Source organism: Micromonospora sp. NPDC093244 (genome assembly GCF_040683695.1).
Taxonomy (GTDB): domain Bacteria; phylum Actinomycetota; class Actinomycetes; order Mycobacteriales; family Micromonosporaceae; genus Micromonospora.
Window position 1 is genome coordinate 228,175 of the sequence record NZ_JBFBEO010000003.1, and the last position, 55,699, is coordinate 283,873.

57 protein-coding genes and 1 pseudogene (2 of these 58 running past the window's edge) are annotated in these 55,699 nt (G+C 72.6%); 30 read left to right on the forward strand and 28 right to left on the reverse strand.

The features are described 5' to 3' along the window. On the reverse strand, window positions 1–169 hold the beginning of the coding sequence (locus tag AB0N27_RS19660) for a hypothetical protein (protein WP_364371447.1). 281 nt of this gene lie to the left of the window's left edge; only the first 169 of its 450 coding nucleotides appear in the window; its start codon is at window positions 167–169; its stop codon lies beyond the left edge, outside the window. Between the two features lie 156 nt (window positions 170–325). Here AB0N27_RS19660 and AB0N27_RS19665 point away from each other — a divergent pair, with 156 nt between their 5' ends. Next, window positions 326–679: a DUF6401 family natural product biosynthesis protein gene (locus AB0N27_RS19665; RefSeq protein ID WP_364371450.1), complete on the forward strand. Its 354-nt coding sequence runs from the start codon at window positions 326–328 to the stop codon at window positions 677–679. A 63-nt stretch (window positions 680–742) separates the two neighbouring features. Here the strand turns inward: AB0N27_RS19665 and AB0N27_RS19670 are convergent, their stop codons facing one another. Then, window positions 743–1,552, reverse strand: coding sequence for a hypothetical protein (locus AB0N27_RS19670; protein ID WP_364371453.1), 810 nt, complete (start codon window positions 1,550–1,552; stop codon window positions 743–745). A gap of 198 nt (window positions 1,553–1,750) precedes the next feature. Here AB0N27_RS19670 and AB0N27_RS19675 point away from each other — a divergent pair, with 198 nt between their 5' ends. The 3 genes from AB0N27_RS19675 to AB0N27_RS19685 all read left to right on the forward strand — a co-directional run bounded on the left by AB0N27_RS19675 (window position 1,751) and on the right by AB0N27_RS19685 (window position 6,019). Next, on the forward strand, window positions 1,751–3,889 hold the full coding sequence (locus AB0N27_RS19675; protein WP_364371456.1) for a SpoIIE family protein phosphatase: 2,139 nt from the start codon (window positions 1,751–1,753) through the stop codon (window positions 3,887–3,889). A gap of 54 nt (window positions 3,890–3,943) precedes the next feature. Then, window positions 3,944–4,621, forward strand: coding sequence for an HAD family hydrolase (locus AB0N27_RS19680; RefSeq protein WP_364371458.1), 678 nt, complete (start codon window positions 3,944–3,946; stop codon window positions 4,619–4,621). 102 nt (window positions 4,622–4,723) lie between these two features. Further along, window positions 4,724–6,019 (forward strand): cation:proton antiporter, encoded by a 1,296-nt coding sequence (locus tag AB0N27_RS19685; protein WP_364372122.1) that lies wholly within the window; start codon window positions 4,724–4,726, stop codon window positions 6,017–6,019. A gap of 15 nt (window positions 6,020–6,034) precedes the next feature. On the opposite strand, the gene AB0N27_RS19690 is transcribed toward AB0N27_RS19685, so the two are convergent. Continuing rightward, complete coding sequence (locus AB0N27_RS19690) at window positions 6,035–6,973, reverse strand: FAD-dependent oxidoreductase (protein ID WP_364372125.1); 939 nt, start codon at window positions 6,971–6,973, stop codon at window positions 6,035–6,037. Between the two features lie 91 nt (window positions 6,974–7,064). Here AB0N27_RS19690 and AB0N27_RS19695 point away from each other — a divergent pair, with 91 nt between their 5' ends. Beyond that, complete coding sequence (locus tag AB0N27_RS19695) at window positions 7,065–7,280, forward strand: DUF3072 domain-containing protein (protein ID WP_364371461.1); 216 nt, start codon at window positions 7,065–7,067, stop codon at window positions 7,278–7,280. 94 nt (window positions 7,281–7,374) lie between these two features. On the opposite strand, the gene AB0N27_RS19700 is transcribed toward AB0N27_RS19695, so the two are convergent. Together AB0N27_RS19700 and AB0N27_RS19705 are read right to left on the reverse strand one after the other, a co-directional pair. Further along, complete coding sequence (locus AB0N27_RS19700) at window positions 7,375–7,875, reverse strand: metallophosphoesterase (RefSeq protein WP_364371464.1); 501 nt, start codon at window positions 7,873–7,875, stop codon at window positions 7,375–7,377. A gap of 66 nt (window positions 7,876–7,941) precedes the next feature. After that, complete coding sequence (locus AB0N27_RS19705; protein ID WP_364371467.1) at window positions 7,942–9,771, reverse strand: glycoside hydrolase family 15 protein; 1,830 nt, start codon at window positions 9,769–9,771, stop codon at window positions 7,942–7,944. A gap of 120 nt (window positions 9,772–9,891) precedes the next feature. Here AB0N27_RS19705 and AB0N27_RS19710 point away from each other — a divergent pair, with 120 nt between their 5' ends. Next, window positions 9,892–10,476, forward strand: coding sequence for a general stress protein (locus AB0N27_RS19710; protein WP_364371470.1), 585 nt, complete (start codon window positions 9,892–9,894; stop codon window positions 10,474–10,476). 47 nt (window positions 10,477–10,523) lie between these two features. Here the strand turns inward: AB0N27_RS19710 and AB0N27_RS19715 are convergent, their stop codons facing one another. Then, the gene (locus AB0N27_RS19715; protein ID WP_364371472.1) at window positions 10,524–11,111 is read right to left on the reverse strand and encodes a DUF1684 domain-containing protein; all 588 of its coding nucleotides are present in this window, start codon (window positions 11,109–11,111) and stop codon (window positions 10,524–10,526) included. A 9-nt stretch (window positions 11,112–11,120) separates the two neighbouring features. Further along, window positions 11,121–11,687 carry a WHG domain-containing protein gene (locus AB0N27_RS19720; RefSeq protein ID WP_364371475.1) on the reverse strand — a complete coding sequence of 189 codons (567 nt, stop codon included), beginning with the start codon at window positions 11,685–11,687 and terminating at the stop codon, window positions 11,121–11,123. Window positions 11,688–11,735: 48 nt separating this feature from the next. Between AB0N27_RS19720 and AB0N27_RS19725 the strand changes: the two genes are divergently transcribed. Next, a complete protein-coding gene (locus tag AB0N27_RS19725; RefSeq protein ID WP_364371478.1) occupies window positions 11,736–12,224 on the forward strand; it encodes an FBP domain-containing protein in 489 nt (162 codons plus the stop codon). A gap of 11 nt (window positions 12,225–12,235) precedes the next feature. On the opposite strand, the gene AB0N27_RS19730 is transcribed toward AB0N27_RS19725, so the two are convergent. Further along, window positions 12,236–12,769 (reverse strand): GNAT family N-acetyltransferase, encoded by a 534-nt coding sequence (locus tag AB0N27_RS19730; RefSeq protein ID WP_364371481.1) that lies wholly within the window; start codon window positions 12,767–12,769, stop codon window positions 12,236–12,238. Window positions 12,770–12,926: 157 nt separating this feature from the next. Between AB0N27_RS19730 and AB0N27_RS19735 the strand changes: the two genes are divergently transcribed. Further along, a complete protein-coding gene (locus AB0N27_RS19735; RefSeq protein ID WP_364371484.1) occupies window positions 12,927–13,409 on the forward strand; it encodes a MarR family transcriptional regulator in 483 nt (160 codons plus the stop codon). A 10-nt stretch (window positions 13,410–13,419) separates the two neighbouring features. Then, complete coding sequence (locus tag AB0N27_RS19740) at window positions 13,420–14,406, forward strand: pirin family protein (protein WP_364371487.1); 987 nt, start codon at window positions 13,420–13,422, stop codon at window positions 14,404–14,406. 61 nt (window positions 14,407–14,467) lie between these two features. Here the strand turns inward: AB0N27_RS19740 and AB0N27_RS19745 are convergent, their stop codons facing one another. After that, window positions 14,468–14,596: a hypothetical protein gene (locus AB0N27_RS19745; protein WP_255421212.1), complete on the reverse strand. Its 129-nt coding sequence runs from the start codon at window positions 14,594–14,596 to the stop codon at window positions 14,468–14,470. A gap of 132 nt (window positions 14,597–14,728) precedes the next feature. Here AB0N27_RS19745 and AB0N27_RS19750 point away from each other — a divergent pair, with 132 nt between their 5' ends. Continuing rightward, window positions 14,729–16,318 (forward strand): phospholipase D-like domain-containing protein, encoded by a 1,590-nt coding sequence (locus tag AB0N27_RS19750; RefSeq protein WP_364371491.1) that lies wholly within the window; start codon window positions 14,729–14,731, stop codon window positions 16,316–16,318. Here AB0N27_RS19750 and AB0N27_RS19755 read toward each other — a convergent pair. Continuing rightward, window positions 16,267–17,022, reverse strand: a complete 756-nt coding sequence (locus AB0N27_RS19755) for a hypothetical protein (RefSeq protein ID WP_364371494.1) — start codon at window positions 17,020–17,022, stop codon at window positions 16,267–16,269. The genes AB0N27_RS19750 and AB0N27_RS19755 overlap by 52 nt on opposite strands. 366 nt (window positions 17,023–17,388) lie before the next feature. Here AB0N27_RS19755 and AB0N27_RS19760 point away from each other — a divergent pair, with 366 nt between their 5' ends. Beyond that, window positions 17,389–18,213, forward strand: coding sequence for a SigB/SigF/SigG family RNA polymerase sigma factor (locus AB0N27_RS19760; protein WP_364371497.1), 825 nt, complete (start codon window positions 17,389–17,391; stop codon window positions 18,211–18,213). Between the two features lie 90 nt (window positions 18,214–18,303). Here AB0N27_RS19760 and AB0N27_RS19765 read toward each other — a convergent pair whose 3' ends face one another. From AB0N27_RS19765 to AB0N27_RS19775, 3 genes are read right to left on the reverse strand one after another with little or no spacing between them, the layout of a single operon-like run. Next, window positions 18,304–18,894 carry a GNAT family N-acetyltransferase gene (locus AB0N27_RS19765; protein WP_364371500.1) on the reverse strand — a complete coding sequence of 197 codons (591 nt, stop codon included), beginning with the start codon at window positions 18,892–18,894 and terminating at the stop codon, window positions 18,304–18,306. Next, window positions 18,891–20,405: an APC family permease gene (locus AB0N27_RS19770; RefSeq protein ID WP_364371503.1), complete on the reverse strand. Its 1,515-nt coding sequence runs from the start codon at window positions 20,403–20,405 to the stop codon at window positions 18,891–18,893. Before AB0N27_RS19770 ends, AB0N27_RS19765 begins: the two co-directional genes overlap by 4 nt. A gap of 48 nt (window positions 20,406–20,453) precedes the next feature. Then, a complete protein-coding gene (locus AB0N27_RS19775; protein WP_364371506.1) occupies window positions 20,454–21,095 on the reverse strand; it encodes a GPP34 family phosphoprotein in 642 nt (213 codons plus the stop codon). A 171-nt stretch (window positions 21,096–21,266) separates the two neighbouring features. Between AB0N27_RS19775 and AB0N27_RS19780 the strand changes: the two genes are divergently transcribed. The 3 genes from AB0N27_RS19780 to hrpB are packed head-to-tail and all read left to right on the forward strand — an operon-like array spanning window position 21,267 to window position 24,914. Continuing rightward, on the forward strand, window positions 21,267–22,091 hold the full coding sequence (locus AB0N27_RS19780; protein ID WP_364372128.1) for a helix-turn-helix transcriptional regulator: 825 nt from the start codon (window positions 21,267–21,269) through the stop codon (window positions 22,089–22,091). A gap of 41 nt (window positions 22,092–22,132) precedes the next feature. Continuing rightward, window positions 22,133–22,333, forward strand: coding sequence for a DUF397 domain-containing protein (locus tag AB0N27_RS19785; protein WP_364371508.1), 201 nt, complete (start codon window positions 22,133–22,135; stop codon window positions 22,331–22,333). A 28-nt stretch (window positions 22,334–22,361) separates the two neighbouring features. Further along, window positions 22,362–24,914, forward strand: a complete 2,553-nt coding sequence (hrpB, locus tag AB0N27_RS19790; protein WP_364371510.1) for an ATP-dependent helicase HrpB — start codon at window positions 22,362–22,364, stop codon at window positions 24,912–24,914. Window positions 24,915–24,924: 10 nt separating this feature from the next. Here hrpB and AB0N27_RS19795 read toward each other — a convergent pair whose 3' ends face one another. Continuing rightward, the gene (locus AB0N27_RS19795) at window positions 24,925–25,650 is read right to left on the reverse strand and encodes a protein phosphatase 2C domain-containing protein (RefSeq protein ID WP_364371513.1); all 726 of its coding nucleotides are present in this window, start codon (window positions 25,648–25,650) and stop codon (window positions 24,925–24,927) included. A 249-nt stretch (window positions 25,651–25,899) separates the two neighbouring features. On the opposite strand from AB0N27_RS19795, the gene AB0N27_RS19800 reads away from it, so the two are divergent. The 4 genes from AB0N27_RS19800 to AB0N27_RS19815 all read left to right on the forward strand — a co-directional run bounded on the left by AB0N27_RS19800 (window position 25,900) and on the right by AB0N27_RS19815 (window position 32,700). After that, window positions 25,900–28,509, forward strand: coding sequence for a glycoside hydrolase family 9 protein (locus tag AB0N27_RS19800; RefSeq protein WP_364371516.1), 2,610 nt, complete (start codon window positions 25,900–25,902; stop codon window positions 28,507–28,509). Window positions 28,510–28,857: 348 nt separating this feature from the next. Next, entirely contained in the window at window positions 28,858–29,772 is a 915-nt protein-coding gene (locus tag AB0N27_RS19805; RefSeq protein WP_364371519.1) for a hypothetical protein, read from the forward strand. Between the two features lie 150 nt (window positions 29,773–29,922). Beyond that, entirely contained in the window at window positions 29,923–31,173 is a 1,251-nt protein-coding gene (locus AB0N27_RS19810; RefSeq protein WP_364371522.1) for a DUF222 domain-containing protein, read from the forward strand. A gap of 228 nt (window positions 31,174–31,401) precedes the next feature. Further along, window positions 31,402–32,700 carry an MFS transporter gene (locus tag AB0N27_RS19815; RefSeq protein WP_364371525.1) on the forward strand — a complete coding sequence of 433 codons (1,299 nt, stop codon included), beginning with the start codon at window positions 31,402–31,404 and terminating at the stop codon, window positions 32,698–32,700. 3 nt (window positions 32,701–32,703) lie between these two features. On the opposite strand, the gene AB0N27_RS19820 is transcribed toward AB0N27_RS19815, so the two are convergent. From AB0N27_RS19820 to AB0N27_RS19840, 5 genes are read right to left on the reverse strand one after another with little or no spacing between them, the layout of a single operon-like run. Continuing rightward, window positions 32,704–32,961, reverse strand: a complete 258-nt coding sequence (locus tag AB0N27_RS19820) for a UBP-type zinc finger domain-containing protein (protein ID WP_364371528.1) — start codon at window positions 32,959–32,961, stop codon at window positions 32,704–32,706. Then, window positions 32,958–34,529: a Na+/H+ antiporter gene (locus AB0N27_RS19825; protein WP_364371531.1), complete on the reverse strand. Its 1,572-nt coding sequence runs from the start codon at window positions 34,527–34,529 to the stop codon at window positions 32,958–32,960. The genes AB0N27_RS19820 and AB0N27_RS19825 overlap by 4 nt, the downstream gene beginning before the upstream one ends. 37 nt (window positions 34,530–34,566) lie before the next feature. After that, the gene (locus tag AB0N27_RS19830) at window positions 34,567–35,532 is read right to left on the reverse strand and encodes a TIGR03885 family FMN-dependent LLM class oxidoreductase (RefSeq protein ID WP_364371534.1); all 966 of its coding nucleotides are present in this window, start codon (window positions 35,530–35,532) and stop codon (window positions 34,567–34,569) included. 42 nt (window positions 35,533–35,574) lie between these two features. Further along, window positions 35,575–36,990, reverse strand: a complete 1,416-nt coding sequence (locus AB0N27_RS19835; protein WP_364371537.1) for an NADP-dependent succinic semialdehyde dehydrogenase — start codon at window positions 36,988–36,990, stop codon at window positions 35,575–35,577. Between the two features lie 12 nt (window positions 36,991–37,002). Next, complete coding sequence (locus AB0N27_RS19840; RefSeq protein WP_364371540.1) at window positions 37,003–37,266, reverse strand: DUF6343 family protein; 264 nt, start codon at window positions 37,264–37,266, stop codon at window positions 37,003–37,005. Between the two features lie 191 nt (window positions 37,267–37,457). On the opposite strand from AB0N27_RS19840, the gene AB0N27_RS19845 reads away from it, so the two are divergent. Then, the gene (locus AB0N27_RS19845; RefSeq protein ID WP_364371543.1) at window positions 37,458–38,309 is read left to right on the forward strand and encodes a GDSL-type esterase/lipase family protein; all 852 of its coding nucleotides are present in this window, start codon (window positions 37,458–37,460) and stop codon (window positions 38,307–38,309) included. A gap of 15 nt (window positions 38,310–38,324) precedes the next feature. On the opposite strand, the gene AB0N27_RS19850 is transcribed toward AB0N27_RS19845, so the two are convergent. From AB0N27_RS19850 to AB0N27_RS19860, 3 genes are all read right to left on the reverse strand, one after another. After that, the gene (locus AB0N27_RS19850) at window positions 38,325–39,080 is read right to left on the reverse strand and encodes an EcsC family protein (protein ID WP_364371546.1); all 756 of its coding nucleotides are present in this window, start codon (window positions 39,078–39,080) and stop codon (window positions 38,325–38,327) included. Between the two features lie 49 nt (window positions 39,081–39,129). Further along, window positions 39,130–39,276: a hypothetical protein gene (locus tag AB0N27_RS19855; RefSeq protein ID WP_364371549.1), complete on the reverse strand. Its 147-nt coding sequence runs from the start codon at window positions 39,274–39,276 to the stop codon at window positions 39,130–39,132. A 107-nt stretch (window positions 39,277–39,383) separates the two neighbouring features. Next, window positions 39,384–40,235, reverse strand: a complete 852-nt coding sequence (locus tag AB0N27_RS19860) for a peptidase M23 (protein ID WP_364371552.1) — start codon at window positions 40,233–40,235, stop codon at window positions 39,384–39,386. 422 nt (window positions 40,236–40,657) lie between these two features. Here AB0N27_RS19860 and AB0N27_RS19865 point away from each other — a divergent pair, with 422 nt between their 5' ends. The 4 genes from AB0N27_RS19865 (at window position 40,658) to AB0N27_RS19880 (ending at window position 43,745) form a co-directional block, all read left to right on the forward strand. Beyond that, window positions 40,658–41,578: a PAC2 family protein gene (locus AB0N27_RS19865; RefSeq protein WP_364371555.1), complete on the forward strand. Its 921-nt coding sequence runs from the start codon at window positions 40,658–40,660 to the stop codon at window positions 41,576–41,578. Between the two features lie 37 nt (window positions 41,579–41,615). Next, window positions 41,616–42,413, forward strand: a complete 798-nt coding sequence (locus tag AB0N27_RS19870) for an exodeoxyribonuclease III (RefSeq protein WP_364371558.1) — start codon at window positions 41,616–41,618, stop codon at window positions 42,411–42,413. 18 nt (window positions 42,414–42,431) lie between these two features. After that, on the forward strand, window positions 42,432–42,749 hold the full coding sequence (locus AB0N27_RS19875; protein WP_364371561.1) for an antibiotic biosynthesis monooxygenase: 318 nt from the start codon (window positions 42,432–42,434) through the stop codon (window positions 42,747–42,749). Window positions 42,750–42,866: 117 nt separating this feature from the next. After that, window positions 42,867–43,745 (forward strand): alpha/beta hydrolase, encoded by an 879-nt coding sequence (locus AB0N27_RS19880; protein WP_364371564.1) that lies wholly within the window; start codon window positions 42,867–42,869, stop codon window positions 43,743–43,745. 31 nt (window positions 43,746–43,776) lie between these two features. Here the strand turns inward: AB0N27_RS19880 and AB0N27_RS19885 are convergent, their stop codons facing one another. Beyond that, complete coding sequence (locus tag AB0N27_RS19885) at window positions 43,777–44,373, reverse strand: class F sortase (protein WP_364371567.1); 597 nt, start codon at window positions 44,371–44,373, stop codon at window positions 43,777–43,779. Window positions 44,374–44,788: 415 nt separating this feature from the next. Further along, window positions 44,789–45,412, reverse strand: coding sequence for a hypothetical protein (locus AB0N27_RS19890; protein ID WP_364372131.1), 624 nt, complete (start codon window positions 45,410–45,412; stop codon window positions 44,789–44,791). Window positions 45,413–45,620: 208 nt separating this feature from the next. Here AB0N27_RS19890 and trmB point away from each other — a divergent pair, with 208 nt between their 5' ends. From trmB to AB0N27_RS19925, 7 genes are all read left to right on the forward strand, one after another. Then, the gene (gene trmB, locus AB0N27_RS19895; protein WP_364372134.1) at window positions 45,621–46,241 is read left to right on the forward strand and encodes a tRNA (guanosine(46)-N7)-methyltransferase TrmB; all 621 of its coding nucleotides are present in this window, start codon (window positions 45,621–45,623) and stop codon (window positions 46,239–46,241) included. Between the two features lie 76 nt (window positions 46,242–46,317). Further along, a complete protein-coding gene (locus AB0N27_RS19900) occupies window positions 46,318–48,831 on the forward strand; it encodes a DUF3516 domain-containing protein (protein ID WP_364371570.1) in 2,514 nt (837 codons plus the stop codon). Window positions 48,832–48,848: 17 nt separating this feature from the next. Next, window positions 48,849–49,073 carry a hypothetical protein gene (locus tag AB0N27_RS19905; RefSeq protein ID WP_364371574.1) on the forward strand — a complete coding sequence of 75 codons (225 nt, stop codon included), beginning with the start codon at window positions 48,849–48,851 and terminating at the stop codon, window positions 49,071–49,073. Window positions 49,074–49,109: 36 nt separating this feature from the next. Next, on the forward strand, window positions 49,110–50,333 hold the full coding sequence (locus AB0N27_RS19910) for an MFS transporter (protein ID WP_364371577.1): 1,224 nt from the start codon (window positions 49,110–49,112) through the stop codon (window positions 50,331–50,333). Window positions 50,334–50,550: 217 nt separating this feature from the next. Next, a complete protein-coding gene (locus AB0N27_RS19915; protein ID WP_364371580.1) occupies window positions 50,551–51,195 on the forward strand; it encodes a hypothetical protein in 645 nt (214 codons plus the stop codon). A gap of 172 nt (window positions 51,196–51,367) precedes the next feature. After that, complete coding sequence (locus AB0N27_RS19920) at window positions 51,368–51,925, forward strand: hypothetical protein (protein ID WP_364371583.1); 558 nt, start codon at window positions 51,368–51,370, stop codon at window positions 51,923–51,925. A 78-nt stretch (window positions 51,926–52,003) separates the two neighbouring features. Beyond that, window positions 52,004–52,261 carry a hypothetical protein gene (locus AB0N27_RS19925; RefSeq protein ID WP_364371586.1) on the forward strand — a complete coding sequence of 86 codons (258 nt, stop codon included), beginning with the start codon at window positions 52,004–52,006 and terminating at the stop codon, window positions 52,259–52,261. A gap of 178 nt (window positions 52,262–52,439) precedes the next feature. Here AB0N27_RS19925 and AB0N27_RS19930 read toward each other — a convergent pair whose 3' ends face one another. The 4 genes and pseudogenes from AB0N27_RS19930 to AB0N27_RS19945 form a co-directional block, all read right to left on the reverse strand. After that, window positions 52,440–53,387 carry an iron-siderophore ABC transporter substrate-binding protein gene (locus AB0N27_RS19930; protein ID WP_364371588.1) on the reverse strand — a complete coding sequence of 316 codons (948 nt, stop codon included), beginning with the start codon at window positions 53,385–53,387 and terminating at the stop codon, window positions 52,440–52,442. Window positions 53,388–53,590: 203 nt separating this feature from the next. After that, window positions 53,591–54,355: pseudogene (locus AB0N27_RS19935) on the reverse strand (ABC transporter ATP-binding protein); the annotation flags it as partial. A 19-nt stretch (window positions 54,356–54,374) separates the two neighbouring features. Then, window positions 54,375–55,454, reverse strand: a complete 1,080-nt coding sequence (locus AB0N27_RS19940) for an iron ABC transporter permease (protein WP_364371591.1) — start codon at window positions 55,452–55,454, stop codon at window positions 54,375–54,377. Next, a protein-coding gene (locus AB0N27_RS19945) for an iron ABC transporter permease (protein WP_364371594.1) crosses the window boundary here: on the reverse strand, window positions 55,451–55,699 show its 3' end. The gene runs 792 nt beyond the window's last position; 249 of the gene's 1,041 nt are visible here — the last part of the coding sequence; its start codon lies beyond the right edge, outside the window; its stop codon occupies window positions 55,451–55,453. Before AB0N27_RS19945 ends, AB0N27_RS19940 begins: the two co-directional genes overlap by 4 nt.

A 55,699-nucleotide genomic window follows, 5' to 3' on the forward strand; every position in this document is an offset into this window, starting at 1 on the left:
GCATCAGGTCGGCGTGCCCGATCAGCTGGTGCAGCGAGTACAGGTGCCCCCGGGCTCTCTCCACGCACTCCATCGCCTCGCTGAGCTTGCCCAGGGCGGCGACCGTCTCGTCGCTCACCCCGTCCGGCCGGCGGTGCCGCTCGTCCGGCGCGTCCGCTCGCTGTCCCATGGGTGCCTCCGTGCTCTGGTGTGTGCCGTGGTTCTCCTGCTGCCCCGTCTGTGCCGGATCAACCCTCGCGGCCAGCCCGGGTCGTCCAGTGGCGTGGCCGACACCCGCCGAGCGGCCGAGGCCGGTCCGCTCACCTGTCGGTTAGCCTCGGTCACCATGCGTGTGCCGTTCACCCGGGTCGCCTCCCGTACCGCCGTCGACTCGGCGCGGTCCACCCTGGCCGCCCTCACCGTCTCCGTGGGCACCGTCGGGCTCGCTGCCGCCGCCACCCGCCCCGGGCTGCTCGCCCTCGTCGACCAGCACGCCGCGGCCGTACGGGACAGCCTCGACGGCGACCGGCAGCCCCTGACGGCCGCGTCCCTCGCCGGCTACGCCGAGGGCCTGCGCGAAGCGGCCCTGGAGCACGGGTGGACCCCGCCACACGGCCCGGTGGACTGGAGCGAACCGGAGTGGCCGCTCGCCCGACTGCTCGCCGTCTGCGCGCTGGCCCGTTCACTCGACGGGGCCTGAGCCGCGCGGAAGAGGGTGCCCACGCGGACGCGCGAACACCCTCTTCCCGGTACGACCCGGCCGCTACGGGCGGTACTGCTGGGCCTCGTCGACCCGGGGAATGGCCTGGGTGCGGTCGCCGCCGCGGTCGGCCATCTGCCGCTCCATGTCGCTGCGCCCGGCCGCCGTGGCCTGACGCTGCTGCTGCACCGCCCGCGCCTCCCGCGCGGCCCGGTCCAGCCAGCCGTCCCAGCGCTTCTGCATCGGCTTCACCAGACCACCGCCGACACCGACGATCAGGATGCCGGCCACCGTGGCGAGCACCGCGATCAGCACCGGAGTGGTAACCGTGGTGGCGATGCCCACCTGGTTCAGCGCGGCGATCACGCCGAGGGCGATGATGAAGATCGCCGTCAGGTCGGCCAGGACCTTGCCGTACGAGAGCCCGCCCAGCGCCCCGGTGACCAGATCCCGGACGGCGTTGGCGATCGCCGCAGCCACCACCACGATGACGATCGCGATGAAGGCCCGCGGCAGCCAGGCCACCACGCCGCTGATCAGGTCACTGATCGCGTTGGGACCCCAGACTCCGAACGCGAACTGCAGCGTGAACAGCAGTACCGCGTAGTACGCCAGTCTGGCCAGAATGTCGCTGGCGTCGTACTTCGTTCTCTCCAGGGCCCGTTTGATGCCTCCGCGTTCGACCGCTTCGTCGAAGTGCACCCGTTCTAGCACCGTATCGACGATCTTGAGGACGGCTCTGGCGATGAGCCAGCCGACCACGAGGATGACGATGAAGGCCACTGCCTTCGGGATGAAGAGCAGCACCGACCTCCAGGTGTCGGCGATGGCATCGCCGATGTCGGCCTGCCGGACCGCGAGGGTTTTCAGCATGACGTCCCTCCTGTCGCATGGACTGCGCCGGGCGCATACCCGGCCGGGGGTGCGGCAGTCCGCGCGGCTCGCGGAGTTTTTTCCGACAAGCCGGCGGAGAAGTATCCTGAACTGGCCGAACAGCCACCACGGCGGCGCCCACGACGACCCGCCGCCATGATCGGATGTCGTTTTCGCGGGGCCGGATAGGCTGCGGACATGCCAGGAACGGTCGGGCGAGTCCCCACGCCAGCAACTCCGGTCCCCGGCGCATCCACCGGAGCGGGGGCGGACGCGGGCGTCCTCGCCCACGACTGGGCCAGCACCCCGCTGGGCCCACCCGAGGCGTGGGATCCGTCGGTCCGGGCCGTGATCGAGCTGATCCTCGCCTCGCCGATGCCGATGGCACTGGCGTACGGCGACGATCTCGTGCTGCTCTACAACGCCGGGTACGCCGAACTGCTGGGCAGCAGACACCCCGACGCCCTGGGCCGCCCGGCCGCCGAGGTGTACGCGGAGGTCTGGGCGCTGCCCGGCGTCGGTGAGGTGATCGAGCGGACCTACCGGCAGGGCGTGTCGTTCCTGGAGAAGGAGTCGACGGTCCCCCTGGTGCGCGAGCACGCCGCAGTGGCGGAGCAGGCGGTCTTCACCAGGGGTTACTCGCCGGTGCGCGACAGCGCCGGGCGGATCGTCGGCATGTTGACGGTGGCCGCCGAGACCACCCACGTCACCGAGCAGTTGCAGAGCCTCAGCGAGGTGGCAGCCGCGCTCGCCGGCACGCTCACCCTCGACGACGTGGCCCGGGTGGCGCTGCGGCACACGATAAACGCCTTCGACGCCGACCAGGTGGCGTTCGCGGTGGACGAGGGCGGCGGCGGTTGGCGGACGGTGCGCCGGGTGCGCGGCGAGCTGATGGACGAGGCCGACGAGCGCCTCCCGCCGCTGTGGCGGCGCGTACCGGCGGACTGGTCGGCCCCCGTGGTGCGGGTGGCGCGGGCCGGTGACCCCTCGTTCCTGCGTGACGGGCAGCCGCTGCGCGAGACCGCTGTCGACCGCCACGATCAGAAGATCCGGTCGATGGCGGCCCTGCCGCTGGGCACCTCCGTGGTGCGCGGCGGGCTGGCGGTCGGCTTCCAGGCGACACACGCCTGGTCGGCCGCCGAGCGGGCGTTGCTCGCCGCGTCCTGCGAGCTGATCGGCCAGGCGGCGGAGCGGGCGCGTCGCTTCGAGACCCAGCACGGCACCGCCCAGTTGCTGCAACGCAGCATGTTGCCGGCGCACCTGCCGGACCTGCCCCGGCTGCGGATCGCGGCCCGCTACGACCCGGGGGTGGACGGCAACGCCGCGGGCGGGGACTTCTACGACGCGTTCCTGCTGCCCACCGGCGATCTCGGCGTGGTGCTCGGCGACGTGGCCGGGCACGACGTGCAGGCGGCGGCGCGGATGGGACAGGTCCGCGCGGCACTGCGGGCGCTGGCCCTGGCCGACCCGGCCCCGGACGCGGTGCTGGCCGGACTGGACCGGCTGGTGACCAGCCTCGGCGCGGAGGCCGGCACCGACGAACTGTTCGTCACAGTGGTGTTCGGCGTCGTCGACGCGGACCGTCGGCAGGTCACCCTCGCCAGCGCCGGTCATCCGGCCCCGCTGATCCGCCGCAGCGACCCGGACGGCCGTTCCCGCGCCGAGTACGTGGACCTGCCGGCCGGCCCTCCGCTGGGGCTCGGCGGCCGGCCGGTCACCGCCACCGTGCCGCTCCGTCCCGGCGACACCCTGCTGCTCTTCAGCGACGGTGTGGTGGAGCGCCGTCGGCAGAGTCTCACCGCCGGACTGGACTCCCTCGTCGACGCCGTCGCGAAGGCCGCCAGCAGTGATCCGCGCGCGCTGTGCGCGGTGGCCACCGCCGCCGTGCCCGGTGGCACCGAGGACGACGTGGCAGTCCTCGCGGTCGAGCACGCGCTCAAGCCGAGCCGTTCGGCGAGCATGGAGGTGCCGGCGGAGCCGACCGCGCCGAGTCGGGTACGGCACTGGATGACCGGCCAGCTCACCGAGTGGCAGGTGCCCGAGTCGGTGATCGGCGCGGCGGTGCTCTGCACGAGCGAGTTGACCACCAACGCCCTCCTGCACGCGGGCACCGCCGCCCGGGTGGAGATCGACCTCAGCCCGGAGCGGCTGCTGGTCTCGGTCGCCGACACCGGTACCCGGGGCACCGTGACCCGTACCCGCACCGACACGTTGAGCAGTCGGGGCCGTGGTCTCGGGCTGATCGAGCAGCTCAGCGACGCCTGGGGCACGGATCCGACGGTCCGCGGCTCCACGGTGTGGTTCGAGATCCTCGTTCCGGCCGTGGAGCGCCGCTGACGGAGCGGGCGCCCGCACGAATCAGCCGACCGCCCAGCGGGTAGGGGGATGCGCATGGCCACTGACCGACTCGCGGGCGTCCTCTTCGACGTCGACGGCACCCTCGTCGACACCACCTATCTGCACACCGTGTCCTGGTGGGAGGCGCTGCGCCAGACCGACCAGCCGGTGCCGATGGCGACAGTGCACCGGTCCATCGGGATGGGCGCGGACAAGCTCCTCGATCATCTGCTCGGCCCGGAGCGGGACCGCGACGCCGACCAGAAACTGCGCGACGCGCACGACACCCTGTACGCCGAGTACTGGGAACGCCTCACGCCACTGCCCCGGGCGGCTGACCTGCTGCGCGCCTGCGCCGAGCGGGGCCTGCGGGTGGTGCTGGCGACAAGCGCGTCGGAGCACGAGGTCGGCGCGCTACGCCGGGCGCTGGGCGCCGACGACGTCGTGGACACCGTCACCTCCTCGGCCGACGCGGAGCAGAGCAAGCCGGCCCCGGACATCCTGGTGGCCGCGCTGGAGCAGTCCGGACTGGACGCCGAGCGGGTGGTCTTCGTCGGCGACTCGGTGTGGGACGTCGCGGCGGCCGGCAAGCTCGACATCCCGTGTGTGGGCCTGACCTGCGGCGGCACCAGCCGCGGAGAGTTGGCCGGCGCCGGGGCGGTGGCGGTGTACGACGACCCGGCTGCCCTGCTCGCCGAGCTGTCCACCTCTCCCCTGACCCGCGCGAGGTGAAGTCCACTCGGGTTGGTCGGGCCGCGTACGCATAGCCGGAGTTCCGCCGGGGCATGGTCACCACCTGCCCGCAACCAGTGGGCGCGGGCGGAAGGTGGCATGGTGGAGCCGGTAGACGTGGCGTTCGCTCTGGTGGGTCTGGGTGCTCTGCTCGCAGGGATCCTGCCCCGGGTGCTGGAGCACCGTCCACTGTCCATGCCCATCGCCTTTCTGGGCCTCGGCATGCTTGTCTTCCTGCTGCCGGTGGGTCTGCCCACACCGGACCCGCTGGCCCATCCGGCGCTGGCCACCCACCTCACCGAGATCGGGGTGATCGTCGCCCTGATGGGCGCCGGGCTCAAGATCGACCGCCCGTTGAGCTGGGCCCGCTGGTCGTCGACCTGGCGGCTGCTGGCCATCGCGATGCCGCTGTGCATCGCGGCAGTCGCGTTGCTCGGCTGGTGGTGGGCGGGCCTGGTTCCGGCGGCGGCGCTGCTGCTGGGCGCTGCGCTGGCCCCGACCGACCCGGTGCTCGCCGCCGACGTGCAGGTCGGTGAACCGACCGATGTCGAGGACTCCGAGGACGAGGTCCGCTTCGCACTGACCTCCGAGGCCGGCCTCAACGACGGGTTGGCGTTCCCGTTCGTCTACGCGGCGATCGCCATCGCCTCGACGAGTCTCGCCCCGGGCGACTGGCTGGCGGAGTGGTTCACAGTGGACGTGCTGTGGAAGGTGTCCGTCGGTGTCGGCGGCGGCCTGCTCATCGGCTGGCTGCTCGGCAAGCTCTTCTTCCGGGCGCCCAGCAAGCTGCGGCTGGCCCGGCACGCCGAGGGTTTCCTCGCGTTGGCCGCCACGTTCCTGGCGTACGGCCTGGTCGAGGTGGTCGGCGGGTACGGCTTCCTCGCGGTGTTCGTGGCTGCCCGGGCGATCCGGGCGGCGGAGCGGACCCACGAGTTCCACGCGGTGCTGCACGACTTCGCCGAACAGATCGAACGACTGCTCACGCTTGTGCTGCTGCTCCTGCTCGGCGGCGCGATCGTGGGCGGGCTGCTCGCCCCGTTGACGTGGCAGGCGGCCACGGTCGGGTTGGCGCTGGTGTTCCTGATCCGGCCGCTGACGGGCTGGCTGTCGCTGCGCGGGGCTCCGGGACGTCCCGCCGAGCACTGGGTGATCTCGTTGTTCGGCATCCGCGGGGTGGGCTCGTTCTACTACCTCGCGTACGCCACCACGAAGGCCGACTTTCCGCAGGCGGAACTGCTGTGGGCCACGGTCGGGCTGGTGGTGCTCGTGTCGGTGGTGGTGCACGGCATCACGGCGACCCCGGTCATGCAGCTGCTGGACCGCGAGGGCGAACGGACGTCCGACCCCGCCGAACGGGACTCCTCCGCCCAGCCCGTCGCCGCCGCCGGACACGGCTGAGCGGGCGACGACCCCTCAGGCGAGGCGGGCGGCCAGCGCCCGGCCGAGGTCCCGTCCGGAACGCCAGGCGGTCTGCACCCGGGGCTTGCCGAAGGCGTCACCGGCCAGGCCGATCCCGTCGGCGTCCAGGTGGAAGGTCTGGCCGTCGGTACCGCCGGTTGGGGCCGCGTACGTCCACCTGTGCACGTGCACGTCGGTGGCCTGCTCGGGCAGCCCCAGCAGGTCCCGTACGGCCTGCGCGATCGCCGGCCCGGCCCCGGTGGGCTGGGCGAGGTGACCGCTGGCGAACGCGGGAACCGTGTGCGCGACAAGCACCGGCGCGTCGTCGCCGCGCCGGTCGCCGTCGTCGCAGACGAGGCTGAGCACCGGGTGGTCGTTGACGAACGCGCCGCCGAAGTCGGGCCAGCGGCGGCTCGGGAAGCGCAGCACGGCGGCGAGCGCCGGTGACCAGCTCTGCGCCTGCACGGCCCGGGTGGCGTCGGCGAGGGCCGGGGCGAGCAGCAGCGCGGCCTGCGGGCCGGGCATGGCCAGGACGACTGCCGCGCACGGCTCGCCGTCCACGACCGGCCCGGGATCGACGCCAAGCACCAGCCGGTCGACTGTCACCGGCAGCGGGGCGGCCAGGTCCTCGACGAGCGAGCGGAGCCCGCGCGGCGCGGCGAAGCGCATCGGCCCGGGCACATTGTGGCGCCCCTGCCTGTCGTACGCCTGGAAGGTGTCGGTCCACTCCCGGACCAGACCGGCGGAGCGCCACCGCTCGACGACGACTGCGAAGTCCGGGTCGCTGACGGTGAAGTACGCGGCACCGATGTCGGCGGGGCGCCCGTCGAAGCGTTTGCTGGCCATCCGGCCGCCGCAGACGTGCCCCCGCTCGCGCAGCCGCACCGGCACGCCCGCACGTGTCAGCTCCACCGCGCAGGCCACTCCGGCGATGCCCGCTCCCACGACCGTCACGCTCATCGGCTGATCGTAGGCGGCGGCGGGTGGGCATGAACCACCGATGATCGGGGTACTGGCACACCTGTTCGAAGAAAGGGTGATGACGATGACGGACCGCAGCAACGAACAGGCCGACCCGCGCGGCGCGATCAAGGACCCGGACGAGTGGGTCACCGGCGACGAGCCGCCCACGGCCGCGCAGGAGTCCTACCTGAAGACGCTCGCCCGGGAGGCCGACGAGGATCTTCCTGACGACCTCACCAAGGCCGAGGCGTCCAAGCGGATCGACGAGCTCCAGGCCGAGACCGGCCGGGGCCGGTAGTCCCTCCCCCGCCCCGGCGATCGTGCGCCCGCTGTCGCGCCGGACCGGCCGACAGGGCACGGAACGGCAGCGAGCGCACGGTCGCCGGGGTGTGTCAGGGGCGGGGCAGGCGGTGCAGGCGCACGCCGGTCAGGCGGCCGTCGGTGATCTCGGCTTCCAGGTAGGTGGCGTGCGGTTGGGAGCGGCGGTCGGTGGGTGAGCCGGGGTTGAGCAGGCGCAGGCCGCCAGGCGCCTCGGTGTCCCAGGGGATGTGCGAGTGCCCGAACACGAGCAGGTCGACGTCGGGGTAACGCGCCGCGCACCGCTGTTCGCGTCCGGTCCGGGGCCCGGTCTCGTGCACCACGGCGACCCGCAGGCCGTCGAGGTCCACCCGGGCGACCTCGGGCAGCCGGGCGCGCAGCGCCGGGCCGTCGTTGTTGCCGTACACGCCGATCAGCCGCCGCGACCGTGCGAGCATCGCGTCGAGCAGCGCCTCGTCGACCCAGTCACCGGCGTGCACCACCACGTCCGCCGCCTCGATCGCCGTCCACAGCGTCTCGGGCAGGTCCCGGGCCCGCTTCGGTACGTGGGTGTCCGCCGTGAGCACCAGCCGCATGCGGACATTGTCCCCCGCACCCCCGCCGACCGCCCGACGACGCGGGCGATCCCGCGAGAGCACTGGTCACTGACGCACCGGGCTGAAGTGCGCCGGGGGCATGCCGAGCCCCCGCGCCACCGGGTCCCGCTCGACGTCGGTCAACACACCGGCGGCGTTGATCAGACCGATGTGCGAGAACGCCTGAGGAAAGTTGCCCAGCTGCTCCCCGGTCAGCACGTCGATCTGCTCGGCGAACAGGCCGAGGTCGTTGACCCGCCCCGCCAACACACCGAACAGCTCGTGTGCCCGGTCCCGCTCGCCGGCCAGCGCCAGGCAGCACACCAGCCAGAACGAGCAGATGAGGAACCCGGCCGGGTCGCCGTCCCAGCGCCGCAGCAGCCCGTCGTGCGACAGCCCCTGCTCCACGGCGCGGATCGTCGAACGCATCCGTGGGTCGTCGGCCCGCAGGAAACCCACCAACGGCATCACGAGCACCGACGCGTCGAGTTCTTCTGACTCGAAACTCCCGGTGAACGACTGGAGCCGCTCGCTCCAGCCCCGCTCAAGGATCTCCGCGCGCACCTCGTCGCGGGCAGCCGCCCAGCGGGCCACGTCCTGCGGCCCGCCGAGCCGGTCACCGAAGCGGACCGCCCGGTCCAGCGCCACCCAGCACTGCACCTTCGAGGACACGTGGTGGTGTTGGACGCCGCGCTCCTCCCACATCCCCGCGTCGGGCAGCATCCAGACCCGTACGGCCTGGTCGGCGAGCACCCGCAGGACGTGCTGCACCTCCGGGTCCATCGGCTCCAGCTTGTCGCGCATCAACCAGGCGGCGTCCATCGCCTCGCCGAAGATGTCGGTCTGCCGCTGCTGCCAGGCGTTGTTGCCGATCATCACCGGTGGGCTGTCGCGGTAGCCGCCGAGCTGCTCCAGGCGGTGCTCGGTGAGGTCCCGCTCGCCGAGCACCCCGTACATGATCGGCACCGGCTCGTCATCGACCCGACCCATCGCCCGACCCAACCAGGCGAACTGCCGCTGCACCTCCTCGACGCACGCCGACCGCCACAGCGCCCGCAGCGTGAGACTGAAGTCGCGTACCCACACGTAGCGGTAGTCGTAGTTGCGTTCCCCACCGACCTCCTCCGGCAGCGAGGTGGTCACCGAGGCCACCACCGCCCCGCTCGGCCCGTACGTCATGCCCTGCACCACGAGCCGGCTGCGCCGCACCTGCTCCGGGTAGAGGCCCTGGTAGTCGTGCTGCTCGGCCCAGGACCGCCAGCCGGCGACGGTGTCGGCGATGGTCTGGTCGGCGTCCGGCACCTCGGGCAGGGGCGAGTCGTAGGTCGGGGCGTACCCGAGGGAGAAGTTGCGCGTCTCACCGGCGCGGACGGTGAACGACGCGGTGGCCTCGCCGTCGCCGCTGCTCAACCGCACGTCGCTGCGCAGCGTGAGCCGGGCGGCCCCGGCGATGGCCTCCAGCATGTCGTCCCGCTCGACCAGGTACGCGATGGCGCGCCCGTACTCGAAGCGGGGTCGGTAGAGCACCCGCATCGGCACCGCGCCGGACAGCCCTCGAAGGCTGCGGACCAGGACCTGCGGCGAGTGCGCTCCGATCTCGTGACCGCGCGCGCCGGGCTCGAAGGCGAGCGCGTCGGTGAGCGCGACCTCCCCCTGCGCGGTGCGGAACACGGTGCGCAGCACAAGCGTGTCGTCGAGGTAGCGGCGCTGCACGGTGAAGTCGACGGCCGGCTGGATCGCCCAGTGCCCGGCACCGTCGTCGAGCAGTCGACCGAACACCGACGGGGCGTCGAACCGGCCCGGGCACCACCAGTTGATCGAGCCCGAGGAGTCCACGAGCGCCGCGCTGCGGCCGTCGGCGAGGAACCCGTAGTCGCTGATCTGTCCGCTCTCCACCCGACTGGCTACCCGAGCGGTCCGCGCGCATTCCCCTGACCCAACGGCAGTCGGCCGGGCGGTGGGCGTTACCGCTCGGCATCGGCGGGAACCCGGGACGCTGACCGAGGGAGGATGCTCATGACGTCAGCTTCGGGTCCGGCCGCCAACTGGCGGCCCGGCACACAGGGTGGCGACCTGCTTCCAACCGGACCGGCCGGTCGCCTGGCGCCACCGGCAGGTGACGGGAACGGTCCGCAGACCGGCCCGCCGACCGTCACGATCGGCTCGTATCCGGACTATCCGTCCGCGCAGCGGGTGGTGGACCATCTCGCCGACAACCGCTTCCCGGTGGAGCACAGTGCCATCATCGGCACCAACCTCACCCTTGTGGAGACGGTGCTGGGGCGGATGACCACCGGACGGGCGGCTCTGCTCGGCGCCGGAACCGGCGCCTGGTTCGGGCTGTTCATCGGCCTGTTGTTCGGCATCTTCACGGTCGGCAACTGGCTGGCGGTGATCCTGGTCGGCCTGGTCATCGGTGCGATCTGGGGCGCCGTGTTCGGCGCTGTCGCGCACGCGATGACTGGTGGGCGGCGGGACTTCACCTCCGCCAGTTCGCTGCGTGCCGGCCAGTACGCGGTGACCGTCGACGCGCAGCTCGCGGACCAGGCCCGGCAGCTGCTGGGTCGGATGGGGATGGGCAACCGCCCCGCCAACGCCTGAGTGGTCACGGTCCGACCGGCCGTCCCGGCCCCACGCCGGGGCGGCCGTCAGCCGTGGTACGCCAGTTCGCCGGCCCGCAGTGGCACGTCGACGCGGTTCTCCGGCGGCGCGAGCGGGCAGGCCCAACGGTCGTCGTACGCGCAGCTCGGGTTGTAGAGGTAGTTGGCGTCGAGGCGGACCCGGTCACCGGGCAGCAGCTCGACGCCCCGGCCGAAGGTGCCCTTCACGGTGTCGGTGAGGTAGCGCCCACCGCCGTAGGTCTCGGGGCCGCACGTGGCGTCGCGCAGCGGCACGAACAGTCCACCCCCGTACGCCTCGATCCACCAGAGGGTCAGCGGCCCCCACGGCGTCTCGGCCACCGCGATCCGGCGGTACGCGACGACGCCGTCCGGCCCGCCGGTGTCGACCCGAAGCTCTCCGCTTGCCGGCCGCAGCGGCGCCTCGACCACGGCATCGGGGTTGGGCGGGTAGTAGCGCACTCCGGAGAACCCCTGACGCTCCGCGGCCGGGATCGGGCTCTGCGGGTGGGTGGCGAAGAGGTCGTCGCGGCCGGCACGGAAGCCGGCCAGGTCGACGTCGGAGAGGTAGAGCCGGGCCACCCGCTCGCGCCAGTCGGCCAGTTCCAGATCGTCCACGCCCCGAGCCTATGCCGGCCAGTTGCTCAGGACGGCGTCCAGGGCGTCCAGGGTGCGCGCCCAGGACTCGTCGGTGCTGCGCGGGGTGTGCCGGAATCCCCCGGTCTTCTCCAGGCTCACGAATCCGTGGAAGGTGCTGTGCATCATCCGTACCGCGTCGGTCTGGTCCGGCTCGGCCAGGCGGTATCCGCGCAGGATGGCCCGGGTCATCTCCGCGTGCCGGACGCCGGCGCTGGCGGCCGCCGTCTCGGGGTCGAGGTCGATCTGCATGGCGGCGTACCGGCCCGGGTGTTCCATCGCGTAGGCGCGGTACGCGTTGGCGAAGGCCACCAGGGCGTCCTTGCCGGCGCGGCCGGCAAGCGCCGAGGCCACCCGGTCGGCCAGTTCGGAGAGCGCCAGCAGGGCCACCCGCACCCGCAGGTCGTGGGCGTTACGGATGTGGAAGTACAGGCTCGCGTCCTTGACGCCGAACTGGCGGGCGAGCGCGGCGACAGTGACGTTCTCCATGCCGATCTCGTCGGCCAGCTCCGCCGCGGCCAGGGTCAGCCGCTCGGCGGTCACCCCCGCACGTGCCATCCGCCACACTCCTCTAGTTTTTTGCCTAGGGCGACTAGGCTGGACCCTATGTTAGTCCCCACCGAGTCTGCCATCCGCGCCTCCTTCGTCAACACGACCCAGGGCGAGGCGAAGCGACTGGCCGTACCGAACGATCTCGAGTTCCGCCCCTGGGACGACCTCGACTTCCTCGGCTGGCGGGACCCGTCCGCGCCACAGCGGGCCTACCTCGTCACCGAGGCCGACAACGGACTGGTCGGCGTGGCGTTGCGCGTCGCGCCCCAGCAGACCGGGCGGGTCCGGCGCAGCATGTGCTCGCTCTGCCTGACCACGCACACAGGTGACGGCGTCTCGCTGATGACCGCCCGCAAGGCCGGACCCGACGGGCGGCAGGGCAACTCCGTGGGCGCGTACATCTGCTCCGACCTGGCCTGCTCGCTCTACCTGCGGGGCAAGAAGCACGCCGGGCCCCGCGTCTACGAGACCCTGACCGTGCCGGAGAAGATCGAGCGGACGAGGAGCCACCTCAGCGCGTTCCTGCGCAGGATCACCGAGTGACGGTTCGCTGATCAGCGGTCGGTGGCCAGGCGGGCGTGCAGGTGCTCGTCGTAGCGGCGCCCGTCGCCGTACTGGTACGACTCGCGCAGTGTGCCCTCGGCGGCGTAGCCGGCCCGGTCGGCGACCCGGCAGGACGCCGGGTTGGCCACCGCGTGACACAGCTCCACGCGGTGCAGCCGCAGGTCGGTGAACGCCCACTCGGTGAGCCGGACGACGGCGCGGGCCGCCACCCCGCGTCCGCGCGCCGACGGCATCGTCCAGTACCCGATCGACGCGTCGCCGTGGTGGATGTGGTGCAGGGACACCGAGCCCAGCAGGTCACCGCCGTCCGCCGCGGTGACCGCCAGGGAGGCGTGGTCACCGGCGGACCAGTCGGCCCGGCGACGCACCCAGAGCAGCGCGTACTCGTCGTCGACCGGGCCCGCGGACTGCGGGTTCCACTGGGCGATGGCCGGGTCGCGCAGGGCGCCACGGACGGCGGGGGCGTCCGCGTCGCGCCAGGGGCGCAGCAGCAGGTCGGCGGCGGCGAGTTCCACGTGTTCCACGAGGGCGGAGTCTGGCACATGGCCGGACCGGGCCGCCGCCCGATTTCCGTCCACGTCCTTCAAACCTGCACGACTTCCTCCCGCCGAGCGTGCCCTGTGACCCAGACGACGGTCAGGGGCGGTACTTAAATTTTGAAAGAGTGCTACCGTCGGGGGCGTGACAGAGAGCCTGGACAGCACCCGAGAGGCGGCCTGGCGCGCCTACATCGAGGCCAGCCAGCGTCTCTACACCCAGCTGGAAGAGGACCTACGTGTCGACAGCGGCCTGAGCTTCGCCGACTACCACGTGCTCGTCGTGCTCTCCGAGGCGCCGGGCCAACGGCTGCGCATGGGCGAGCTGGCCAGCCGACTGATCTTCTCGCCGAGCCGACTGACGTACCAGATCACCTCCATGCAGCGTCGCGGCCTCGTCAGCAAGGAGCCCTGCCCGGACGACCGACGCGGCAGCGAGGCGGTCCTCACCGCCGCCGGGCTGCTCACCCTGTCCGAGGCCGCACCCCACCATCTGGCGTCGGTGCGTACCCACCTGATGGACGACCTCGACGACGACGAGGTCGCCTGCCTCACCCGGGTCTTCGGCCGGCTCGGCGACCGCCTGCGGGCGGCCTGCCCCGCGCCGACCACCCACGCCACCAGTTAGGAGCCCCGCGATGCCCGCCATCACCGTCGACGACGTTCTCGTCCTGCCCCGCCTCCCGCGCCTCGACGAGACCACCAGATTCCGCCCGGTCCGCACGGTCACCACGGCCCCCAGCGGGTTCGAGGGCGAGGGCTTCCCCGTCCGCCGGGCCTTCGCCGGGGTCTCGACCACCGACCTGGACCCGTTCATCCACCTCGACCAGATGGGTGAGGTGGACTACGCGCCGGGCGAGCCGAAGGGCACCCCGTGGCATCCCCACCGCGGCTTCGAGACCGTGACGTACATCATCGACGGCGTCTTCGACCACCAGGACTCGCAGGGCGGCGGCGGCACCATCACCGACGGGGACACCCAGTGGATGACGGCCGGCAGCGGCCTGCTCCACATCGAGGCCCCGCCGGAGCACCTGGTGATGAGCGGCGGCCTGTTCCACGGCACCCAGCTCTGGGTCAACCTGCCCCGCTCGGCCAAGATGAACCCGCCCCGCTACCAGGACATCCGGGGTCGGGAGTCGGCGCTGCTCACCACCGGGGACGGCGGCGCGCTGATCCGGGTCATCGCCGGTGAGATCGCCGGGCACCGCGGTCCGGGGTCGACCTTCACGCCGATCACCATCACCCACGTCACCGTCCAGCCGGGCGCGCAGGTCGACCTGCCCTGGCAGCCGGAGTTCAACGCCCTGGTCTACGTGCTCGGCGGCCGTGGCACCGTCGGCACGGACCGTCGGCCGGTGCGGACCGGTCAGCTCGCGGTGCACGGCGCGGGCGACGCGCTGCGGTTCAGCGCGGACACCGCGCAGGACAGCAACACCCCGGCGCTGGACCTCTACATCATGGGCGGCCAGCCGATCCGGGAGCCCGTGGCGCAGTACGGCCCGTTCGTGATGAACACCCGGGACGAGCTGCTCCAGGCGTTCGAGGACTTCAAGGCCGGCCGGCTCGGCGTGATCCCGACCGGGCGGCTGCCGCACACCGGCGGGCAGGGCGCCCGGCCCTGACCCTCGCGACCGGCTGAGACCGGCGCCGGCGCCCCTGTGTCACCGGGGCGCCGGCGCCGCCTCACGAGACCGCGAATATCCCAGCGACACCGAGAATCACCATCACCAACACCGCTACCAGCGCACCCCGTTCGCTCTCCACCGCCGGCTCGCGGTACTCGGTCACGGGATTCGTCGTCTCGCGGGGCATAGTGCGGCCTCCTCGTTGGTGTCACATCGTCGTCGATGGCGTTGGCCAGGTCACCGGTGCGCCCGGCCGGGGTGCGAACCCGCGCCGCGGGTCCTACCGTGAGGACGTTGTCGACCTCCGGGGGGCTGGACGGTGCCGTTGCAGGACTGGTTCCTCACCGCGCGGGAACGGGCCAACCCGGTCTCTGGGTTACCCGTCTGGACCAGCGGAAACCTCGCCGAGCCGTTGATTCACGGCGCGGCGTACTTCGACCGGCTGGTCGACGAGGTGCAGGCGCTTACCGCCGGTGACCACCTGTTCTTCACGGACTGGCGGGGCGACCCGGACCAGCGGCTGCGACCGGACGGCCCTACCGTCGCCCAGCTCTTCGCCCAGGCCGCGCAGCGCGGCGTGGTGGTCAAGGGGCTGATCTGGCGCTCCCACCTCGACGTGCTCGCCTACAGCGAGGCGGAGAACCGCAACCTCAGCGAGGCCGTCTCCGCGGCCGGCGGCGAGGTGCTGCTCGACCAGCGGGTCCGCCGCGGCGGCTCACACCACCAGAAGCTCGTGGTGCTGCGGCACCCGAACGCCCCGGAGCGGGACATCGCGTTCGCCGGCGGGATCGACCTGTGCCACAGCCGCCGCGACGACGCCGCCCACCACGGCGACCCACAGCCGGTGCAGATGTCGCCCCGGTACGGTCCCCACCCGCCCTGGCACGACGTGCAGCTCGCGGTACGCGGCCCGGTGGTCGGCGCCCTGGACACCGTGTTCCGGGAACGCTGGACCGACCCGATGCCACTGGACTCGGAGAACCCGATGGCGTACCTGCGGGACCGGCTGCGCGGCGCCGACCTCACGCCCGACCCGCTGCCCGAGCAGCCCGCCGACCCGCCCGCCTGCGGACCGCACCACATCCAGGTGCTGCGGACCTATCCCGCCGTCCGGCCCCGCTACTCGTTCGCGCCGGACGGGGAACGGACCGTCGCCCGGGGCTACACCAAGGCGGTCCACCGGGCACGCCAGCTCATCTACCTGGAGGACCAGTACCTCTGGTCGACAGAGGTCGCGGACCTTTTCGCGCGGGCGCTCCGGGACAACCCCGAGCTGCACCTGGTCGCCGTCGTACCCCGGCACCCGGACGTGGACGGCCGGCTGGCGCTGCCGCCGAACATGGTCGGCCGGGAGCAGGCGCTGTCGCTGTGCGAGCGGGCCGCACCGGACCGGGTGCACGTGTTCGACGTGGAGAACCACGCCGGCGAGCCGGTCTACGTGCACGCCAAGGTCTGCGTGATCGACGACGTCTGGGCCAGCGTCGGCAGCGACAACTTCAACCGCCGGTCCTGGACGCACGACAGTGAGCTGTCCTGCGCCGTGCTCGACGACACCCGCGACGAGCGGGAGCCCACCGACCCGGCCGGGCGGGGCGACGGGGCGCGGGTCTTCGCCCGGGACCTGCGACTGCGGCTCTGGCGCGAGCACCTGGACCGCGACCCGGACGGCCGGGACGACGCCGACCTGCTCGACCCCGCCGACGCCGTCGCGGCGATCACGGCCGCCGCCGACGCCCTGCAACAGTGGTACGACGACGGCCAGGTGGGTGAACGCCCACCCGGGCGGCTGCGCCCGCACCGACCCGAGCGGCTGCCGTGGTACACCCGCGCCTGGGCGCTGCCGGCGTACCGGTTGGTCTACGACCCGGACGGCAGGCCGCTGCGGGCCAGACTGGCGGGCACCTGGTGAACCGTCCGGACCGGCTCCGGCATGCCGGTCGAGCCGGGATGCACGGTAAGCCCCCCGGGGTACGCGAACGAGGAGCGCGGGGAGAAGTAGCCGAAGCCGATGGTCAGCGGGTTGTCCGGTCGTAGCGCGTACAGCGGGTGCCCGGGCTGGAGAAACTCCACCGATTCGATCTCGAACGGCGCGACCGGCTCGGCCACGAACGGGTAGACCGAGCTGAGGAGCTGACCGTCGCGCCTGGTGAAGTAGCGGTGGTGCCCGCTGCTGATCACATGCCCGGTCTCCCCCACCCGGCAGCGGGCCCGGACCAGCGGCACACCGTCGATCTCGGTCTCGGAGCACAGATCCTCGCCGTCGACCTCGATGTGGGTGCGACCGGCGAACGTCGGGGCGCCACGGGCGGCGGCGTACTCCCGCACGAGTCGGCTGGAGGCCACGTAGTGGGTCCACCAGCCGCCCGGGTTGAGCCCTCCGGGCGCGTCCACGCCGGCCAGCGACACACCGAGGTACGTGAGCGAGTACGCGCCGAAGCCGGAGGTCTGCGTCTCGTCGTCGACGACGTACTGGTTGAGGAACACCTGACGGTCGGCGCGGGGGCGCAGCCCCGCCGGTACCAGGGCGGCCACCGCGTCCGGATCCGCCGGCAGCCAGCTGAAGTAGAGCGTGCGACTGTTCACGACGAGCTGGGGAGCGGCTGGATCGAGCATGGTGCCTCCGAACCGGGTGTGTACAGCGACGCTACGGCCGGTCCCACCGGCGGGACAAGGACGGATAGGCGACACACCTGGCCCGTTGTCGGATTTCCTGTTGACCGTCCGGTGGTCGGGGTTGACCGATCGGCTCGACGCCTGTCGGGCGACCGGGTGGCCGGAAACAGGTAAGAGACCTCACACTCCCCCGGACTTCCGCCCGACTTGGGTGTTTCGTGATTGAAAATCACATAAGTACATCAGCCTTTCGGCTGGATTTCGGCGAGACGATCAGGCTAAGGTGAGTCCCGAACGGCCCATACGAAGCTAAACCAAAAAGCGTCACGTCTTTTGTCCGCGGACGAGGTGCAGGGAGGACCACCCATGACCGCGCCAACGATCACCGAGCAGCCGAGCACCGCTGTCCGGAGCACCACCAAGCTGGACCCGCGCGCGCTCACCGACAGCGCCGCCGACCTGCTCAACGCCATGGCGGCACTGCCGGCCAACCACCCGTCCCGCGCCGCGCTGCGCGACCGGGCGATCGAGGCCTGGCTGCCCCTGGCGAACCACCTCGCCCACCGCTACAGCGGGCGGGGCGAGCCGACCGACGACCTGGCCCAGACCGCCGCCGTCGGCCTCATCAAGGCCATCGACAAGTTCGACCCGACGCGCGGCGTCGACTTCGCCGGGTACGCCATCCCCACCATCATCGGTGAGCTCAAGCGGCACTTCCGCGACCGCACCTGGGACATCCGGGTGCCCCGCCGCCTCCAGGAGCTGCGGCTGGCCATCTCGGACGCCAACAGCTCGCTGCTGCAGACCCTCGGCCGCTCGCCGACGGTCGCCGACATCGCCGCCCACCTCAAGCTCAGCGAGGAAGAGGTCCTGGAGGGCCTGGAGGGCGCCCGCGCGTACAACGCGGTGTCGCTGTCCACCCCGACCGGCGACGGCGACCGGGCCACCGAGCTGGGCGACATGCTCGGCGGTGAGGACAACGAGTTCGAGCTGGCCGAGCTGCGAGTGGCCCTCGGCCCCGCGCTCGCCACCCTCGACGAGCGCGAGCAGAAGATCCTCACGCTGCGGTTCTACGGCAACCTGACCCAGTCGCAGATCGCCGATCAGATCGGCGTCTCGCAGATGCACGTCTCCCGGCTGCTGGCCCGGGCGCTGACCAAGCTGCGCGGCCAGCTCGACGGCACGTACTAGAACGCCTGACGAAGCGGGGCCGGGTCCAGCTGGACCCGGCCCCGCTTCGCGTCACACACGGAAGGTGTCACGCCGACGTGACACCTTCGGTCAGCTACCGATCGGTTCGCGCCACATCGGCCAGAACGGCGTGCCGTCGGGCACCCGGAACGGCTCACCGGCCCGGTAGCCGTGCTTCGCGTACAGGTCCCGGCTACGCGGACTGCTCGCCTCCAGGTACGCCGGCATCGCGTTGGCGTCCAGCCACGCGTGGTGGTGCTCCAGCAGCGCGGTGCCCAGCCCGCGCCCCTGCCGATCCGGCCGCGTCGCCAGGAACGCCAGGTGGTGGTGGTCCGGGTGCGGGTGGTTCGCCGCGAACAGGTCGTCGAGGTGGCGGAACCGGTCGGTCCACTCGCCGCACGCGGCGGCGAGCCGGGCGTCGTAGTCCTCCGGTGGGGGAAGCTCTTCCCCCACCGACGGGAACCACACAGCGACCGAGGTGCGCTCGGCCGTGGCGTACACCATGCCGTGGCGCATCGCGTGCCCCACCAGGATCTCGAAGTTCCCGGCCAGGACCGCCTCACGCTTGCTCGCGTCGGGCACCAGCCAGGACGTCACCTCCAGGGCGGTGAACGCCTCGGCGATCAGACCGGCCACCAGCGCGGTGTCCGGCGGCCCGAGCCGGTCGATGCGTACGCTCACCGCGTCACCTCCACGCTGGCCGGCGCGTCCGCCGTCACGGCGGCTGCGGCGCTCGCCGCGCCGAGCCCGATCCGGGCGTACGTGTCGGGGCGGCTGGCGCGCAGCACCAGCCCCCAGATCACGCCAAGCGCGGCCGCCACCGGGTACACGGCAGGCAGCGCCCAGCGCAGGGTGGAGTCCGGCTCGACGCCGAGCAGGTTCGCGAAGTTCGACACGGCCAACCAGATGATCACGAGGAGGGCGATCGTCGCCAGGGCGGGGGCGATGGCCCGCCGCCAGATGTTCTCGCCGGCGCCGCCGGAGCGGGCGAAGTAGGCGATCACCGCCACCGAGGTGGTGGCGATCAGCAGCAGCACGCCGAAGCCGCCCGTGGTGCCGCCCCAGAAGAAGAGCTGGACCACCGGGTCCCAGCCGTTCGCCGCGTACAGCAGGATGACCAGCAGGCCGAGGGCGCTCTGCGCCAGGGAGGCGGCCCGGGGCGCGCCGGAGCGCGGCGAGGTCTGCCCGAACACCGCCGGCAGCACCCGTTCGCGGCCCAGGGCGAACGTGTAGCGCGCCGTCGTGTTGTGGAAGGAGATCATCGCGGCCAGCACCGAGGTCAGGAAGAGCACCTGGCCGATGGTGACAGCGGTGTCACCGAGCTGCGCGGCAGCCAGGTTGAAGATCAGGCCCACGCTCTGCTCGCCGGCCTCGGCGACGATCCGGTCCGGTCCGACGGCGACGGTCATCGTCCAGGACGACAGCGCGTACAGCCCGGCGATGATCGCCACCGACAGGTAGGTGGCCAGCGGCACGGTCCGCTTCGGGTCCTTGCTCTCCTCGCTGAAGACCACAGCGGACTCGAAGCCCACGAACCCGAGGATCGCCAGCACCAGCACGGCGCCCACCCCCGGCACGAAGAGGTTGTCCGGCGACAGGGCGGCGAAGCTGACCTGACCGTCGGCCGGGTTGCCGAGCTGACCGAGGTCGAAGACGAGGATCACCACGATCTCGGCGACCAGCAGCGCGGCCAGCACGAGGCCGTTGATGTCGACCCGGAGCAGACCGAGCAGGCCGACAAGCGCCCACGCCACCAGGGCGACGATCGACCAGTGCGGGTGGCCGCCGAAGATCCGGTCCAGCACCGGCTCGGCGGCGACGCCGATGGTGCCGTACAGCCCGACCTGCAACGCGTTGTACGCCAGGAGCGCCACCCAGGCGGCACCCACACCTGCCGGTCGGCCGAGGCCACGGGAGATGTAGGCGTAGAAGGCGCCGGCGTTCTCCACCCGGCGGGACATCGCCACGTAGCCGACCGAGAACAGGCCGAGCACGGCGGCGACCACGAGGAAGGCCAGCGGGATACCTGTCACACCGATGACGCCGTAGCCGGTGGTGACCACACCGGCGACCACGGTCAGCGGCGCGGCCGCCGAGAGCACGAAGAAGATGACCGAGGGGACGCCGAGGCGACCCCGGGCGAGGGCTTCGGAGACGTTGCTGGGTCGGTCGACTGTCGATGTCGGGGGCATACGACTACTCCGGTTGTCGAGGGGAGGGACAGGGGGTTACCGGGTGGGTCAGGGGAAGCCGCGCAGCACCGCGGCGCCGACGGCGGCCTCGGTGTGCCCGACGAGTTCCTTCAGGGGCGCCGGCAGCGCGGGGATGAGAACGTTCAACCGGTGGTGGGCGCGGGGACCGGCGCTCCACAGCACCTCGCGGGTCAGCCCGGCCGCCACGACCAGCCCGAGCAGCAGCGCGTCCGGCACGCTCGGCGGATCCGGTCGGTCCAGCAGCGCCCGCAACCGGGTGGCCGGCCAGGCCACCGCGTTGAGGTCGATCGGCAGGTAGCTGACCGACGTCCGCAGCAGTCGGCGGCTCTCCTGGCGGCGGAGCACCCCGGCGCGGGCCAGCCGCTCCCCCACCGAGGTCGTGGCGCTCTGCGACAGGAAGCTGAGCCAGGTGTTCACCGCCTGGTGGTGGGCCTCGCCGATCAGCTGGTCGAGGACCGTGTGTGCCAGCGCGTCGGACGGGGGACGCCTGTCGACGACGCTCACCTGTCCGCCGGAGACAGTGATGTGGCCGTACAGGATCAGCTCACCGAGAAGGCCTGCGGCCAACCCGAGGCCGGTCGCCGCCGGGTGCAGTTTGGCCTTGCCACGACTGTCGTTGTGGGCGATCAGGAAGAACTCGTCGGCGATGAGCAAACGGTCCTCCCGCAAGGATGTATGTCCACAGTGATCGCAACCGGGAAAGGATGCACCCAGAGCTACTGCAATGCAACTCCCAGATTTGAAAGTTGCACTCCGTACAGGCGCGACCTGGGGTTCTCGTCATGTCAGACTCGGACGGTGACCGCCACCCCCGCCATCCGACCAACCGCCAGCCCGACAGTGCGCCGTCGACGCATCGCCCGGGAGCTCCGCCAGCTACGGGAACGCGCGGGGATGACCCTCGATGTGGCGGCCCGTCAGCTCGACATGTCCAAGAGCAACCTCTCCCGCATCGAGACCGCGCAGATCGGCATCAAGCCACGCGACGTACGCGCGGCCCTGGCCCTCTACCAGGTGACCGGAGCGGACGCCGAGGCGTTGATCGAGATCGCCCGCGGCGCCCAGCAGCGCGGCTGGTGGCAGAACTACAGCGACGTGCTGCCCGAGTGGTTCGAGTTCTACGTGGGACTGGAGGCCGAGGCGGCGGCGCTGCGCACGTACGAGGCAGAGTCGGTGCCCGGGCTCCTGCAGACCGAGGCGTACGCGCGGGAGATCTACCGGCGCACCGCGGGCGAGGACGGCCTGGAACGCAAGGTCGCCGCACGGCTGCGCCGGCAGGAGGTGCTGCGCCGCGACGACCCCGTCCACCTGTCGGTAGTGCTCAACGAGGCGGTCCTGCTGCGCCCGGTCGGCGGCGCCGCCGTGATGGCCGAACAGGTGGCCCACATGAGTCGAATCGCTCAACTACCCAACGTAACAATTCAGGTACTTCCGTTCGCTGCCGGCGGGCACCCGGCGATGAGCACCCCGTACGTGATCCTCAACTTCGCCGACACCGCCGACGCCTCAGTGGTTTACCTGGATAACCTCACGATGGGACTGGCTCTGGAGGATGCCGATCAAGTGCTCGGGTATAGCCTTCTGCACGAGAAGCTGTGCCGGATGGCACTCGATCCGACGGCGTCGTTGACCCGTCTGGAGCAGGCTTCTCGTAACTTTGCGTGACCGCGTCTGCGGCACGCCGACGCAGACGAGAGGCACCGCGGATGACGGCGTACGACCGGACCGGGGCGGACTGGCGCACCAGCACGCGCAGCAGTGGCAACGGCAACTGCGTGGAGGTCGCGACAGTCGACGGTCAGGTCGCCGTCCGGGACAGCAAGGACCGCTCCGGTCCGGTCCTCGCGTTCGCGGCACCGGCCTGGCGGAGCTTCGTGCGCGGCGTGGGCGGCGTCCACCGCCGGTGAGTCCGGCGGGCCGGTGCGAGACTGGGCCGTGCTCTCCGACGTAACAGTTGACCTGCCGGTCCGTCCGGTGCTGCCGGCGCTGGTCGCGGCACTCGACGCGGCCGGCGCCGGAGTGCTCGTCGCGCCGCCGGGCACGGGCAAGACCACACTCGCGCCGCTGGCCGTGGCCGACCGGGTCACCGGTCGGGTGGTGATCGCGCAACCTCGGCGGGTGGCGGCCCGCGCCGCCGCCCGGCGGATGGCCGAGCTGCTCGGAGAGCGGGTCGGCGAACGCGTCGGCTACGCGGTCCGCGGCGAGCGCCGCGTCGGTCCGTCCACCCGGGTGGAGGTGGTCACGACCGGCCTGCTGGTCCGCCGCCTGCACCAGGACCCGGAGCTGCCCGGTACGGGCGCCGTGCTGCTCGACGAGTGCCACGAGCGGCACCTCGACGCCGACCTGGCGCTGGCGTTCACTGTGGAGGCCCGGGCCACCCTCCGGCCGGACCTGTGGCTGCTGGCCATGTCCGCCACCCCGGACACCTACCGGTTCGCCGCGCTGCTCGGCGGTGACGCCCCCGCCCCGGTGGTACGGGCCGAGTCGGCGCTGCACCCGGTGCGGCGGATCTGGGCGCCACCGCCACGGCCGGTCGCGCCGCCCCGAGCGGGACCTGTCGACCGGGCCCTGCTCGACCACGTGGCGGCCACCGTCCGGCGGGCGCTCCGCGAGCACGACGGTGACGTGCTGGTCTTCCTGCCCGGCGCCGGCGAGATCGCGGCGGTCAGCGGCCGGCTCGCCGACCTGCGGGACGCCGTCGCGCTCCTGCCCCTGCACGGCCGTCAACGCGGCGCTGAGCAGGACGCCGCCCTGCGCCCGGCCGACCGGCGGCGCGTCGTGCTGTCCACCGCCCTGGCCGAGACCAGCCTGACCGTCCCGGGCGTGCGGGTCGTGGTGGACGCCGGGCTGTCCCGGGTGCCCCGCGTCGACCTGGCCCGGGGGCTGGGCGCGCTGGTCACCGTGCCGGTCTCCCGGGCCGCCGCCACACAGCGCGCCGGCCGGGCCGGCCGGGAGGCCCCCGGGTCCGTCTACCGGTGCTGGTCCGCGGCGACCCACGAACGGCTGCCCGCCCGCGCCGAGCCGGAGATCGCCACCGCCGACCTGACCGGCTTCGCGCTGGAGTTGGCCGCCTGGGGCCAGCCGGACGGCGTCGGGTTGGCGCTGCCCGACGCGCCACCGGCGGCGGCGATGACCGTGGCCCGGGACACGCTCGTCACCCTGGGCGCGGTCGACGCGGACGGCCGGATCACCGCGCGCGGCCGGGCGATCGCCGCGGCGGGCGCGCACCCACGGCTGGCGCGGGCGCTGCTCGACGGCGCGGGCCGGGTCGGCGCGGACCGTGCCGCCGAGGTGGTGGCCCTGCTCGCCGAGGAGAGCGCCGCCGGCCCCGGCGACGACCTGGTCGCCAGCTGGCGCCGCCTGCGTGCCGGCGCCGACGCGGGAGCGACTGCCCGCTGGCGCACCGAGGTACGACGGCTGCGCGCCGCGCTGCCCGTCGACTCCCCGACTGAGGGCCGGGGCCGGGCCGGTGCTCGTGGCCCGGAGACCGGCGGACGGACCGGGCTCACCGACGATCTCGCCGCGGGGCTGCTGGTCGGCCTGGCGTACCCGGAACGGCTGGCGCGGGCGCGGCGACCGGGCGGCTCGGCGTACCTCATGACCGGCGGAACCGCCGCGGAGCTGGCGGCGGGGTCGGCACTTGTCGGCTCCGACTGGCTGGCGGTCGCCGTCGCGGACCGCACCCCCGGCGCGCCGTCGGCACGGATCCGCCGGGCCACACCTGTGGACGAGGCGACCGCCCGGGACGCGGCCGGCCCGCTGCTGTCCACCCGGCGGGAGGTGGGCTGGTCCGACGGGGACGTGGTGGCCCGGGAGGTGACCCGGCTGGGCGCGATCGAGCTGCTCCAGCGCCGGATCGACCGCCCGGAACGCGCAGAGGTGACCGGGGCGCTGCTGACCGGGCTGCGCCAGGAGGGGGTGGGGCTGCTGTCCTGGACGCCTGCGGCCCGTTCCCTGCGCGAGCGGCTGGCGTTCAGCAGGCACCATCTCGGCGACGAGTGGCCGGACGTCGGCGACGAGGCACTGCTCGACGCCGCCCCCACCTGGCTCGGTCCGGAACTGGCCGCCGCACGGCGGCGCGCGGACCTGGCCCGGGTGGACGTGGCCTCGGCGCTGCGCCGGCTGCTGCCCTGGCGGCAGGCGGCCCGGCTGGACGAGCTGGCCCCCGAGCGGATCGAGGTGCCCAGCGGCTCACGGATCCGGGTCGACTACACCGACCCGGCGGCGCCGGTGCTGGCGGTGAAACTCCAGGAGACGTTCGGCTGGCCGGCGGCTCCGCGCATCGCCGACGGCCGGGTGCCGGTGCTGCTGCACCTGCTCTCCCCCGCCGGACGACAGGTCGCGGTCACCGCCGACCTGGCCTCCTTCTGGCGCACCGGGTACCCGCAGGTGCGCTCGGAGCTGCGCGGACGCTACCCCCGGCATCCGTGGCCGGAGGACCCGGGCACGGCGACGCCCACCCGCCGGGTCACGCCGCGCCGACGCTGAGGGCGCGGCGTCACTCCTGCACCACGTCGGCCACCACCACCGTGACGTTGTCCGGTGCGCCGGCGTGCAGCGCCAGGTCGATGAGCTTGCCCACGCAGGCGGCCCGGTCCGGGTAGTCGGCGAGCACCTCGGCGAGCGTGTCCGGGCGGACCACGTTGGAGAGGCCGTCACTGCACAGCAGCCACCGGTCACCGGCGCGGGGCACCATCGTGGCGTACGACGGGGAGACCTCCTCCCCCTGCAACGCCTGGGTGACGACAGCACGGCGCGGATGACTGCTGGCCTGGTCGGCGGTGATCACGCCCTGGTCCACCAGCAGCTGGACGAACGTGTCGTCCCGGGTGACCTGCTTGAGCACGCCCTCGCGGAACAGGTACGCCCGCGAGTCGCCGACGTGGGCGAGGGCCAGGCAGCTGCCGGTACGGGCGAAGAGCAGGGCGGTGAGTGTGGTGCCCATGCCCTGACGCTCGGGATCCTCGGCGACCGCCTGCCGGATCCGCGCGGTGGCCAGGGCTATGCCGCCCTGGAGTGCGGCGACCAGGGCGTCCTCGGGTGTCTCCACGTCGAGCGGGGCGACCGCGTCGATGGTGAGGGCGCTGGCGAGGTCACCGGCGGCCATCCCGCCCATGCCGTCGGCGACGGCGACGAGCCAGGTCCCGGCGTGCAGGGCGTCCTGGTTTCCGCTGCGGATCAGCCCACGGTCGCTCGTTCCCACGGAACGCAGCTTCAGGGTCATGGGAGGCAGCCTGCCAGGCGAAGGGCGCGGTTGTCTCTAGGAGATCACGACGACGGCGCGTGGCGCGGTCAATCTCACGTCTCGGGGTCGGCGCGTCACCGCGAGGCTGCCCTTGTGGCACGGCAAAACCCATCCAGTCAGATCAATTGACACGGCGGATCCCCACTGGAAACATCGAGCCGATACCTGGGAGCGCTCCCAGGTCGTACCGCCGCCACCGTCCCACCCCCGGTCCCGGAAGGACTCCCCGTGACGACACCCCGACGCCGCCTCCTGCTGGCCGCGGCGACCGCCCTCGCCCTCACCGGCGCGGGCGCCGGCGCGGCCCACGCCGACCCCCCACCGGACGCCCCCGAACAGATCGACAACGGCGACTTCAGCGCCGGCGTCAGCCCCTGGTTCTCCTTCGGCACCGGCGCGCTCGCGGTCACCGACGGGCGGCTCTGCACCACTGTCGCAGGCGGGCTGGCCAACCCGTGGGACGCCGGCATCGGCCAGGACGGCGTACCGCTGATCGCCGGCGCCGAGTACACCCTCGGCTTCGCCGTCTCCGCCACCCCCGGCGCGGCGGTCAAGGCCGTGCTCCAACTCGGCAGCGCCCCGTACACCACGTACGCCGCCGTGGACGCCACCGCCACCGGCACCGCCCAGCGCGTCGAGCAGACCTTCACCGTCCCGGACGACAACCCGAACGCCCAACTGATCTTCCAGGTCGGCGGCTCCCCCGAGACGCAGACCATCTGCCTGGACGACGTCTCGCTGCGCGGCGGCGAGCCGCCCGAGCCGTACGTGCCGGACACCGGGCCGCGGGTCCGCGTCAACCAGGTCGGCTACCTGCCCGGCGGGCCGAAGAACGCAACAGTGGTCACCGACGCCACCGAGCCGCTGCCCTGGCAGCTGCGATCGGGCGCCGGCACCGTCGTGGCCAGCGGCACCACCACCGCCCGCGGTGTCGACGCCGCCTCCGGGCAGAACGTGCACTCGGTCGACTTCTCCGGCTACCGCACCCCCGGCACCGGGCTGACGCTCACCGTGGACGGGGAGACCAGCAGGCCGTTCGACATCTCCGGCACGCTCTACGACCAGCTGCGCTCGGACTCGTTGCAGTTCTTCTACGCCCAACGCAGCGGCATCGCCATCGACGGGGACCTGATCGGCGACGAGTACGCCCGCCCCGCCGGTCACCTCGGCGTCGCCCCCAACAAGGGCGACACAAACGTGCCCTGCCAGCCGGGTGTCTGCGACTACTCGCTCGACGTGCGCGGCGGCTGGTACGACGCCGGCGACCACGGCAAGTACGTGGTCAACGGCGGCATCGCCACCTACCAGCTGTTGAACACCTTCGAGCGGACCAAGACGGCCGCCACCGCGGCCGGCGGCGCGCGGCTCGCCGACGGCACGCTGCGGGTGCCCGAGCGCGGCAACGCCGTGCCGGACATCCTCGACGAGGCCCGCTGGGAGCTGGAGTTCCTGCTGCGCATGCAGGTGCCGGCCGGCAAGCCGCTCGCCGGGATGGTCCACCACAAGATCCACGACCAGAACTGGACAGGCCTTCCGCTCGCCCCGCAGGACGACCCGCAGCCGCGCGAGCTGCACCCGCCGTCGACAGCGGCCACCCTCAACCTGGCCGCCACCGCCGCCCAGTGCGCGCGGCTCTTCGCGCCGTACGACGCGGCGTTCGCGACCCGTTGCGGCACCGCCGCGAAGACGGCCTACGCCGCGGCCAAGGCCCACCCCGCCGTGTACGCCAGCCCGACCGACGGCACCGGCGGCGGCGCGTACGACGACACGAACGTCACCGACGAGTTCTACTGGGCGGCGGCCGAGCTGTACCTCACCACCGGGGCGCCTACCTACCTGGCCGACCTGACCGCCTCGCCGCACCACACAGGCGACGTGTTCGACGCCCGCGGCTTCGGCTGGCAGAGCGTCGCCGCGCTGGGCCGCCTCGACCTGGCCACCGTGCCGAACGGGCTGCCCGCCGCCGAGCTGACCCGGATCCGCTCCTCGGTCACCACAGCCGCCGACGCGTACCTCGCCGAGCTGCGCCGCCAGGCGTACGGGCTGCCGATGCCCGGTGACGCCAACAGCTACTTCTGGGGCGGCAACAGCAACATCATCAACAACGCGGTGGTGCTGGCCACCGCGTTCGACCTGACCCGCAATCCGGTCTACCGGGACGGGGCGGTGCAGGCGATGGACTACATCTTCGGCCGTAACGCCCTGAACATCTCCTACGTCACCGGCTGGGGCGAGCACGCGGCGCAGAACCAGCACAGCCGCATCTTCGGCCACCAGCTCGACCCGAGCATGCCCCGCCCGCCGGACGGTTCCCTCGCCGGTGGCGCGAACGCGGCCCTGCAGGACCCGTTCGTGGCGCAGTTGCTGACCGGCTGCGCGCCCCAGTTCTGCTACGTCGACGACATCAACTCGTACTCGACGAACGAGGTGGCGATCAACTGGAACTCGGCGCTGGCGTGGATCGCCTCGTTCCTTGCCGACCAGGGTGACGCCGGCGCGGTGCCGGCCACCACCTGCTCGGTGGACTACACCAACTACGGCGCCTGGCAGGGAGGCACCGGGTTCACCGCGCAGGTGACCGTGCGCAACACCGGCACCACGGCCGTCAACGGCTGGAGCGTGCGCTTCGCGTTCACCGGCGACCAGCGGGTCCGCGAGGCGTGGCTGGCGAAGGTCACCCAGTCCGGCGCGACGGTGACCGCGCGCAACGAGTCGCACAACGCCAAGATCGCGCCCGGTGGCACCGTGACGTTCGGCTTCAACGCGACGACGGCCGGCGGCGCCAACCCCGACCCGGGCCTGGTCACGGTCAACGGCGGGGCCTGCTCGCTGACCTGACGTGTTCCTGGTGGCCGCCCCTCCCGGGCGGCCACCACCCTCGCGTGATCACGCGGCCGGCGGGCTGACCGCCGGCCGCGTTGTGCTTCGCGACCAGAGTAGGGAGTACGTCCAGGGAGTCGATCCGGAACAGGCCGCCCGTTCGGGCACGGCCGGGATGTCGAGGATGCGCCCCCTACGGCCCATCGTGTGATCGAGGCAGGCGGCGGCGCGCCGCTCCCCAGGAGGGTTCGGGGCGAGCGGGGGGATGCCCTCCGACTGGTGCTGCGGAGCTGATGACGCAAACGATTCACCGGGCACGCAGCAAAACCGATGGATCGGACGTGCCGAGTGAGCCATGGTGACGCCATGGATGACGGCGAACCGGCCGGGGCGGAGCGTCGGGTGTGGGCGGCAATGCCGGTGGGAACGCGGACCGCGCTGACCGGACTGTCCAGCGCAGACCTGAGCAGTCTGCTGTTGGGCGTGGCCCGCGACCGGGCAGCGACCGCGCGTCCATCCGAGGTAATACGACGGTGGCGCCAGGACCGCTTCGTCCGCCCGGCCCGCACCGACCCGCGCGTGCTCGCACGGGTGGAGGCCCGGATGTGGGAACTGCTGCCCGCCGACGTCGCCGGAGTGGAGCTGTCGCCGCTCGTACCGGTCGGCACCTGCTCGGCGGTCGCACCGGTCAGCCAGAACAGGATCGTCACCACGATGCGCGCCAGCGAGGTGCTGAGCGATCCCACAAACGCCCTCGCCATCGAGGCGACCGTACGTCGCCGCCGACAGAGCGAAGTGCATGTGGCCGCTGCCCATCGGGTGCTGCGGGCGCAGGATTTCGGCGGCGACGCGTCGGCACACTTCCGGCTCTTCGCCCTGGTGTCCAGCGCCCGCGACACCGGTTCGGGCGCCATCCAGGCCCGGCTGCTCGTCCGACACCTCACCTACTGGCGGACCGTCCTCGCCGAGCTGGCGCCGGCCGTCGCACCTCGGCTGCACGTCACCACCTTCGACGATCGGACCGTCCGGGAGCGGCTGGCCGACACCGTCCGACCGGCACTCGAGGGGGATGCGGTGCCGCTCGTGGACGAACCGGAGCGGTCTCGCGGTCGCGGCTACTACACGGGGTGCGCCCTACGGATCACCGTCCTGGGCGGCAGCCTGGAGATCGGCGACGGCGGCCTCACCGACTGGACCGCCCGGCTGAGCGGTGACGCGAAGGAACGGTGCCTCGTCTCCTGCCTCGCCACCGAACGTCTCGTCGACTCCATCAGCCGTTGAGCCGGGCCCGGCTCCATCAACCCTCGAGTCGGGCCCGGCGACGACCACCTTTGCCCACCGTCCGAGCGGCCACTTCATCGCCACCGCCGCACGCCACCGAGCTTGGCCTGCCGATCCGAAACTGTCGCACACCTGTTCTATTGTCGTTCCATGTTGGAGGAGTTGACGCAGGCGGAGACAGCGGTCGCCGACTGTTGCGACGCGCCGGCGTGGGCTCTTCCGGAGCACGACCTCGTCGCGGCACTCGACGCCGCGCACCGACTTGAGCAACGCCTGGCCGCGGTCAAGCTGAGCCTCGTGCGCGAGCTGGACGGCCGTGGCACGGCGATGACGCAGGGAGCGTCATCGACTGCCGTGTGGTTACGTGACCGGTTGCGACTCGGCGTCTCCGCCGCTCGCCGGCTGGTCGATCTCGCCGGCGTGTTGGACACCGGAGCACCGGACGTGCGAGCTGCTCTGGCCAGCGGGCATATCAGCGTGGAGCAGGCCCGGGTCATCGGCGACACGGTCAGCACGGTGCACACGGCCGCCGGCCCCGAGGCGGCCGGGAAGGCGGTAGGCGTCCTGGTCGAGTGGGCCGGGCAGTTCGAGCCGACCTTGCTGCGCAAGCTGGGCACCCGCATCCTCGATCACGTCGCCCCGGAGGTCGCCGAAGCCGCCGCCCGGGCGGCGCTCGAGGCCGAGGCCCGCCGAGCCAGCCAGGATCGCCATGTCACCCTGTCCGAGCTGCCGGACGGTCGGCTGCGGCTGTCCGGCAGCATGGACGCCGAGGCGGCCGGGCTGCTGCGCGCCGCGATCGACCCGCTGACCGCACCGTCCGGTTCAAACGATCCGCGCTCTCCAGGGCAACGCCGGCACGACGCGCTCGCCGACCTCTGCCGGCTCGCCCTGCGCACCGGCGAGTTGCCCGAGCACGGCGGCGACCCCGCCCAGCTCGTCGTCACCACCAGCTTCGAGACGTTGGCCCGGCAGCTCGACGCCGGAACGCTCGACACCGACCTGCGGCTCACCCCGGAGACGGTGCGGCGGCTCGCCTGCGACGCGGCGATCCTGCCCGCCGTCCTCGGCGGTGCCGGTCAGACGCTCGACGTGGGCCGGCAGCGCCGGCTCGTCACCGGCCCCCTGCGACGCGCCCTGGTCCTGCGCGACCGCGGCTGCGCCTTTCCCGGCTGCGACCGACCGCCCCGCTGGTGCGACGCCCACCACATCCGCCACTGGGCCGACGGCGGCAGCACGAGCCTGACCAACGCCGTGCTGCTCTGCGCCCACCATCACCGACACGTGCACCGTGGCCAGTGGACCGTCCGGCTCGGTGGTGACGGTCGACCCGAATTCGTCCCGCCGGCCTGGCTCGATCCCGACCGGCTCCCCCGCCGCAACGAGTACCACCGACGAACGTGACCTACCCGCCGATCCGACCCGGCAGACAAGCTGACGCCGCCGAACGAGCCCGCGCCGCCAAACGAGCCCGGCCCGCCAAACGAGCCCGCCCCGCCAAACGAGCCCGCCCCGCCGGACAGGCGCAGCGGGCGAGCAGGTCGAGAGCCGGCAAGCGACCCGGAAGCGGGCTGTGACGGGCACGCACTGCGTGGGGCATCGATGGGCAGGCGGCGGCTCTAGGGTCGGTGAATGGGCACCACGGCGGAGGTTGGTGGCCGGTGGCGGTCGCTGTCGCCGCTGCCGCCGCCCGGTCGGCTGCGCACCCTGTCGCTGGCCACCCTCGCCAACACGGTAGGCACCGGGCTGTGGGTGACGGGTGCGGCGCTCTTCCTCACCCGCGCCGTGGGGCTGACCCCGACCGAGGTGGGGCTCGGGCTCACTCTCGCCGGCCTGGTCGGGCTCACTGCCAGCGTGCCGCTCGGCGGGCTCGCCGACCGGCGTGACCCCCGGAACCTCCGTGCCGTCCTGCAACTGGCGCAGGCGGTTGTCGCCGCCGCGTACCTGCTGGTCGGCTCTTTCCCGGTCTTTCTGCTGGTGGCCACACTGGACGCGCTGTTGGTCTCCGGCAACCTCGCCGTCCGCGCCGCGCTGGTCGCGGCGGTGGGCGGCCCGGAGGGCCGGGTGCACGCCTTCGCCACCCTGCGCGCGGTGGCCAACCTGGGCGTGGCGCTCGGTGCGGGGCTGGCAGCGTTCGCGCTGGTGGCGGACACCGGGTGGGCGTACCGGCTGCTGGTGCTCGGCAACGTCGCCACCTATCTCGCCTCGGCGGCGCTGATCATGCGGCTCCCGGCGTACCCGCCGGCCCGGCTACCGCTGCGCCAGAGAGCCGACCGGGCGTTGCGCGACGGGCCGTTCCTCGCGGTCGCCGGAGCCTCGGCGCTGCTCTCCGTGCACCACGTGGCGTTGACGCTGGTGCTGCCGCTGTGGGTGGTGGCGCACACCGATGCGCCTCCGGTGACGGTCTCCGCCCTCCTGCTGGTCAACACGCTGCTCACCGTGCTGCTCGCCGTACGACTCAGCGGGAGCGCCCGGCAGGCGGTGCCGGCGGCGACGACGATGCGCCGGGCGGGGTTCGTGCTCGCGGCCGGGATGCTGCTCTGGGCGACAACCGCCGTCGTGCCCACCGTGGCGGCGGTCGGCCTGCTGCTGGCGGCGACGGTGATCTACACCATGGGCGACCTGTGGCACGCCGGTGCCGGGGCGGCGCTGGCCTACGACCTCGCCGCCCCGGACGCCCTCGGCGCCTACCAGGGGGTCGACGGACTGCTCGCCGGGCTGGTCCGCGCGGCCGGCCCGGCCCTGCTGACCTGGTTGATCATCGACGGCGGCCCGGTCGGCTGGCTGGCGCTGGCGGGGTTGCTCGCGCTCACCGGCCTCGCCGTGCCGCCGCTCACCCGACGCGCCCTGGCCAAGCGCACTGAACGCGCTGAACACGCTGACCGCGCCGACCGCACCGACCGCGCCGACCGGTCACCGCACCCGGGCTGATCGTCAGCCGATCTCCTCGTCGACGAAGCACCAGCGCCAGGCCTCGCCCGGCTGCGCCGAGCGGATCACCGGGTGGCCGGTGGACGCGTAGTGCTTGCTGGCGTGCTGATTGGGCGACGAGTCACAGCAGCCGACCTGCCCGCAGGTCAGGCAGGTGCGCAGGTGCACCCAGTACGTGTCGCCGATGGCGACGCAGTCCGCGCACTCGTCGGGGGTACGCGGCTCGGCGGCGCCGGCCTCGGCTAGGTGCTGACAGCTCACTTCTCGACCTCCCGCAGCAACGACTCTTCCAGGTCCAGGTCACGATAGGCCTGCACCAGCACCTCCTCAGGGATCCGACCGGAGTCCCGGGCAGCCCGGAACACCTCCCGCTCGGCGTCGATCATCTCTTGCCGCAACCGACCGTACGCCTGCGACGGGGTTTCCCGTTCGGCCCCTCCGAGCCGCTCCCAGGCCATGTTGGTGCGGTCCTCCGATGCCCGGCGCAGCCGGTCCACCACCGCCTCCGGGGCGCTGTCGGCCAGTTCGTCGAGGCGCTCGCGGGCTGCGCGGCTGGCCTGCTGCTGCACACCGGCGGCGGACAGCGCGTCCTGCACGGGGTCGTCCTGCGGCAGTTTCAACCGGCGGGCGACGAGCGGCAGCGTGGCGCCCTGACCGACGAGGGTGAAAACGATCACCGCAAAGGCCAACCAGATGAGCAGAGCCCTCGGGTACGGCTCACCGTCGGCAAGGGTCAGCGGCAGCGCGAGGGCGGCGGCCAGGGTCACCACACCGCGCATGCCGGCCCAGCCGATGATGATCGGGACCTTGGGCGACGGCCGGGCGTCCCGGCGGCGGACCCGGGGGACCAACCGGGCCAGGTAGGTGGCCGGGAAGAGCCAGACGAATCGGGTCAGGAAGACGGTGGCGAGCACCGCGAGGGTGATCAGGGTGAGCGAGCCGATCGGCTCGTCGAGATCGCGTAGCACGTCCCGCAGTTGGAGCCCGACCAGCAGGAAGACCAGGCCCTCCAGCAGGAACCGGACCAGCCGCCAGAACGCGCCGATCTGCAACCGGGAGGCCGCCGACAGCAGTTGGGGCAGTTTGTGCCCGAGCACCAGGCCGGTGACGACCACCGCGACCACACCTGAGGCGTGCAGGTGTTCGGCGGTGAACACCACAGCGAACGGGATGATCAGTGACAGCGCGTTGTCCAGTAGCGGGTCGGTGATCCGCCGGTGCAGGAAACCGAAGGCCAGCGCGCCGAGCGCCCCGATCAGGATGCCGCCGCCGGTGGCCCGCAGCACCTCGACGGCGACCTCGGTGGTGCCGACCGCCGAGCCGATGGTGGCCATCGTCGCGACCCGCAGCAGCACCAGCGCGGTGGCGTCGTTGACCAGGCTCTCGCCCTCCAGGATGGTGACCACCCGGCGGGGCAGGCCGACCCGGCGGGCGACCGCCGTGGCGGCCACCGCGTCGGGTGGGGCGACCACCGCGCCGAGGGCCAGGCAGATCGCGAACGGCAGCTGCGGCAGCAACAGGTGCAGCACGAACCCGACCACGAACGCGGTGAACAGGACCAGGCCCACCGCGAGCAGCAGGATGGGCCGGATGTTGGTCTTGAACGCCGGCACCGACGTCTCCAGCGCGGCGACGTAGAGCAGCGGCGGCAGGATGCCGACGAGCACCAGCTCGGGGTCAAGTTCGACCTGCGGGAAGCCCGGCACGTACGACAGCGCCAGGCCGAGGACGACGAGCACGATCGGCGCGAGAAGGCCGAACCGGCGGGCCAGCGCGGCGCCCACTGTGGCGATCGCCAGGAAAACGACGACCGGAAACAGGCTTTCCATGGGGTACGAGCCTAGGGGTACGCCCAGCAGCGTCCGATCAGCTGGCCGAGCGCAGCTTCGGCAGCACCTCGGCGCCGAACGCGTCGATGAAACCGCGCTGCTCCTGCCCGACGTGGTGCAGGGCGATCTGGTCGAAGCCGAGTTCCACGTACTCCTCGAGCCAGCCGACATGCCGGCCCAGGTCGGAGGAGATGTTGACCACGTCGGCGACCCGCTGGGCGGGCACGTCGGCGGAGACCACGTCGAAGTGCTCGACGGTCTCCAGGTCCCAGCAGACCGGCGGGGCGAAGACGTTGCTGCGCCACTGGTCGTACGCGAGGGCCTCGGCCTGCTCCTGCTCCGGCGCCCAGGAGACGTGCACCTGGAGGTGCAGGGGCCCACGGCCACCGGCGTCCCGGTACGCGTCGATCATCTCGCGCAGGTGGGCCACCGGTGCGTTGACGGTGATCAGGCCGTCCGCCCACTCGGCGCACCAGCGGGCGGTGGCAACGCTGACTGCGGCGCCGACAAGCGCGGGTGGCTCTTCGGGGCGGGTCCACAGCCGGGCCCGGTCCACCCGGACCAGGCCGTCGTGGCTGACCTCCTCGCCGGCGAGGAGGGCACGGATCACGTCGACGCACTCGCGCAGGCGGGCGGCGCGGACGTCCTTGCGCGGCCACGCGTCGCCGGTGATGTGCTCGTTGCTGGCCTCACCGGTGCCCAACGCCGCCCAGAACCGACCCGGGTACATGGCGCCGAGGGTGCCGATGGCCTGCGCGATGATCGCCGGGTGGTACCGCTGGCCCGGTGCGTTGACCACGCCGAACGGCATGCCGGTGGCCTGCAACGCGGAGCCCAGCCAGGACCAGGCGAAGCCGGACTCGCCCTGTCGCGCGCTCCACGGGGAGAAGTGGTCCGAGCACATGGCGGCGTCGAAGCCGGCCCGCTCGGCGTGCATCACCGCCTCCAGCAGGGCGCGCGGACCAATCTGTTCATGCGAGGCGTGGAACCCGAACTGCGTCATGGGCGCACTTCCTACCCATGATGCGGGCGCCTGACGCATGCGTTATTCGGCGTGCGCCCCCGCGCCGGCCGAGGCGGCGCCCTCACCCACCCAGACCGTCTTGGTGTTGCAGAACTCCCGCATGCCCAGTTCGGACAGCTCCCGCCCGTAGCCGGAGTTCTTCACACCGCCGAACGGCAGCTCCGGGTACGAGGTGGTCATCCCGTTGATGAAGACGTTCCCGGCGTCCAGGTCGGTGGCGAAGCGTTCCTGCTCGGCCGGGTCCCGCGTCCAGGCGTTCGAGCCGAGCCCGAAGTTGGTCCCGTTGGCGACAGCGATGGCCTCCTCGTACGACGACACCCGGAACAGCCCGGCGACCGGGCCGAAGACCTCCTCGGACCACATCCGCATCTGCGGGGTCAGGTCGGTGACCACTGTCGGCGGGTAGAACCAGCCGTCGCCGCCGGGCAGCTCACCGCCGCAGAGCACCGTCGCGCCGTTGTCGACCGCGTCCCGAACCTGGGCGTGCACCTCGTCGCGGCCCCGCTCGCTGGCCAGCGGCCCGACGTCGGTGTCCGGGTCCATCGGGTCGCCGACCCGGAGCGCGGCCATGTTCGCGGCGAACTTCTCGGCGAACGCGTCGAAGACGTCGGTGTGCACGATGAAGCGCTTCGCGGCGATGCAGGACTGCCCGTTGTTCTGGCAGCGGGCGGTGGTGGCCACCTCGGCGGCCCGGTCCACGTCGGCCGAGGGCATCACCACGAACGGGTCGCTGCCGCCGAGTTCCAGGACCGTCTTCTTCAGCTCCCGGCCGGCGATCTGGGCGATGGACCGGCCGGCGGGTTCGCTGCCGGTGAGCGTCGCGGCGCGTACCCGGGGGTCGCTGAGGATGCGGTCGACGGCGTCCGAGCCGACCAACACGGTGGTGAACGCCCCCTCGGGGAACCCGGCCCGCCGGAACACGTCCTCCAGCAGAAGCGCGGTCTGCGGCACGTTCGAGGCGTGCTTGAGCAGGCCCGTGTTGCCGGCCATCAGCGCCGGCGCGGCGAAGCGCATCACCTGCCAGAGCGGGAAGTTCCACGGCATGACCGCGAGCACCACGCCGATCGGCTGGTAGCGGATGAACGCCCGGGTCGCCTTGACCGCGTCGGCGTCGGCCGGCTGGTCGGCGAGGAACGCCGGCGCCCTGTCGGCGTAGAAGCGGGCGGCCGTGGCGCACTTGGTCACCTCGGCCTGCGCCGACGCGTACGTCTTGCCCATCTCCGTGGTCATGATCCGGGCGATCTCGTCGCGTTCGGCGTCGAGCAGGTCGGCCGCCGCCCTCATCCACCCGGCGCGCTGCTCGACGGTGGTCGCCCGGAGCTGCTGGTACGCGAGGTGGGTCCGCTCGATGGCGGCGTCGAGTTGTTCGGTGGACATCGCCTCATAGGTCTTGAGCACCTGACCGGTGGCGGGGTTGGTGGTGGCGATGTGGGGCATCTCGTCCTCCTGTCACTCGAACAACGAGTGTCGTACGCCCGGCTCCTCGCGGCGGCGGGCGGCGCGGCGGCGCTGGATCACGACCAGGTCGACAACGGCGACCACGGCGAGGATCGCGCAGACCACGCCGAGCCAGGCGATGCCGGCCCAGAACGCCAGCACCGCGAAGATCACCATGATCACCAGGCCGAAGGTGGCGAGGGCGAGGCGGAGGTTCAGCGCGCTGTTCGCGTGGCCGACCGTGCCGCGGGCACGCCGGGGCTGCGATCTCGTCATACCCCCCGATCTACCCCCGATCGGGGGAGTTAACCGGTACGGCGCCCGGGCCGTACCGGGCGGCCTTATAGCAGTCGAGCGACGCCGGCGGCGGCAGTCTGCCGCATACCCGACAGCACCTTCCCGACAAACCACGTCCTGCGCATAGAGTTACCGGGCTGTCGCTCTGCGCTGCGGAAACGGGAGACGTCATGCCTCGACGCTGGGTCGCCGCCCTGGCCTGCCTCGCGGCGCTTGTCGCGTTGGCCTGCGAGGGAGGCGGTTCGGCCGCGCCCCGCCCCACCAGGAGCGCCGGGCAACCAGGCGGCCCGGGCGGCATCGCCGCCCTCGGCGACTCGATCAGCACCGGCTTCGCCTCCTGCCTGGTGCTCACCTCCTGCGAGCGCAACTCCTGGTCGACGGGGGACGGCCTGCGGGTGCGCAGCCACTACCGGCGACTGCTCGACCAGGACCCGTCGATCCGCGGCCGGGCCTACAACCACGCCCGTCCCGGCGCCCGCGCGGACGCCCTGGAAGGGCAGGCGAAGGCCGCGGTACGCGACCGCGCCGACTACGTCACGGTGCTGATCGGCGCCAACGACGTCTGCCGGGGCGGGGTGGACGCCATGACACCGGTGGCCGATTTCCGCGCCGACGTCGACCGTGGCCTGCGGGCACTGCGGACCGGCCGACCCAAGGCCCGGGTGCTGGTGGTGAGCATCCCCGACCTGTACCGGCTCTGGGAGGTCGGGCACGGCGACTCGCGGGCGACGCGCGCCTGGCGGCGTGGAGTGTGCCCGGCCCTGCTGGCCAACGCGACGTCGACAGCGCCCGCCGACCGGACCCGTCGGGCCGCCGTGCGGGACCGGATCGACGCGTACAACGCCGAGTTGGTGGCGGCGTGCCGGGCGTACGGCTCGCGCTGCCGGCACGACGGCGGTGCCGTGCACCGGGTGCGCTTCACCCTGGACATGTTGAATCCGCTGGACTGGTTCCACCCCAACGTCAACGGGCAGGGCCGACTCGCCGAGGTGACCTGGCGCTCCTCCGGCCTCGCCGACTGAGCGCCGGCGGGCCGGTCAGGGACGGCGGGGTGGCGGCAGGGCCGCGCCGCGCGGACGGTAGAGCCCCCGGGAGCGCTCGGCGAGTTCCTTGGTGGCCGACGAGTTGGCCCAGGTGCCCAGCACGATCGCGGCGCCGGGGATGACCTTGGCGACCATCCTCTTGGCCGCCCGCACGCCTGCCATCCGGGCGAGCCGGACGCTGAGTTGCAGCATGACCCGGCCGAGTGGGCGGTGCCCGCCCAGCCCGAAGAGCGCGTCGGCACGCTCGCGGCCGGCGGCGACGCCGAGCGCCAGGCGGGCACTCTCGGCGACCTTGTGCACCCGCTGGAGCACCAGCAGGTCGGTGGCCCGGTCGGTGTGCAGCGGGTCGACGTCGTACGCGGCGGCGATGTGCAGCACCATCCGCGCCTGCGTCCAGGCCAGCACACCCACGTCGAGGACGGCCCCGGGCAACCCGGCCGCGCCGGACACCGCACCGGAGAGGCGGGCCAGGTTGACGAACTTGCGGGCCGCCTGGTCGGCGAGCGCGTCGGCCGAGACGCCGGGCTGCTCGGCGCGGGCGCGACCGGCCCACTGCGCGGCCTCCGGGCCGAGCCGGCGTACCGCCTCCAGGGCGAGATGCTCCGGGGCGTACTGCGGATCGTCGCGCATCCGGTCCCAGAGGCGGGCCGGCGGGCCCTCCACAGCCTCCGTGGGCCCGTCCGGCGGGCCGACGGACGGCTGGGGGGTGGGCGCGGCGGGCTGGCCGCCGACGGGCGGAGTGTCGGTCACCGGGGCTCCCCAGGGGTGGGTACGGCGGGCAGGACGGCCGACGGGGCGGTCAGCGGCGACGGTTGGAGAACCGCGACGCCAACCCCTTGAGCTTCTGCTGGTTGGCGGGCTTGGCCATCTCGCGCCGACCGCGCTCGACCAGCTGCTGCCCCTTGGGTGATCTCAGAAAAGCGCTGATCCGCTGCATCAGTGACATAACGTCCTCCTGTCGATGATCCCTCAGTCATGTGTACCCCGAACCCGCAACGGATGTACCCGGGACTCGACAGACTCAACCACCCACCGTCCATAGTGGCCGGAAGGTTACCTCCCGCTCGGCACGATGGCGTCGACGACCCGCACGGCCCGCCACTCGTGCTTCTGGTAGTGCTCGGGGTACGCGGAGACCTGCACCGCCTGGGCGGCGTCGGTGAGCCGCATCCGCTGCCAGCCGGGCACCTGCTCCAGGGCGGAGAGGAACTGTCGGGTGGCGAACTCCGGGTCCATCAGCCGGCCCACCGGCCCCCAGCCGCTGCTGGAGCGCTGCTGGAACAGCCCGACCGAGTCGTGGTCCCAGCCGACGCCCTGGTGCGGGTAGTTCTGCGACTCGGGCAGCACGCCGCTCGCCACGTTGTACAGGTTGCTCTCCTGCATGGCGGTGGCCACCGCGATGACCAGGCCACGACGGGGGACGCCCATGTCACGCCCGGCGCGGACGATCGCCTCGGCGTTCTCCATCTGGTCCTCGTCCAGGCCGGCGACGGGCGCCGGGTCGGTCGGGCGCGCCGACGCCGCCTTGCGGGCCGGCGACGTGGTGTCCGGGTCGGCGGACGACGACGGGGTGGCCGCGGGGGTCGACGGGGTGGCGGAGCGCTCGAGTCCGCGCGAGGCGGTCTGCTGCTCGGCACGCTGCACCAACTCCGCGCCGCCGGCGAGGGAGTCGGTCCGGGCCGGGCCGGCACCGTCGTCACGGACCTGCGCGACCGCGGCCAAGCCGAGGCAGCACACCACGCCGGTGGCCAGGGCGACCTGCGCCCGGCGGCGTCCGGTCAGGTCCCGGGCGTACGCCCGGAGGCGACTCGCGGTGGTTGTCCGTTCGGTTGAGGTGCCGTCCTCCATATCGGCAGTGGGGCTGCTCGGGGCGTACGGGTCGTCGAGGGTGCCGTCGTCACGCATCAGCCGAGGCTAGGCAGGCGGACACGCCGATCACGCACGGTGATCACGTGGCGCTTGCCACAGATCCGGGGTGCGCTGGTGGACGACCGGGGTGCGTCGAACCGCCCGGGGAACGTACCTCGCGTACCGGATGAAGCAGGCGGGGCACGCAGGCCGGCACGCCCGGCGACAGGCCCGGACATCGGACCCCGGGGCTCGACATGATCGACAAACTCGGCCTTTGGGCCGAACCACCACTCCACCGTTCAGGCGACCAGGACCGCCCGATGGCGTAATCGGGTGATTGGTCCGGTCACGCGCGTCCCCCGGGCGACGGATCGCCCGAAGCAGGAATGCACCAGGATGGCGGGTACGTTGCCCGAACCGGGTGCTGTCCGTCGCGTCGGCATCCGAGTAGGCACATTCCAGGGAGGTCCGCACCGGTGCTCGACCCACACGAGCTCTACCAGCTCACCGACGACCTGCCCGACCTCGGGCAACCGGTCCTGATCCAGGCCCTCACCGGCTTCGTGGACGCCGGCAACGCCAGCCGGCTGGCCCGCGAGCAGCTCCTCACCTCGCTGGAGGGCCGGCCGATCGCCACCTTCGACGTGGACCAGCTCTTCGACTACCGCTCGCGCCGGCCGGTGATGACCTTCGTGGAGGACCACTGGGAGTCCGTCGACGCGCCCAAGCTGGAGCTGCACCTGTTGCACGACGACGACGAGACGCCCTTCCTGCTGCTCACCGGCCCCGAGCCGGATCTGCAGTGGGAACGGTTCGTGGCGGCCGTCGCCGGGCTCGCCGCCCGACTCGACGTCCGGCTCACAGTCGGGCTCAACTCGATCCCGATGGCGGTGCCGCACACCCGGCCCACAGGGGTGACCGCCCACGCCACCCGCCCCGAGCTGATCGCCGGGTACGAGCCCTGGCTGCAACGGGTCCAGGTGCCCGGCAGCGTCGGTCACCTGCTGGAGTTCCGCCTCGGCGAGCAGGGCCGCGACGCGCTCGGCTTCGCCGCCCACGTGCCGCACTACGTGGCGCAGACCGAGTACCCGGCCGCCGCCGAGGTGCTGCTCACGTCCGTGTCCCGCAGCACCGGGCTGCTGCTGCCCGGCGAGGGGCTCCGCTCGGCCGCCGAGGTGGTCCGGGTGGAGATCGACAGGCAGGTGGCCCAGACCGAGGACGCCGCCGCACTGGTCCAGGCGCTGGAGGAGCAGTACGACACGTTCGCCCGGGGCCGGGGCGAGAAGAACCTGCTCGCCGCGGACGCCGGACCGCTGCCCACCGCCGACGAACTCGGCGCGGAGCTGGAACGCTTCCTGGCCGAACAGACCCGTCCCGGCGACACCCCGGGCAGCTGACCCGGCGCCGGGGCGGCGGATGCGGCAGGCTGGAGTCATGCGCCTGGCGACCTGGAACGTGAACTCGGTGAAGGCCCGACTGCCCCGGCTGCTGGAGTGGCTGGCCGGCACCGGGCCGGATGTGGTCTGCCTCCAGGAGACCAAGTGCCCGGACGGCGCCTTCCCGGTGGCCGAGGTGGGCGAGCTGGGCTACACGGTCGCCAGCCACAGCGATGGCCGCTGGAACGGGGTGGCCATCCTGTCCCGGGTCGGGTTGGACGACGTCCGGGTCGGGTTCGCCGGTGAGCCCGGCTTTCCCGAGCCGGAGGCCCGCGCGATCTCCGCCACCTGCGGCGGAGTGCGGGTCTGGTCGGTGTACGTGCCCAACGGGCGCACACCCGACGACCCGCACTACGCGTACAAGCTGGCCTGGTTCGCGGCGCTGCGGGACGCGTTGGAGGCGGAACTGGCCGCCGGGCTGCCGGTGACCGTCTGCGGCGACTTCAACGTCGCGCCCACCGACGCCGACGTGTGGGACCCTGCGGTCTTCACCCACTCCACGCACGTCACCCCGGCCGAGCGGGCGGCCCTCGCGGCGCTGCGCGACCTGGGCCTCGCCGACGTGGTGCCCACCCCGATGAAGGGGCCGCACCCGTTCACCTACTGGGACTACCGCGCCGGCATGTTCCACCAGAACAAGGGCATGCGGATCGACCTCGTGTACGCCTCCGCGCCGTTCGCCCGGGCGGTCCGCTCGGCGTACGTGGACCGCGAGGCCCGCAAGGGCAAGGGCCCCTCCGACCACGCCCCGATCGTGGTCGATGCGGACCTGGTGCCCGCGGTCGAGGCGTTCTGAGCTGGCTAGGGTGGACAGATGGCAGTCGTGAAGATCAACGCAATCGACGTTCCGCCGGGCGCCGGCGCCGAGTTGGAGAAGCGGTTCGCCGCCCGGGCCGGCGCGGTGGAGAACTCCCCCGGCTTCCTCGGCTTCGAGCTGCTCCGGCCGGTGGCCGGCGAGACCCGCTACTTCGTCTACACGAAGTGGGAGAGCGAGGAGGCGTACCAGGCGTGGGCCGCCGGTCCCGCGCGCGCCGCGCACGCCACCGCGCCCGGCGACAAGCCCCGCCCGCCGGTCGCCAGCGGCGCCAGCCTCCTGGAGTTCGAGGTGGCCCTGCACGTCCCCCAGCCGTAGGCGGTGTCGCCACCGGCGTCCCCACCACAATCGGTCCAGTCCGGTCTTTTTGGCTGATAGCGTCGCAGTGGGCCCGGCGGTAGCCGGTCGTCAGTCGGCTGCGGGGGAATTCCGGCCATGTTCGACGGATTCGACGAGTTCGACATCGCCGCGTCGTCCGGCGGCACGATCCACGGACGACGCGGCGGAGACGGGCCGCCCGTCCTGCTCCTGCACGGCATCCCCGAGACGCATCTCATGTGGCATCGGGTGGCGCCGCGGCTCGCCGAGCACTTCACGGTCGTCGCCACCGACCTGCGGGGCTGGGGTGACAGCAGCGCACCGCCGAGCACCGCCGACCACGAGCCGTACGGGATGCGGGCCATCGCCCGCGACCAGGTCGAGGTGATGCGGAGCCTCGGTCATGACCGGTTCCACGTCGTCGGCCACGATCGCGGGGCCCGCTGCGCCTACCGCCTCGCGCTTGACGAGCCGGACGCCGTCTCCCGGCTGGCCGTCATGGACGTCGTCCCGGTCGGTGACGTCTACAACCGCGCCGCCCGGGCGTTCAGCCTCTCCTACTGGGTCTGGTCCTTCCTGGCGGCGCCGGCCCCGGTGCCGGAGCGGTTCATCGACGCGGCGCCGGCCGTGCTCGTCGACTTCATGCTCGACACCTGGCCCGAGGTGACCGACGTCTTCCCGTCCGAGGTGCGGGCGGCGTACGTCAGGCAGTTCACCGACCCGGACACGGTCCACGCGATCTGCGAGGAGTTCCGCGCCGCCGCGACACTCGACTACCAGCAGGACGAGGCGGACCGGGGGAACCGTAAGATCGCCTGCCCGCTGCTGTTCCTCTGGAGTCAACGCGGTCAGGTCGCGAAGCTCTACGACGACCCGCTGGCGATCTGGCGGGAGTGGGCCGACGACGTACGCGGCGAGCCGGTCCCGGTCGGCCACTTCATTCCGGAAGAGGCACCCGACGAGACCACCCGCCACCTCATGGACTTCCTGAGCTGACAACCGGGCGGCCCCATCGCCCCGGCCCGCCTCAGGGCTTGCGGGAGGACTGAAGGCTGGCGAAGGCGATCACGTTGTCGGCGTAGCCCGTCCGGCCGCCGATGAACTGGCCGCCACAGGTGATCAGGCGCAGACCGGGTGGCCCGTCGTGGCCGTAGATCCGTTCGGCGGGCAACCGGTCCTTCGGGAAGTGCTCGACGGTGTCGACCCTGAAGACCACCGTCGACCGGTCCGCCCGGGCCACCTCGATCAGGTCGCCGGGCTTCAGTTTGCCCAGGTCGTAGAAGACCGACGGGCCGCTCTTGGTGTCCACGTGTCCGACGATCACCGCCGGGCCCGGCTCGCCGGGCGTGGGCCCGCGGTCGTACCAGCCGGTCTCGTTGTGCCGCTCCAGCGGCGGTACGGCGATCGAGCCGTCCCGGGCCTGCCCGACCGGCGCCACGGGCGCGGCCACCTTGATCGCCGGGACGGTGAGGCGCACCGGGCGGCTGGCCGACAGCCCGACGGACTCGCTGCGGGCCGGCCGGTCACCCCCGGCCGGGGCCAGGTCGAACGGCCCGACCGAGCGGCCCAGCCCCGCCCCGGTGGCGAAGACGCCGACCAGCACCAGCACCACGGCCAGCGGCACCGACCAGGGGCTCCGGCCGGGCGGACGGCTGCGCCGGGGTGCGACGGCGGTCGGCGGACGCGCGGCAACCGCCGGGCGAGCGGTCCCGGCTGCACGTGCGGCCCCCGCCGGACGTGCTGCCCCTGACGGGCGGTCCGGATCCGGCGGGCCGTCGGACTCCGGCCAGCCGTCGTCCACGGGCAGTCGTACCCCGTTCGGGGGCGGCGCGGGGCGGCCCGCAGCCGGCGGACGCGCGTCAGCGGGCGGCGACGACGCGGGGCGACCGGTGGGCGACGGGCGTGGGCCAGCGGGCGGCGACGCGGGACGTCCGGTGGGCGATGGGCGTGGGTCAGCGGGCGGCGACGCGGGACGACCGGCGGGCGATGGGCGTGGCCCGGCCGGCGGCGGCGTGGGACGGAAGATCTCCATGGCGGGCTCAGCGGTGCGCGGCGGCTCGGACGGTCCGTGGCCGGCGCAGCGCCACGATGGCGAGGATCAGCCCGGCGACGGTCAACGCCGCTCCGCCGGGCAGCAGCAGCTTGCCGGTCATGCCGTCGGCGCCGCCGCCGAAGCCGGTGGCCGGGCCGCGACTCGGGTACGCCGGCACCTTCTTGACCACCTGGAGCATTGTCGAGGCGGTCTCGCCGTCGCGGCACTCCAGCTTGACCCGGTAGTTGCCGGGGCGGGTGCGGTCCCGCACCATCGGCGCGGCGGTGAGCAGGCCGTTCTGCGGCTGCACGCCGATCGCGCCGAACGCGTCGGAGACGACTGTCGCGCCCACCGAGTTGTCCCGGCAGCTGGCCCGGATGCCGACCAGGTAGCCGGGCTGCACGGTGCTGGGACTCACCTCGACGAAGATGTCCACCGGCGGGTTGGGTTGCGGCTGGCCGCTCGGCGCTCCGGGCTGAGGCGCGGCCACCGCGGGCGCCGCAGCCACTGCGGCCACCGGCACCACCGCCGCCGGGGCGGGCGCGGCGGACGCGGGCGCGGCGGCCAGCAGGGGGCCGGCCAGGACGATCAGCACCGACAGGGTCACACCGCCGCGGGTCACTGTCACGATGCCCCCTCTCGACGCCGGGTGGGCGTGCCGGGCAGCGGACCGCCGGGCCTGCCGTACCAGTTGGATCCTCTCATTTCCGGTCGCACATCACATCCGATCCGCCGTCGGCGTCGCGTACGCTCGGGTCGCTGTGACCGCCACCGACAATGACCCCGCCGTCCCGCCCGCGAGCCGGACGATCCGCACGTTCCACCCCCGCCGGGGCCGGATGAGCGGCCGGCAGACCGACGCGCTGGACCGGCTGTGGCCCCGCTACGGCCTGGACGTGTCGGACGAGCCCGTCGACCTGGCCGAGTTGTTCGGTCGCCGAGCGCCGGTGGTGCTGGAGATCGGCTCGGGGATGGGCGACAGCACCGCCGTGATGGCCGCCGCTGACCCGGATCGAGATTATCTGGCGGTGGAGGTGCACACGCCGGGAATCGCGAACCTCCTCGACCTGGTGGACCGGGCTGGGACGGGCAACGTCCGGGTGGCCCAGGGGGACGCGTTGGAGCTGGTCAGCGGCCTGCCCGAGGGTGTCCTGGACGCCGTGCACATCTTCTTTCCCGACCCGTGGCCCAAGGCCCGCCACCACAAGCGGCGGATCATCCAGCCGGCGCACGTGGCGCTGCTGCGCTCCCGGCTGGCCCCCGGTGGCACGCTGCACTGCGCCACCGACTGGGCCGAGTACGCCGAGGCGATGCGGGAGACCCTCGACGCGGACCCGGAGCTGGTGGACGCGTACGGCGGCTTCGCGCCGCGTCCGGCGCACCGCCCGGTGACGAAGTTCGAGCGACGGGCCATCACGGCCGGACGACCGGTAGCCGATCTGCTCTACCGCCGGCGGTGACGCGCCGGCCCGGACGGAGGTCCGGCGGGGGCCGGGTTGGCGTACCGGGGCATGATCCAGGCACCATGGACGGGATATGACGCTCACCGCCGCGCTGCCGACAAGCGCCGACCCCGACACCCTCTTCGACGCGTTCGCCGGTTGGGCGAAGGAGCGCGGCCTCGACCTCTACCCCCATCAGGAGGAGGCGGTCATCGAGATCGTCTCCGGCGCCAACCTGATCATGAATACGCCCACCGGCTCGGGTAAGAGCCTGGTGGCTATCGCCGCGCACTTCGCCGCCCTCGCGGACAGCCGGACGACCTTCTACACGGCGCCGATCAAGGCGCTGGTGTCGGAGAAGTTCTTCGCCCTGTGCGAGGTCTTCGGCGCCGAGAACGTCGGCATGCTCACCGGCGACGCCAGCGTCAACGCCGACGCCCCGATCATCTGCTGCACGGCGGAGATCCTGGCGAACCTGGCGCTGCGCGAGGGCGCCAAGGCCGACGTCGGCCAGGTGATCATGGACGAGTTCCACTTCTACGCCGAACCCGACCGTGGCTGGGCGTGGCAGGTGCCGATCATCGAGCTGCCGCAGGCCCAGTTCGTCCTGATGTCCGCCACCCTGGGGGACACCACCCGGTTCGTCGACGACCTGACCCGGCGTACCGGGCGGCCGACGGCCGTCGTCCGCTCGGCCGAGCGGCCCGTCCCGCTGATCTTCTCGTACGCGATGACGCCACTGCACGAGACACTCGAGGAGCTGCTGGAGACCAAGCAGGCCCCGGTGTACGTGGTGCACTTCACCCAGGCCGCCGCGCTGGAACGTGCCCAGGCGCTGATGAGCGTCAACGTCTGCACCCGCGCCGAGAAGGACATGATCGCCCAGGCGATCGGCGGTTTCCGGTTCACGTCCGGCTTCGGCAAGACGCTGTCCCGGCTGGTCCGGCACGGCATCGGCGTACACCACGCCGGCATGCTGCCCAAGTACCGCCGCCTCGTGGAGACCCTCGCCCAGGCCGGCCTGCTCAAGGTCATCTGCGGCACCGACACCCTCGGCGTCGGCATCAACGTGCCGATCCGCACCGTGCTGTTCACCGGCCTGTCCAAGTACGACGGCGTCCGTACCCGGCTGCTCAAGAACCGCGAGTTCCACCAGATCGCCGGTCGGGCCGGCCGGGCCGGCTACGACACCATCGGCCGGGTCGTGGTGCAGGCCCCCGAGCACGTCATCGACAACGAGAAGGCCCTCGCGAAGGCCGGCGACGACCCGAAGAAGCGGCGCAAGGTGGTCCGCAAGAAGCCGCCGGAGGGCTCCATCGGGTGGGGCCAGCCCACCTTCGACCGCCTCGTGGACGCCGAGCCGGAGCCGTTGACCTCCAGTTTCCAGGTCAGCCACTCGATGCTGCTCAACGTCATCGGCCGTCCCGGGGACGCGTTCACCGCGATGCGGCACCTGCTCACCGACAACCACGAAGAGCCGGCCGCCAAGCGCCGGCACATCCGCCGGGCGATCGCCATCTACCGGGCGCTGCGCGCCGGCGGGGTCGTCGAGGAGCTGCCCGAGCCGGACGAGACAGGCCGACGAATCCGGCTCACCGTCGACCTCCAGCTCGACTTCGCCCTCAACCAGCCACTCTCGCCCCTGGCCCTGGCCACCATCGAGCTGCTCGACGCCGAGTCCCCGTCGTACGCCCTCGACGTGCTCAGCGTGATCGAGTCGATCCTCGACGACCCCCGGCAGATCCTCTCCGCGCAGCAGTTCAAGGCGCGCGGCGAGGCGGTGGCCGCCATGAAGGCCGAGGGCATCGAGTACGAGGCCCGCCTCGAACTGCTCGACGACGTGACCCACCCCAAGCCCCTCGCCGAACTGCTGGAGGCCGCGTACGAGATGTACCGGCAGGGGCACCCCTGGGTCGCCGACCACCAGCTCTCCCCCAAGGCCGTCGTCCGCGACATGTACGAGCGGGCCATGACCTTCACCGAGTACGTGCAGTTCTACGGGCTGACCCGCTCCGAGGGCCTGGTCCTGCGCTACCTGGCCGACGCGTACAAGACGCTGCGCCAGACCGTGCCCGAGGACGCCAAGACCGAGGAGCTGATCGACCTCATCGAGTGGCTGGGCGAGCTGGTCCGCCAGGTCGACTCCAGCCTCATCGACGAGTGGGAGCGGCTGCGCAACCCGTCGGACGTGGCCGAGGTGGCCCAGGCGCACGCCGCCCTCACCGACCGGCCACCGGCGGTGACGCGCAACGCGCGGGCGTTCCGCGTGCTGGTGCGCAACGCCCTGTTCCGCCGGGTCGAGCTGGCCGCGCTGCGCCGCTGGGACCTGCTCGCCGAATTGGACGCCGCCGACGGCTGGGACTACGACGCGTGGGCCGACGCCCTCGCGCCGTACTTCGAGGCGTACGACTCGATAGGCGTCGGGCCGGACGCCCGCGGGCCGGCGCTGCTGATGATCGAGCAGGGCCGGGAGCGGTGGACCGTCCGGCAGATCTTCGACGACCCGGACGGCGACCACGACTGGGGCATCAGCGCGGAGATCGACCTCGTCGCCTCGGACGAGGTCGGAGCGGCGGTCGTCCGGATCACCGACGTCGGCCAGCTCTGAGGTGCCGTCCCCGGCGGATGTCAGACGGTGAACCAGAGCCGACGGCGACGAGCCACGACCACCAGGGCGACGCCCACGACCAGCAACAGGACCGCGCCGCCGGTGGGGTGTACGAGCCGATCGTCTCGCCCGCGACGCTCACCCCGACGGTTCGTATCCAGAGCTGCCGTGCCGCGAACTCGCCGCGCCGCGGCGCGGAACTGAACAGCCACTCCGCCTTCCAGGCGCTCACCGAATCGTGATGATCACGATGCCGACTGGAACACTAAAGTAAGGGCATGACACATGGCCGGCCCCTTACCTTGTGGGCGGGACGCACGGCCGCGCTGCTGGGTATCGTGCTCGTCGCGCTGACCCTGCGCCAGACGGTTGCGGTGATGTCACCGATCCTCGACGACATCCGGGCAGACATCCCGATATCGAGCATCGGCGCCGGTCTGCTCGGCACGTTGCCACCGATCCTGCTGGCGGTATCGGGGTTCGTCGCGCCACGCGTCGCCCGCGGCGTCGGCCTCAACGGCGGCATCGTGCTGGCGCTGCTGCTCATGACCGTCGGCCATCTCGTGCGCGCGGCCGCCCCGGGCTACGCGGTGCTGCTCGTCGGCAGTGTCGTCGCGCTCGCCGGCACGGGCATCGGCAATGTGCTGCTGCCGCCGATCGTGCGGCACTACTTCCCCGATCGGGTAGCGCTGCTGACCGCCGTCTACGTCTGCATCCTGGGCGTGAGCACGGCACTGCCCGCCGCGGTCGCCGCCCCGGTCGCCGAACAGGTCGGGTGGCGGTTCTCGCTCGGCATCTGGGCGGTGAGCTCGGGGGTCGCGCTCGTTCCGTGGCTGGTCGCCATCGCGCGGGAGCGCCGCAGCCGACTCTCGGATGCCGACGCCATCGAGTCCTCGCCCACCACCCTCGTCACGCGACTGTGGCGGTCCCGCACGGCCCTGTCGATCACCGTCTTGTTCTCGACCAGCACGATCCTTACCTACGCGTGTTTCGCGTGGCTGCCCGAGATCCTCGGCGACATCGCCGGCTCGACGCCGACCGAAGCCGGTGCGCTGCTCGCCGTCACCGGCATCATCAGTGCGCCCATCGCGCTCGTTGCGCCCCTGCTCGTCACGCGGCTGCAGGGTGTCGGCCGGCTGATCGCCGCCGGTATCGCCAGCTTCGCGCTCGGCTACCTCGGCCTGCTGCTCGCGCCCGCGACACTCACCCTGCTCTGGGTGCTGCTCATCGGCTCGGGTTCGATCCTGTTCCCGGTCAACCTCGTGCTCATCAACGTACGCACCCGAACCCAGGGCGGCACCGTCGCGCTGAGCGGCTTTGCCCAGGGGGTCGCGTACGCGCTCGGCGCACTCGGTCCGCTGCTCGTCGGGCTGCTGCACGACGCGAGTGGCGGGTGGACCCTTTCGCTGCTGTTTCTGCTCGCCGTCGCCCTCGTGACGGCCATCCCGGCGTTCACGCTGGCCAAGCCCACGTTCGTCGAGGACGAGCTGTCCCACCCGTAATCCAGCCGAGGATCATGATCACGTTTCGATGAGCGACCCCTTCGGGTTCGAGGCCGATCTTGAAGTTGGTCCGAACCTGCCTCTATCGCGGGCAGCATCTCCGCTGGCCATCTGTCGGCGAACGGGACACGGTCCCGCCCCCAACTTCCCTGGGCAATGTCAGAGCCGTCGATTAGAATGTATGTACTAATAAAGATCCTGACCTGGGAGGACGCCCGTGACCGCGCCCACCTCCACGCCCCTCACCCCCTACGCCACACTGCTCGGTTTCACCCGCTACGTCGACCGCACCGGCCCCACCAAGGCGACCTTCGTGGGCGGGCTGCGCAAGCAACGCGCCAGCCGGTCCGGCTTCAACCCGCACGGCCAGTTCGTCAAGGCGCTCAAGGCCGACATCGCCTTCCATACCGGCGGCACCCACCTGGCCGGCGTGGTCGACGTGGTCAAGCCCCGCTGGCGCCCGCTCTACCAGGCGCTGGTGCCCGGCGCCACGGCCTGGCTGCACTCCCTCGGCGATCCGGCCGCCCTCGACCTGGCCCACACCCGCGACGCCCTGGCCATGCTCGGCGACCTGCCAGTCAAGATCAACCCCCAGTTCGGGGTACGCCACGCCGACGGCCGCGCCGAGGCCGTCCGCCTGCACTTCGACGAGATCCCGCCGAGCGAGGAGTCGGTGCTCGCCACCCTGCACCTGATGGCCCGACACATGGACGCGGTGCTGCCGCACGCCGAGCCGGTCCTGGTCGACGTCCGGCGGGGCCAGGCCCACCGGATGCCCGCCGACGCCAAACCCGAGCAGATCGAACGCTGGCTCGCCGGCGAAGCCGCCGCCTTCCGCGCCATCTGGTCCACCGCCGCCTGACCCGCCCCTACCCACTCGGGCCAAGATCCGCGCAGTTTTTGGGATCCTGCTGCTTCGCGTTTCGCTGAGGCAGCAAGAACACCGAAGTTGCGCGGATCTTGCCCTTCCGCGGCAGGGCGAGGGTTATCCACAGGGGCTGATCGCGGGCACGCCCGCCGGTCAAGGTGTCGTCATGCCTGTTTCCCCACGACGGCCGGCGAGACTGCAGGGACGCGTCTTCCGCGGCTCCCGAGTGGTCGCCCAGGGCCTGCTCACCCGGGCGGAGCTGCGCAGCGCCGCGTGGCGCCCGCTGTTCCGAGATGTCTACGCCGACGCCCAGATGACCGTCACCCACCGCGCTCGCTGTGCCGCCGCGGCACAGTGGGTACTGCCGCCCAGGGCGGTGATAGCGGGTCGCAGCGCGGCGGCGCTCTACGGGGCGGGTGCGGTGGCGGACCACGAGCCTCTCGACGTGCTCGTGCCCTCCCCTCAACGCTTCGGACCGGTGTCGGGGCTCGTCGTGCACGCCGGCACGATCGCCGCCACCGACGTCGCGCTACGTCAGGGCATCCCGGTAACCGGGCCGACACGTACCTGCTGGGATCTGGCCCAGTGGTTGCAGACCGAGGAGGCGGTCGCCCTCGTGGATCGCCTCGCCCACCACCATCTGGTGTCGCTCCCTCGACTCCGTTCGGACGCCCTCGCGCGAGTTCGGCACACGGGGTTGGAAACGCATGATGCGGGTGGCTGACCTGGCCGACGCGGGCGCGGAATCGCGCCGGAGTCCCGGCTTCGGGTGGGGATCGTGCTCGCCGGGCTGCCGGTACCCGTGACACAGTTCGTTGTCGAGCGCGACGGAAGATTCGTGGCCCGTCTCGACCTGGCCTGGCCGCAGCTCAAGGTCGCGGTCGAGTACGACGGGTTGTGGCACCACGATCCCGAGCAGCTCCACCGCGACCGTCGCCGCCTCAACCGCCTGCTCGGTGAGGACTGGATCGTCCTGCACGTCACCTCGAGGCGGTTCCGCGAGGACTTCGAGGGCTTCCTGAACGAGCTTCGCCGAGCTCTGCGCTCCCGCTCCCGCTGACGTACCCCGACACACCAAGATCCGCGCAACTTCCGGGATCCTGCTGCCTCACAAGCCGGTGAGGCAGCACTTTCCCGGAAGTTGCGCGGATCTTGACAGGCGCGACGCGGTGAGGTGCGCAGGCGCGACGCGGTGAGGTGCGCAGGCGCGCGGGTGACAGGCGCGCGGCGCGGGCGGGTCAGGCGGCGGGGAGGTACTTGGCCAGATCGTCGAGGATCTTGTTGGCGGCGCCGACGCCGATGCCGGTCATCCAGATCTCGTCGGAGACGGGGTACGCCTTGCCGGCCTTGACCGCGCCGAGGCCCTTCCACAGGGTGCCGCCGGCGACCTTGGTCTGCTCGGCCGCGGCCTTGTCGCCGTACGCGGTGACGAAGATGACGTCGCCGTCGACCTCGTTGATCCGCTCGGGGCTGACCAGGTCGAAGCGCTTGTCCTCCTTGTTGGCCAGCAGCTGCCGCTCGGGGCGGCCGAGGCCGGTGTCGCCGATGACGATGCCGGAGAAGGAGTCGGGGCCGTACACCCGGATGTTGCCGGGGATGAACCGCACGATCGACACCTTGCGGGCGGCGGGGTCGCCGAGGGTGGCGCCGAAGTCCTTGGCCCGCTTCTCGTACGCGGCGAGGAGGTCCTTGGCCTGCTGCTCGTGGCCGAGCGCCTTGCCGTCGAGGAGGAAGTTCTCCTTCCAGGTGATGCCCACCTTGTCGGTGAACACGGTCGGCGCGATGGCGGCCAGCTCGTCGTAGAACTTCTCCTGGCGGAACTTGCTGCCGAGGATGAGGTCCGGCTTGAGGGCGTTGATGGCCTCCAGGTCGGGTTCGGTGAGGACCCCGACCTCCTTGATGCCGGAGAGCTTGTCCGCGCCGAAGTACGTCGGCCAGCTCTTCGCCTCGCCGGCGGTCGCGGCGCCGACGGGTGTGACGCCCAACGAGAGCGCGGTGTCGATCTTGTCGGTGTCGAGCACGACGACGCGCTTGGGTTCGGCCGGGACCTTCGTGGTGCCCATGGCGTGGGTGATCTCCCGGGTCTCCCCGGTGGTGGTGCCGGCGACCGGGTCGCTCTCACCGCAGGCGGTGAGTCCGACGCCGAGGGCGGCGGCCGCGGCGAGAGCGGCGACGAGACGACGCATCAGAGTCCTTTCGAGGGGTACGAGTCGGCGAGCGGGTCGGCCGCGTCGCCGCTTGGAGGTCGGGCGCCCGGCACGGACGCGTCCGACAGATCGGTGCCACAGGCGCCGGCGGTCGCGGCAGGGGCGCCCGACACGCCGGCAGGCACGGCAGGGGCGCCGGACACGCCGGCAGGCGCGGCGGTGGCGGAGTGGCCTCCGGTGTGGGCGGGCACCACAAGGGGCGCGCCGGTCACCGGGCAGGGCACGACGACGCAGGCGAGCCCGAAGACGTCGTGGACCAGGTCGGCGGTGAGGATCTCCCGCGGCGGCCCGGCGGCGACGACCGCGCCGGCGCGCATCGCGACCAGGTGGTCGGCGTAGCGGGCTGCCTGGTTGAGGTCGTGCAGGACGGCGACGACTGTGCGGCCCCGCTCGACGCGCAGCCGGTGCAGCAGGTCGAGGACCTCCACCTGGTGGGCGAGGTCGAGGAAGGTGGTGGGTTCGTCAAGCAGCAGGGCGTCGGTGTCCTGGGCGAGCGTCATGGCGATCCACACGCGCTGCCGCTGACCGCCGGAGAGGCTGTCCACCGGCCGGTCGGCGAGGTCGGCCACGTCGGCCAGGGTCATCGCCTGCTCCACCGCGACGCCGTCCTCCGACGACCACTGCCGCCACCAGCGCTGGTAGGGCTGCCGGCCGCGCCCGACCAGGTCGGCCACTGTGACGCCCTCGGGGACCAGCGGGCTCTGCGGCAGCACCCCGAGCCGGCGGGCCACCTCGCGGGTCGGCAGGTCGCGGATCGCGGTGCCGTCCAGCAGCACGGTGCCGCGGCGGGGGGTGAGCAGCCGGGCCATGGTGCGCAGCAGGGTGGATTTGCCGCACGCGTTCGGGCCGACGATCACTGTGAACGCGTCGGCGGGCAGGTCGAGGTCGAGGCCGTCGAGCACGGTCCGCTCGTCGTAGCCGGCGACCAGGTCGCGGGTGGACAGCATCACACGACTCCTTGGGGCGTCACGACGAGCGCCGCCGTCCGCGCAGCAGCAGGAAGATCAGGTACGGGCCACCGATCGCGGCGGTCAACACGCCGGCGGGCAGTTGGGTGGGTGCGAACAGCCGCCGGCCGGCGAGGTCGGCGAGCACCAGCAGCAGCGCGCCGAGCAGCGCGGCGCAGACCAGCGGTGGCCGTTCGGCGCGTACCAGGCGGCGGGCCACCTGAGGGGCGACGAGCGCGACGAAGTCGACGGCGCCGACCTGCGCGGTGACCATCGCGGCGACGAGCACGCCGGTGCCGGCGAGGCCGATGCGCCGGGCCACCGGGCGCAGGCCGACGCCCCTGGTGGTGTCGTCGTCCAGGGCGGTGCTGTTCAGTGCCCAGCCGGCCCAGGCCAGCACCGGCAGCAGCACCAGCAGGGTGCCGGCGATCCAGGCGGCCTCGGTCCAGCCCTTGCCGGCCAGGGTGCCGATCAGCCAGATCTGCGCGCGGAGCCCGTCGATGGGGTCGGCGGTGAGCATGACCACCTCGGTGAGCGCCCGGAAACCGAACGCGACAGCCACGCCGGCGAGCACGAACCGCTGCGCGGCCAGCCCGTGCCGGGCTCCGAGGGCGAACAGCAGCACCGCCGCGACCAGCCCGCCGACAAGAGCGGTGGGCGCGACCAGGACGGCGGCCATGCCACTGGTCAGGGCCACTGTCGCGGCGAGCCCGGCGCCCTGGGTGATGCCGATGACGTCCGGGCTGGCGAGGGGGTTGCGGGCCACGCTCTGGATCAGGGTGCCGGCCACGCCGAAGGCCGCGCCGGCCACCGCGGCCAGCAGGATCCGCGGCAGCCGAAGATCAAAGACAACGAGGTCGTACGGGGTGCCGGCGCCGGAGAGGGCGCGCAGCACGTCGGCCGGCGCGACGTACGGGGTGCCCAGGGAGAGGCTGAGCAGCATCGCCAGCAGGAGCAGGACGGTGAGCACGGCGGCCACCAGCACGGCGCGGCGGCGGATCAGCAGGCTGACCGGGCCGATGCGCAGCAGGGACCGCCCCGGCGGGTGGGCGCCGGGTGCGCCTGTCGAAGGGCCCGCTGGACGGTGGATCGTGGTCACGCGGTCACCACCCGGGCGCGGCGGACCAGCACGGCGAGCAGCGGCGCGCCGATCAGGGCGGTGACGATGCCGGCCGGGATCTCGCCGGGCGGGGCGACCAGCCGGCCGACGACGTCGGCGCCGAGCAGCAGCGCCGGTCCGAGCAGGGCGGAGACGGCGAGGGTCCAGCGGTGGTCGGCGCCGACCAGGGCGCGCGCCAGGTGCGGCACGGCCAACCCGACGAACGCGACGGGCCCGGCCGCCGC

Bases quoted from the DNA above. Each gene is read 5' to 3' on its own strand.
- AB0N27_RS19745 (WP_255421212.1), bottom strand. From the start codon at position 14,596: ATGCCCCGCGAGACGACGAATCCCGTGACCGAGTACCGCGAGCCGGCG.
- AB0N27_RS19845 (WP_364371543.1), top strand. From the start codon at position 37,458: ATGCCTCGACGCTGGGTCGCCGCCCTGGCCTGCCTCGCGGCGCTTGTC.
- AB0N27_RS19900 (WP_364371570.1), top strand. From the start codon at position 46,318: ATGACGCTCACCGCCGCGCTGCCGACAAGCGCCGACCCCGACACCCTC.
- AB0N27_RS19710 (WP_364371470.1), top strand. From the start codon at position 9,892: ATGACGTCAGCTTCGGGTCCGGCCGCCAACTGGCGGCCCGGCACACAG.
- AB0N27_RS19805 (WP_364371519.1), top strand. From the start codon at position 28,858: ATGGATGACGGCGAACCGGCCGGGGCGGAGCGTCGGGTGTGGGCGGCA.
- AB0N27_RS19795 (WP_364371513.1), bottom strand. From the start codon at position 25,650: ATGACCCTGAAGCTGCGTTCCGTGGGAACGAGCGACCGTGGGCTGATC.
- AB0N27_RS19840 (WP_364371540.1), bottom strand. From the start codon at position 37,266: ATGACGAGATCGCAGCCCCGGCGTGCCCGCGGCACGGTCGGCCACGCG.
- AB0N27_RS19740 (WP_364371487.1), top strand. From the start codon at position 13,420: ATGCCCGCCATCACCGTCGACGACGTTCTCGTCCTGCCCCGCCTCCCG.
- AB0N27_RS19920 (WP_364371583.1), top strand. From the start codon at position 51,368: ATGCCTGTTTCCCCACGACGGCCGGCGAGACTGCAGGGACGCGTCTTC.
- AB0N27_RS19810 (WP_364371522.1), top strand. From the start codon at position 29,923: ATGTTGGAGGAGTTGACGCAGGCGGAGACAGCGGTCGCCGACTGTTGC.
- AB0N27_RS19700 (WP_364371464.1), bottom strand. From the start codon at position 7,875: ATGCGGCTGGTGCTCACGGCGGACACCCACGTACCGAAGCGGGCCCGG.
- AB0N27_RS19830 (WP_364371534.1), bottom strand. From the start codon at position 35,532: ATGACGCAGTTCGGGTTCCACGCCTCGCATGAACAGATTGGTCCGCGC.
- AB0N27_RS19930 (WP_364371588.1), bottom strand. From the start codon at position 53,387: ATGCGTCGTCTCGTCGCCGCTCTCGCCGCGGCCGCCGCCCTCGGCGTC.
- trmB (WP_364372134.1), top strand. From the start codon at position 45,621: ATGAGCGGCCGGCAGACCGACGCGCTGGACCGGCTGTGGCCCCGCTAC.
- AB0N27_RS19665 (WP_364371450.1), top strand. From the start codon at position 326: ATGCGTGTGCCGTTCACCCGGGTCGCCTCCCGTACCGCCGTCGACTCG.
- AB0N27_RS19720 (WP_364371475.1), bottom strand. From the start codon at position 11,687: ATGGCACGTGCGGGGGTGACCGCCGAGCGGCTGACCCTGGCCGCGGCG.
- AB0N27_RS19905 (WP_364371574.1), top strand. From the start codon at position 48,849: ATGTCAGACGGTGAACCAGAGCCGACGGCGACGAGCCACGACCACCAG.
- AB0N27_RS19825 (WP_364371531.1), bottom strand. From the start codon at position 34,529: ATGGAAAGCCTGTTTCCGGTCGTCGTTTTCCTGGCGATCGCCACAGTG.
- AB0N27_RS19680 (WP_364371458.1), top strand. From the start codon at position 3,944: ATGGCCACTGACCGACTCGCGGGCGTCCTCTTCGACGTCGACGGCACC.
- AB0N27_RS19910 (WP_364371577.1), top strand. From the start codon at position 49,110: ATGACACATGGCCGGCCCCTTACCTTGTGGGCGGGACGCACGGCCGCG.
- AB0N27_RS19760 (WP_364371497.1), top strand. From the start codon at position 17,389: ATGACCGCGCCAACGATCACCGAGCAGCCGAGCACCGCTGTCCGGAGC.
- AB0N27_RS19695 (WP_364371461.1), top strand. From the start codon at position 7,065: ATGACGGACCGCAGCAACGAACAGGCCGACCCGCGCGGCGCGATCAAG.
- AB0N27_RS19785 (WP_364371508.1), top strand. From the start codon at position 22,133: ATGACGGCGTACGACCGGACCGGGGCGGACTGGCGCACCAGCACGCGC.
- AB0N27_RS19835 (WP_364371537.1), bottom strand. From the start codon at position 36,990: ATGCCCCACATCGCCACCACCAACCCCGCCACCGGTCAGGTGCTCAAG.
- AB0N27_RS19670 (WP_364371453.1), bottom strand. From the start codon at position 1,552: ATGCTGAAAACCCTCGCGGTCCGGCAGGCCGACATCGGCGATGCCATC.
- AB0N27_RS19880 (WP_364371564.1), top strand. From the start codon at position 42,867: ATGTTCGACGGATTCGACGAGTTCGACATCGCCGCGTCGTCCGGCGGC.
- AB0N27_RS19725 (WP_364371478.1), top strand. From the start codon at position 11,736: ATGTTAGTCCCCACCGAGTCTGCCATCCGCGCCTCCTTCGTCAACACG.
- AB0N27_RS19855 (WP_364371549.1), bottom strand. From the start codon at position 39,276: ATGTCACTGATGCAGCGGATCAGCGCTTTTCTGAGATCACCCAAGGGG.
- AB0N27_RS19815 (WP_364371525.1), top strand. From the start codon at position 31,402: ATGGGCACCACGGCGGAGGTTGGTGGCCGGTGGCGGTCGCTGTCGCCG.
- AB0N27_RS19770 (WP_364371503.1), bottom strand. From the start codon at position 20,405: ATGCCCCCGACATCGACAGTCGACCGACCCAGCAACGTCTCCGAAGCC.
- AB0N27_RS19870 (WP_364371558.1), top strand. From the start codon at position 41,616: ATGCGCCTGGCGACCTGGAACGTGAACTCGGTGAAGGCCCGACTGCCC.
- AB0N27_RS19875 (WP_364371561.1), top strand. From the start codon at position 42,432: ATGGCAGTCGTGAAGATCAACGCAATCGACGTTCCGCCGGGCGCCGGC.
- AB0N27_RS19755 (WP_364371494.1), bottom strand. From the start codon at position 17,022: ATGCTCGATCCAGCCGCTCCCCAGCTCGTCGTGAACAGTCGCACGCTC.
- AB0N27_RS19675 (WP_364371456.1), top strand. From the start codon at position 1,751: ATGCCAGGAACGGTCGGGCGAGTCCCCACGCCAGCAACTCCGGTCCCC.
- AB0N27_RS19860 (WP_364371552.1), bottom strand. From the start codon at position 40,235: ATGCGTGACGACGGCACCCTCGACGACCCGTACGCCCCGAGCAGCCCC.